Annotated in this window: 53 protein-coding genes and 1 tRNA gene (2 of these 54 only partly in view); 23 read left to right on the forward strand and 31 right to left on the reverse strand. The window is 72.2% G+C overall.

The genetic code is table 11. The annotated features are described in order from the left end of the window. The 3 genes from AB0950_RS25750 to AB0950_RS25760 form a co-directional block, all read left to right on the forward strand. Positions 1–280, forward strand: partial view of a TerD family protein gene (locus tag AB0950_RS25750; RefSeq protein ID WP_360159998.1) — the 3' portion only. The gene continues 296 nt to the left of window position 1, outside the view; only the last 280 of its 576 coding nucleotides appear in the window; its start codon lies off the left edge, out of view; its stop codon occupies positions 278–280. 235 nt (positions 281–515) lie between these two features. Then, on the forward strand, positions 516–1,472 hold the full coding sequence (locus AB0950_RS25755; protein WP_360159999.1) for a bifunctional GNAT family N-acetyltransferase/NUDIX hydrolase: 957 nt from the start codon (positions 516–518) through the stop codon (positions 1,470–1,472). 7 nt (positions 1,473–1,479) lie between these two features. Further along, positions 1,480–1,953: a hypothetical protein gene (locus tag AB0950_RS25760; protein WP_360160000.1), complete on the forward strand. Its 474-nt coding sequence runs from the start codon at positions 1,480–1,482 to the stop codon at positions 1,951–1,953. Between the two features lie 15 nt (positions 1,954–1,968). Here the strand turns inward: AB0950_RS25760 and AB0950_RS25765 are convergent, their stop codons facing one another. Then, entirely contained in the window at positions 1,969–3,354 is a 1,386-nt protein-coding gene (locus AB0950_RS25765) for a M1 family metallopeptidase (protein WP_366779504.1), read from the reverse strand. 90 nt (positions 3,355–3,444) lie between these two features. Here AB0950_RS25765 and AB0950_RS25770 point away from each other — a divergent pair, with 90 nt between their 5' ends. Beyond that, complete coding sequence (locus AB0950_RS25770; RefSeq protein WP_366779505.1) at positions 3,445–3,945, forward strand: hypothetical protein; 501 nt, start codon at positions 3,445–3,447, stop codon at positions 3,943–3,945. A 390-nt stretch (positions 3,946–4,335) separates the two neighbouring features. On the opposite strand, the gene AB0950_RS25775 is transcribed toward AB0950_RS25770, so the two are convergent. Continuing rightward, on the reverse strand, positions 4,336–5,025 hold the full coding sequence (locus AB0950_RS25775; RefSeq protein ID WP_360575310.1) for a pentapeptide repeat-containing protein: 690 nt from the start codon (positions 5,023–5,025) through the stop codon (positions 4,336–4,338). A 221-nt stretch (positions 5,026–5,246) separates the two neighbouring features. Here AB0950_RS25775 and AB0950_RS25780 point away from each other — a divergent pair, with 221 nt between their 5' ends. Both AB0950_RS25780 and AB0950_RS25785 read left to right on the forward strand, forming a co-directional pair. Continuing rightward, positions 5,247–6,218, forward strand: coding sequence for a zinc-binding dehydrogenase (locus AB0950_RS25780; RefSeq protein ID WP_360160102.1), 972 nt, complete (start codon positions 5,247–5,249; stop codon positions 6,216–6,218). Between the two features lie 110 nt (positions 6,219–6,328). Continuing rightward, positions 6,329–7,855: an MFS transporter gene (locus tag AB0950_RS25785; RefSeq protein WP_360160004.1), complete on the forward strand. Its 1,527-nt coding sequence runs from the start codon at positions 6,329–6,331 to the stop codon at positions 7,853–7,855. On the opposite strand, the gene AB0950_RS25790 is transcribed toward AB0950_RS25785, so the two are convergent. The 3 genes from AB0950_RS25790 to AB0950_RS25800 all read right to left on the reverse strand — a co-directional run bounded on the left by AB0950_RS25790 (position 7,844) and on the right by AB0950_RS25800 (position 10,496). After that, a complete protein-coding gene (locus AB0950_RS25790) occupies positions 7,844–8,323 on the reverse strand; it encodes a GNAT family N-acetyltransferase (protein ID WP_366779506.1) in 480 nt (159 codons plus the stop codon). The genes AB0950_RS25785 and AB0950_RS25790 overlap by 12 nt on opposite strands. Positions 8,324–8,425: 102 nt before the next feature. After that, complete coding sequence (locus AB0950_RS25795; protein ID WP_360160006.1) at positions 8,426–9,832, reverse strand: FAD-binding oxidoreductase; 1,407 nt, start codon at positions 9,830–9,832, stop codon at positions 8,426–8,428. 10 nt (positions 9,833–9,842) lie between these two features. Further along, positions 9,843–10,496, reverse strand: coding sequence for a rhomboid-like protein (locus AB0950_RS25800; protein ID WP_366779507.1), 654 nt, complete (start codon positions 10,494–10,496; stop codon positions 9,843–9,845). Between AB0950_RS25800 and AB0950_RS25805 the strand changes: the two genes are divergently transcribed. Beyond that, the gene (locus AB0950_RS25805; protein WP_366779508.1) at positions 10,495–11,415 is read left to right on the forward strand and encodes an aminoglycoside phosphotransferase family protein; all 921 of its coding nucleotides are present in this window, start codon (positions 10,495–10,497) and stop codon (positions 11,413–11,415) included. The two genes, AB0950_RS25800 and AB0950_RS25805, sit on opposite strands and share 2 nt — an antisense overlap. Before the next feature lie 54 nt (positions 11,416–11,469). On the opposite strand, the gene AB0950_RS25810 is transcribed toward AB0950_RS25805, so the two are convergent. Continuing rightward, positions 11,470–12,762, reverse strand: coding sequence for a SpoIIE family protein phosphatase (locus AB0950_RS25810; protein ID WP_360575308.1), 1,293 nt, complete (start codon positions 12,760–12,762; stop codon positions 11,470–11,472). A 122-nt stretch (positions 12,763–12,884) separates the two neighbouring features. Further along, positions 12,885–12,958, reverse strand: a tRNA-Thr gene (locus tag AB0950_RS25815). 207 nt (positions 12,959–13,165) lie between these two features. Here AB0950_RS25815 and ugpC point away from each other — a divergent pair. The 3 genes from ugpC (at position 13,166) to AB0950_RS25830 (ending at position 15,813) form a co-directional block, all read left to right on the forward strand. Continuing rightward, positions 13,166–14,302 (forward strand): sn-glycerol-3-phosphate ABC transporter ATP-binding protein UgpC, encoded by a 1,137-nt coding sequence (gene ugpC / locus AB0950_RS25820; RefSeq protein ID WP_360160010.1) that lies wholly within the window; start codon positions 13,166–13,168, stop codon positions 14,300–14,302. A gap of 226 nt (positions 14,303–14,528) precedes the next feature. Further along, positions 14,529–14,990: a hypothetical protein gene (locus tag AB0950_RS25825; protein ID WP_360575307.1), complete on the forward strand. Its 462-nt coding sequence runs from the start codon at positions 14,529–14,531 to the stop codon at positions 14,988–14,990. A gap of 91 nt (positions 14,991–15,081) precedes the next feature. Beyond that, complete coding sequence (locus AB0950_RS25830) at positions 15,082–15,813, forward strand: nucleotidyltransferase family protein (RefSeq protein WP_330339176.1); 732 nt, start codon at positions 15,082–15,084, stop codon at positions 15,811–15,813. 410 nt (positions 15,814–16,223) lie between these two features. Here AB0950_RS25830 and AB0950_RS25835 read toward each other — a convergent pair whose 3' ends face one another. The 7 genes from AB0950_RS25835 to AB0950_RS25865 form a co-directional block, all read right to left on the reverse strand. Next, positions 16,224–17,891 (reverse strand): DoxX family protein, encoded by a 1,668-nt coding sequence (locus tag AB0950_RS25835; protein ID WP_360575306.1) that lies wholly within the window; start codon positions 17,889–17,891, stop codon positions 16,224–16,226. Between the two features lie 128 nt (positions 17,892–18,019). Then, positions 18,020–18,961, reverse strand: coding sequence for a 23S rRNA (guanosine(2251)-2'-O)-methyltransferase RlmB (gene rlmB / locus AB0950_RS25840; RefSeq protein ID WP_360160013.1), 942 nt, complete (start codon positions 18,959–18,961; stop codon positions 18,020–18,022). Positions 18,962–19,073: 112 nt separating this feature from the next. Further along, entirely contained in the window at positions 19,074–20,474 is a 1,401-nt protein-coding gene (gene cysS, locus AB0950_RS25845; RefSeq protein ID WP_360160014.1) for a cysteine--tRNA ligase, read from the reverse strand. Between the two features lie 58 nt (positions 20,475–20,532). Then, complete coding sequence (locus AB0950_RS25850) at positions 20,533–20,937, reverse strand: PPOX class F420-dependent oxidoreductase (protein WP_360160015.1); 405 nt, start codon at positions 20,935–20,937, stop codon at positions 20,533–20,535. An 87-nt stretch (positions 20,938–21,024) separates the two neighbouring features. Further along, a complete protein-coding gene (gene ispF, locus AB0950_RS25855; protein WP_360160016.1) occupies positions 21,025–21,516 on the reverse strand; it encodes a 2-C-methyl-D-erythritol 2,4-cyclodiphosphate synthase in 492 nt (163 codons plus the stop codon). Then, positions 21,506–22,282, reverse strand: a complete 777-nt coding sequence (gene ispD, locus AB0950_RS25860) for a 2-C-methyl-D-erythritol 4-phosphate cytidylyltransferase (protein WP_366779510.1) — start codon at positions 22,280–22,282, stop codon at positions 21,506–21,508. The genes ispF and ispD overlap by 11 nt, the downstream gene beginning before the upstream one ends. 284 nt (positions 22,283–22,566) lie before the next feature. Beyond that, positions 22,567–23,049: a CarD family transcriptional regulator gene (locus tag AB0950_RS25865; protein ID WP_003953493.1), complete on the reverse strand. Its 483-nt coding sequence runs from the start codon at positions 23,047–23,049 to the stop codon at positions 22,567–22,569. 614 nt (positions 23,050–23,663) lie between these two features. Here AB0950_RS25865 and AB0950_RS25870 point away from each other — a divergent pair. Next, on the forward strand, positions 23,664–24,365 hold the full coding sequence (locus AB0950_RS25870; protein ID WP_366779511.1) for a DUF461 domain-containing protein: 702 nt from the start codon (positions 23,664–23,666) through the stop codon (positions 24,363–24,365). 97 nt (positions 24,366–24,462) lie between these two features. Here the strand turns inward: AB0950_RS25870 and AB0950_RS25875 are convergent, their stop codons facing one another. Together AB0950_RS25875 and AB0950_RS25880 are read right to left on the reverse strand one after the other, a co-directional pair. Continuing rightward, a complete protein-coding gene (locus AB0950_RS25875) occupies positions 24,463–25,143 on the reverse strand; it encodes a response regulator transcription factor (protein ID WP_030612283.1) in 681 nt (226 codons plus the stop codon). Further along, entirely contained in the window at positions 25,140–26,450 is a 1,311-nt protein-coding gene (locus AB0950_RS25880; RefSeq protein WP_360160019.1) for an ATP-binding protein, read from the reverse strand. Before AB0950_RS25880 ends, AB0950_RS25875 begins: the two co-directional genes overlap by 4 nt. A gap of 180 nt (positions 26,451–26,630) precedes the next feature. Here AB0950_RS25880 and phoU point away from each other — a divergent pair, with 180 nt between their 5' ends. Beyond that, on the forward strand, positions 26,631–27,320 hold the full coding sequence (gene phoU / locus AB0950_RS25885) for a phosphate signaling complex protein PhoU (RefSeq protein WP_360160020.1): 690 nt from the start codon (positions 26,631–26,633) through the stop codon (positions 27,318–27,320). A 1,348-nt stretch (positions 27,321–28,668) separates the two neighbouring features. Next, positions 28,669–28,950: a ribosomal protein L7/L12 gene (locus AB0950_RS25890; protein WP_366779512.1), complete on the forward strand. Its 282-nt coding sequence runs from the start codon at positions 28,669–28,671 to the stop codon at positions 28,948–28,950. 99 nt (positions 28,951–29,049) lie between these two features. Here the strand turns inward: AB0950_RS25890 and AB0950_RS25895 are convergent, their stop codons facing one another. Then, the gene (locus AB0950_RS25895) at positions 29,050–29,811 is read right to left on the reverse strand and encodes a phosphoglyceromutase (protein ID WP_360160022.1); all 762 of its coding nucleotides are present in this window, start codon (positions 29,809–29,811) and stop codon (positions 29,050–29,052) included. Between the two features lie 163 nt (positions 29,812–29,974). Here AB0950_RS25895 and AB0950_RS25900 point away from each other — a divergent pair, with 163 nt between their 5' ends. Next, positions 29,975–31,231, forward strand: coding sequence for an MFS transporter (locus tag AB0950_RS25900; RefSeq protein ID WP_366779513.1), 1,257 nt, complete (start codon positions 29,975–29,977; stop codon positions 31,229–31,231). A gap of 101 nt (positions 31,232–31,332) precedes the next feature. On the opposite strand, the gene AB0950_RS25905 is transcribed toward AB0950_RS25900, so the two are convergent. After that, positions 31,333–31,575, reverse strand: coding sequence for a hypothetical protein (locus AB0950_RS25905; RefSeq protein WP_360160024.1), 243 nt, complete (start codon positions 31,573–31,575; stop codon positions 31,333–31,335). Between the two features lie 477 nt (positions 31,576–32,052). Here AB0950_RS25905 and AB0950_RS25910 point away from each other — a divergent pair, with 477 nt between their 5' ends. Then, positions 32,053–32,526, forward strand: a complete 474-nt coding sequence (locus tag AB0950_RS25910) for a carboxymuconolactone decarboxylase family protein (protein WP_360575301.1) — start codon at positions 32,053–32,055, stop codon at positions 32,524–32,526. Between the two features lie 58 nt (positions 32,527–32,584). Here the strand turns inward: AB0950_RS25910 and AB0950_RS25915 are convergent, their stop codons facing one another. Further along, positions 32,585–33,010 carry a DUF2000 domain-containing protein gene (locus AB0950_RS25915; RefSeq protein ID WP_360160026.1) on the reverse strand — a complete coding sequence of 142 codons (426 nt, stop codon included), beginning with the start codon at positions 33,008–33,010 and terminating at the stop codon, positions 32,585–32,587. 49 nt (positions 33,011–33,059) lie between these two features. On the opposite strand from AB0950_RS25915, the gene AB0950_RS25920 reads away from it, so the two are divergent. Continuing rightward, positions 33,060–33,857: an AraC family transcriptional regulator gene (locus AB0950_RS25920; RefSeq protein WP_360160027.1), complete on the forward strand. Its 798-nt coding sequence runs from the start codon at positions 33,060–33,062 to the stop codon at positions 33,855–33,857. Here the strand turns inward: AB0950_RS25920 and AB0950_RS25925 are convergent. From AB0950_RS25925 to mshA, 3 genes are all read right to left on the reverse strand, one after another. Next, positions 33,836–35,497 carry a glycosyl hydrolase family 28-related protein gene (locus tag AB0950_RS25925; protein WP_366779514.1) on the reverse strand — a complete coding sequence of 554 codons (1,662 nt, stop codon included), beginning with the start codon at positions 35,495–35,497 and terminating at the stop codon, positions 33,836–33,838. The two genes, AB0950_RS25920 and AB0950_RS25925, sit on opposite strands and share 22 nt — an antisense overlap. Positions 35,498–35,622: 125 nt before the next feature. Continuing rightward, on the reverse strand, positions 35,623–36,123 hold the full coding sequence (locus tag AB0950_RS25930; RefSeq protein WP_360160029.1) for a YbjN domain-containing protein: 501 nt from the start codon (positions 36,121–36,123) through the stop codon (positions 35,623–35,625). Next, positions 36,116–37,453 (reverse strand): D-inositol-3-phosphate glycosyltransferase, encoded by a 1,338-nt coding sequence (mshA, locus tag AB0950_RS25935; protein WP_360160030.1) that lies wholly within the window; start codon positions 37,451–37,453, stop codon positions 36,116–36,118. The genes AB0950_RS25930 and mshA overlap by 8 nt, the downstream gene beginning before the upstream one ends. A gap of 171 nt (positions 37,454–37,624) precedes the next feature. On the opposite strand from mshA, the gene AB0950_RS25940 reads away from it, so the two are divergent. From AB0950_RS25940 to AB0950_RS25950, 3 genes are all read left to right on the forward strand, one after another. Then, the gene (locus AB0950_RS25940) at positions 37,625–38,437 is read left to right on the forward strand and encodes a class I SAM-dependent methyltransferase (protein ID WP_366779515.1); all 813 of its coding nucleotides are present in this window, start codon (positions 37,625–37,627) and stop codon (positions 38,435–38,437) included. 194 nt (positions 38,438–38,631) lie between these two features. Beyond that, the gene (locus AB0950_RS25945; protein ID WP_366779516.1) at positions 38,632–39,699 is read left to right on the forward strand and encodes an NlpC/P60 family protein; all 1,068 of its coding nucleotides are present in this window, start codon (positions 38,632–38,634) and stop codon (positions 39,697–39,699) included. A 314-nt stretch (positions 39,700–40,013) separates the two neighbouring features. Continuing rightward, positions 40,014–41,315: a fused response regulator/phosphatase gene (locus AB0950_RS25950; protein ID WP_360575298.1), complete on the forward strand. Its 1,302-nt coding sequence runs from the start codon at positions 40,014–40,016 to the stop codon at positions 41,313–41,315. Between the two features lie 98 nt (positions 41,316–41,413). Here AB0950_RS25950 and AB0950_RS25955 read toward each other — a convergent pair whose 3' ends face one another. The 4 genes from AB0950_RS25955 to AB0950_RS25970 form a co-directional block, all read right to left on the reverse strand. Next, positions 41,414–41,758 (reverse strand): DUF2516 family protein, encoded by a 345-nt coding sequence (locus tag AB0950_RS25955; RefSeq protein WP_360160103.1) that lies wholly within the window; start codon positions 41,756–41,758, stop codon positions 41,414–41,416. A 100-nt stretch (positions 41,759–41,858) separates the two neighbouring features. Then, entirely contained in the window at positions 41,859–42,446 is a 588-nt protein-coding gene (locus tag AB0950_RS25960; RefSeq protein ID WP_360160034.1) for a hypothetical protein, read from the reverse strand. A gap of 77 nt (positions 42,447–42,523) precedes the next feature. Then, positions 42,524–42,991, reverse strand: a complete 468-nt coding sequence (locus AB0950_RS25965; protein WP_366779517.1) for a helix-turn-helix transcriptional regulator — start codon at positions 42,989–42,991, stop codon at positions 42,524–42,526. Positions 42,992–43,078: 87 nt separating this feature from the next. Continuing rightward, positions 43,079–44,197 (reverse strand): NAD(P)/FAD-dependent oxidoreductase, encoded by a 1,119-nt coding sequence (locus AB0950_RS25970; RefSeq protein ID WP_366779518.1) that lies wholly within the window; start codon positions 44,195–44,197, stop codon positions 43,079–43,081. Positions 44,198–44,250: 53 nt separating this feature from the next. Between AB0950_RS25970 and AB0950_RS25975 the strand changes: the two genes are divergently transcribed. From AB0950_RS25975 to AB0950_RS25990, 4 genes are all read left to right on the forward strand, one after another. Continuing rightward, positions 44,251–44,943: a TetR/AcrR family transcriptional regulator C-terminal domain-containing protein gene (locus AB0950_RS25975; RefSeq protein ID WP_366779519.1), complete on the forward strand. Its 693-nt coding sequence runs from the start codon at positions 44,251–44,253 to the stop codon at positions 44,941–44,943. Positions 44,944–44,989: 46 nt separating this feature from the next. Further along, on the forward strand, positions 44,990–45,418 hold the full coding sequence (locus AB0950_RS25980) for a DUF6228 family protein (protein WP_360160038.1): 429 nt from the start codon (positions 44,990–44,992) through the stop codon (positions 45,416–45,418). Between the two features lie 44 nt (positions 45,419–45,462). Next, complete coding sequence (locus AB0950_RS25985) at positions 45,463–46,335, forward strand: GNAT family N-acetyltransferase (RefSeq protein WP_366779520.1); 873 nt, start codon at positions 45,463–45,465, stop codon at positions 46,333–46,335. Between the two features lie 107 nt (positions 46,336–46,442). Next, positions 46,443–48,812: an excinuclease ABC subunit UvrA gene (locus AB0950_RS25990; RefSeq protein WP_366779521.1), complete on the forward strand. Its 2,370-nt coding sequence runs from the start codon at positions 46,443–46,445 to the stop codon at positions 48,810–48,812. Positions 48,813–48,839: 27 nt separating this feature from the next. Here the strand turns inward: AB0950_RS25990 and AB0950_RS25995 are convergent, their stop codons facing one another. The 5 genes from AB0950_RS25995 to AB0950_RS26015 all read right to left on the reverse strand — a co-directional run. Continuing rightward, complete coding sequence (locus AB0950_RS25995) at positions 48,840–49,406, reverse strand: DUF6817 domain-containing protein (RefSeq protein WP_360575293.1); 567 nt, start codon at positions 49,404–49,406, stop codon at positions 48,840–48,842. A 113-nt stretch (positions 49,407–49,519) separates the two neighbouring features. Further along, positions 49,520–51,574, reverse strand: coding sequence for an AAA family ATPase (locus tag AB0950_RS26000; protein ID WP_366779522.1), 2,055 nt, complete (start codon positions 51,572–51,574; stop codon positions 49,520–49,522). A gap of 50 nt (positions 51,575–51,624) precedes the next feature. Further along, positions 51,625–52,242: a TetR family transcriptional regulator gene (locus tag AB0950_RS26005; RefSeq protein ID WP_360160043.1), complete on the reverse strand. Its 618-nt coding sequence runs from the start codon at positions 52,240–52,242 to the stop codon at positions 51,625–51,627. A 68-nt stretch (positions 52,243–52,310) separates the two neighbouring features. Beyond that, complete coding sequence (locus AB0950_RS26010; RefSeq protein ID WP_366779523.1) at positions 52,311–54,467, reverse strand: aminoglycoside phosphotransferase family protein; 2,157 nt, start codon at positions 54,465–54,467, stop codon at positions 52,311–52,313. A 351-nt stretch (positions 54,468–54,818) separates the two neighbouring features. Continuing rightward, positions 54,819–55,063, reverse strand: the 3' end of a protein-coding gene (locus AB0950_RS26015; protein WP_360160045.1) for an HAD family hydrolase. The gene runs 556 nt beyond the window's last position; 245 of the gene's 801 nt are visible here — the last part of the coding sequence; the start codon falls outside the window, past its right edge — the gene reads right to left on this strand; it ends in the stop codon at positions 54,819–54,821.

Raw genomic sequence — 55,063 nt, forward strand, 5'->3', positions numbered from 1 at the left:
GGCCGACATCGACAAGGTCGTCTTCCCGGTCTCCATCTACGACGCCGAGAACCGCGGCCAGAACTTCGGCCAGGTCCGCAACGCCTACATCCGCATCGTCAACCAGGCCGGCGGCGCCGAGATCGCCCGCTACGACCTCTCCGAGGACGCCGCCACCGAGACGGCCATGGTCTTCGGCGAGCTGTACCGCAACGGCGCGGAGTGGAAGTTCCGCGCGGTGGGCCAGGGTTACGCCTCGGGCCTGGTCGGCATCGCCCAGGACTTCGGCGTCAACGTCTGACGGACACCGGACACCGGACGCTGCGCCGGGCCTCGGCCGCTTGTCCGGGGCCGGGGTCTGGGAGGAGCGAGGCACTGCGCCGGCCGGAGCCTGTGGTGATGAGCGGCGGCCCTCGGCTGCGGTGGGCCGCGACCGCTGCGGTGGGCCGCGACCGGAGGCCTCCCGGCCGGCAATGCGGTTCCCGGCGGCGGAAAACCGGGAGTGGGCGGTGCCTCGTCGGGGATAGCGTGCCCGCGTGATCCTGGAACCCCTGCCCGCCGACCGGGAGTTGCCGCCCGCGCTGCTGGCCGAGCTGACCGCGCTCTACGCCTCCAACCGTGAGTTCCACCGGCTCAGCGGCGACTTTCCCGACCCGGACGGCATACGCCCCGAGCAGGTCGCGACCGCACTGGCCGGGGACCTGGCCGTGCCGGGCGCCGAGGTGCTGCTCGCCCGCACGGAGGACGGACGCCTCGTCGGCCTCGCCTGCACGCTCGCCCACCACCCCGACCCCGCCGACCCGGATCCGTGGATCGGGCTGCTGATGGTGGACGCGGCCGAGCACGGCAAGGGCCACGGCCGGGCCGTCGCCGGGCTCGTCGAGGACCGCTTCCGCGCGCAGGGCCACCGCAGCGCCGTACGGCTCGCCGTGCTCGAGAACAACCCCAAGGCCCTCGCCTTCTGGACCTCCGTCGGCTACGAGGTCATCGGCCACCGCCCCGACCGCGCCCTCGGCCGCCCCTGCGCCGTGCTGCGCAAGGTGCTGGGCGACCCGCAGCGCACGCCGCGGAAGGCCGCCCGGACCGCCGTGGTGGCCCCGGACGGCGCGGTGCTTCTGCTCCGGTACGACAACGTGGAGGTCGGCGTCCACTGGGCGCTGCCCGGCGGCGGCCTGGAGCCCGGCGAGTCCCCGCGCGAGGCGGCCCTGCGGGAGCTGGCCGAGGAGACCGGCTGGACGGACCTGGAGCCGGGCCCGCTGCTGTGCACCTGGGAACACGACTTCACCCACTCGGGCACGCGCGTCCGCCAGCACGAGCACGTGTACGTCACCCGCGGTCCGCGCCGGGACCCGGCCGGCCCCCGGCTCGCCGCCGCGCACGCCGCCGACGGCATCCTCACCTGGCGCTGGTGGACCCGGCGGGAACTGGCCGAGCAGGCCGAACCGGTGTGGCCGCCGGGCCTCGCCGGGCTGCTGCACGCGTGGGAGGGCTGAGCGGGCGGTGGAGTGGACGACACTGGCCGCCACGGGACTCGGCGCCGTCGTCGGGGTCGGCTCGACGCTGCTCGCCGACCGGGTGCGGTGGCGGCGCGAGACCGGTGAGCGGGACCGGCGCGAGCGGCGGGACCTGTACGTCACCTGCCTGACCAGGTACCGGCTGGCCTACGAGGACATGCACACGGCCGCCCTGGCTCACCGGGACGGCCCCGCCGGCCGCCGGGACGCCGCCGTACGGGACGCCTTCCGCGGCTCGGGCTGCGACGAGGTCCGGGAGACCGTGCTGCTGTGCGCCCCGGAGGAGACGACGGCCGTCATGGAGGACGTGTACACCACCCTGCGCGGGCTGCTGGAGGTGTACGCGGCGGGCGATCCGGCGCCGGACACACCGGAGTTCCAGGAGCACCGGCTCCGGCACGCGCAGGCCGTCTGGACGGCCCGCGCCGCGATGCGCGCCGCCCTGGAGCGGGACGCCTAGAAGACACCGCTCCCGTCACGGACGGGCCGGCTTGCCGTCCCCGTACAGCCAGTCCTTCCAGATCTCGCTGAAGTCCTGGTGCGGGGCCTTCTTCTGCACGTACGCCGTGAAGTCCGCGGTGCTCGCGCTGCCGTGGCGGTGGGCGGCGGCCCAGCCCTGGATGATGGCGTAGAAGGTGTCGTCGCCGACCTTCTCCCGGATCTTCTGCAGGACCATCGCGCCACGCTGGTAGACGGGGCCGTCGGAGATGTGCGCGGCGCTCGACGGCTTCGCGGGCGGGAAGGCCCAGACGGTCCTGTCCTTCCCGTTGTAGTAGTCCATGAAGGTCTGCCGGCAGCTTTCGCCGCCGTGGTCCTCCCACCACAGCCACTCCGCGTAGGTGGCGAAGCCCTCGTTGAGCCACATGTCCTGCCAGGACTTGGGGGTGACCGAGTCGCCGTACCACTGGTGGGCGAGTTCGTGCACGAGGGTGCCGGTGTCCGGGGCGCCGGGGAAGACGGGCCGGTTCTGGGTCTCCAGGGCGTACCCGGAGTCGTCGGGGCGGTCGACGATCGCGCCGGTGGAGGAGAAGGGGTACGGGCCGAAGTTGGTCTCCTCCCACTTGATGACCGCGGGGAGCTGCGCGAGCACCTTCTCGCTCGCCTTGGCCTGGGTGGGGTCGACGGCGGTGAGGATCGGCAGCCCGTGCGGGCCGGTGCCGCGGGTGAGGCCGAAGCGGCCGACGGCGACGGTGGCGAGGTAGGTCGCCATGGGCTGGGCGACGTGCCAGTGGAACGCCGTACGGCCGCCCCGGGTGGACTGGCCCGCCAACTCGCCGTTGGACACGGCCTGCAGGCCTTCGGGGACGGTGACCGTGATGTCGTAGGACGCCTTGTCGAAGGGGTGGTCGTCGCTCGGGAACCAGGCCATGGAGCCGACGGGTTCGCCGAGGCCGAGGGCGCCGTCGGCGGTGGGCAGCCAGCCCTCCTTCGAGCCGTCGGGGTCGGTGAGGGTGTGCGGGATGCCCGAGTAGCGGACGGTGGTGCTGAAGGTCTCCCCCTTGCGGAGGTCGTCGTGCGGGCGGACGGTGAGTTCCTGGCCGGCCCGGTTGAAGCGGGCCTTCCTGCCCTCCACGGTGACCGCGTCGACGTGCAGCCCGGCGAGGTCCAGGTCGAAGGCGGACAGGTCCTGGGTGGCGCGGGCGGTGATGACGGCCGTACCGGTGAGACGGCGGGTGCCGGGGGTGTAGTCGAGGGCGAGGTCGTAGTGCCCGACGTCGTAGCCGCCGTTGCCGGCCTTCGGGAAGTAGGGGTCGCGTACGCCGGATCCGCCGGGGGTGCCGTGCACACCGCCGTCGCACGCGGTGGCGGTGAGGGCGAGGAGCGCCACGACGGCCGGGACAAGGCGCACGGATCTGGACATGTCAGTGATCTTAAGTGCCGCGGTTGCGGTGCTCCTCGGGTCCGGTCCTCGGGTCCGGGGCTGCCGCTCGGGCGTGACACCATCTGTGACGTGCTCGACATCGGCTACGCCCTCTCCAACCGGTTCCCGGACCCCCCGCAGACCGACTACCGCCGCGCGGACGTCCACGCGCTGCGGCACGACCTGTTCTGCGGTGACGTGTATCTCGCGGACACCGAGACGGACCGGGAGCTGTCCACAGCCTGGGGATGGGTGCCGGTGCTGGACTTCGCGTGGGCGCTGTGCGACATCGTGGAGCGTCTGGACCGGGATCCGATGGGCTCCCGCGCCGCCCGGCCGCAGCGGGCGGAGCTGGACTTCACCGAGTCCACCGACCGGATGCTGTTCGAGCGCCGCTTCGGCTGGGTGGACATCGCCGCCGACTGGGCGCCGGCCGAGGAGTCCCCGCTGACCTTCGCCCACGCCGAACTGCGCCGCGAGGCCCGCGACTTCCTGCATGACCTGATCGCCGACCTGACCGACCTCCACGAGGACCTGGCGGAGAACCCGGCCATCTGGACCCTCCAGGCCCGCTTCCCCAGGATGCCCTGAGCCTGGAGGCTCTTTGAACCCCGGATGCCCTGAATCCCGGACGCCCTGAGCCCGGACGCCCTGAAACCCGGATGCCCTGGGCCCGGACGCGCTGAGTTTCGGATGCCCTGAAACCCGGACGCCCTGAGCCTGGAGGCCCTCTGAGCCCCGGATGCCCTGAGCCCGAAGTCCCTGGCCCGGACGCGCTGAACCCGGACGCCCTGAGCCCGGACGCGCTGAGCCCGGAGTCCCTGGCCCGGACGCCCTGAACCCGGACGCCCTGAACCCGGACGCCCTGAGCCCGGACGCCCTGAGCGCCAGGGGCCCGAGCCCCGGCTGCCCCCGGGACCCCGCGGCCCCGGAACCCGGCAGCCCGGGACCCGGCCCCAGGGGCCCGGACAAGCCGCCCCCCTACTCCACCCGAATCCCCATCTCCGCCGCCAACACCGGTGCCAGATCCAGCAGTTGCGCGGTGCTGATCACCGCTCCCGACAGCCGGTCCAGGCCTCGTACGATCTCCAGCGGCGCGGCCCCGCGCAGGTCCACGTCCTTCAGGGTCGCGCTGCCGAAGTCGGCCTCTCTCAGCGCGCAGTCGACGAACTCCACCCGCTCCAGGGTGGCGCCCGCGAAGTCCGGCTCGACCAGCACGCAGGACTCGAAGACGACGTCCTTCAGGCGGGCCTCGCGCAGATTCAGGTAGTCGATCTTGCCGCCGCGGACCACGACCCGCTCCAGGACCGCGCCGTGCAACTGCGCGCCGCCCAGCCGGGCGTCGATCAGCTCGACGTCCCGGAACGTGGACTCGGCGAGATGCGTGCCCACCCCGCGCAGCCCGCTCAGCACCGAGTCCAGCACTCTGGCCCGGCCCAGCGCCGTACCGTCCACCAGGCAGCCCGTCAGCGCGCAGTCCATGAAGCGGGCGCCCACGCCGTCCTGCCCCGTCAGGTCGGCGTCCTGGAACTCCAGCGCGTCATAGTCCCCGTCCGGCGCCAACGCGCCGCCGGACCACGGCCCCAGCGGCGGCAGCCGCAGCTCCGGCCGGCGCGCGCCCTTCACCCCTGCCCGGCCCGCCGCACGGCCGTCCGTCGCTCTCCTCGCCATGCACCCCATGCTGCACCCCGCCACTGACAATCCCCCTGACCTGGGCAGACCCGGGTGATGTCACATTCCGGCCGGGCGAAACGTCGTATGCGTGAAGCGAGGTGACCGACCGAGGGGGGAGCCCGACCCATGCACCGCAGCACCCATCCGCGCTTGACCTCAAGCGCACTTGAGGTCGGAGGGTGGGCGCGATGAGCCGGTCGTCCGCCAGGGGGTTCGCCATGCACGCCGTCCGTCTGTACGCCTTCGGGCCCGCCGAGAACCTGACCTACGAGCAGGTCGAGGACCCGGTCCCCGGCCCGGGCCAGGTGCGCATCGCGGTCGCCGCGGCCGGGGTGCACCTGCTCGACGCCGCACTGCGCGCCGGCCACCGGGGCCCGTTGCCCGAGCCGCCCGCCCTGCCGACCGTGCCCGGCCGGGAGGTCGCCGGAGTGGTGGACGCGCTCGGCGACGGCGCCGACGAGCTGTGGCTCGGCAGGCGGGTCGTCGCCCACCTCGGCTTCGCGCCCGGCGGGTACGCCGAACGCGCCGTCGCCTCCGTCGACCGGGTGCACGAGATCCCGGCGAACCTGGACTTCGCCGCGGCCGTCGCCATGATCGGCACGGGCCGTACGGCACTGGGCATCGTGCGGTGCGCCGAGCCGGGACCGGGCGACGTGGTGGTCGTACCGGCCGCCGCCGGAGGCATCGGCTCCCTGCTCGTGCAGTACGCCAGGAACGCCGGCGCCACCGTGATCGGGCTCGCGGGCGGCCCCGCCAAGACCGCCCGCGTCCGGGCGAACGGCGCCGACCTCGCCGTCGACTACACCGACGGCTCCTGGCCCGCGAAGGTCCGCGCCCACCTCGGAGGCAGGCCGGCCACGCTCGTCTACGACGGCGTCGGCGGCGAGGCGGCCCGGCAGGCCGTCGACCTGCTCGGACCCGGCGGGCGGCACCTGGTCTTCGGCTGGTCCGCCGAAGGGATCGGCGAGGGCCGGGGCTACGCCGTCGAGGGCGTGTCGGAGTCCGTCCTCGGCCCGGAGATGCTCCGCAGGGCCGGCGGCCTGCGCGCGCTCGAACTGCGCGCACTCGCCGAGGCCGCCCACGGCCGGCTGCGTCCGGCCGTCACCCGCTTCCCGCTCGCGGAGGCGGCCGCCGCGCACCGCGCGCTCGAGAACCGCGGCACGATCGGAAAGGTGGTACTGGAACCATGACGAACAAGCCGATAAGCGACAAGTATCTGACAGATAACAGTGGATCGGATCAACGCGACAAACGTGACGACCGGGGTGCACTACGCCCCGATTCGTGGTCTTCTGGCCAGATGAGTACCGGCCGAACGGGTGAGTCCGGCATCCCCGCACACGCCGCCGGACACACCCCCGAGGGAACGGATCCGCACCGCTGGTGGGCCCTGGTCGTCATCGCGCTCGCCCAGCTGATGGTCGTCCTCGACGCGACCATCGTGAACATCGCCCTCCCCTCCGCCCAGCACGCCCTGCACATGTCCGACGGCAACCGGCAGTGGGTGATCACCGCCTACACCCTCGCCTTCGGCGGCCTGCTGCTGCTCGGCGGCCGCATCGCCGACCTCGTCGGACGCAAACGCACCTTCGTCTTCGGGCTCATCGGCTTCGCCGTCGCCTCCGCCATCGGCGGCGCCGCCACCGGCTCCGGCATGCTCTTCGGCGCCCGCGCCCTGCAGGGCGTCTTCGCCGCCGTCCTCGCGCCGTCCGCGCTCTCCCTGCTGACCACGACCTTCACCGACCCGCGCGAACGCGGCAAGGCCTTCGGCATCTACGGCGCCCTCGCCGGCAGCGGATCGGCGATCGGCTTCATCGTCGGCGGACTGCTCACCGAGTACCTGAACTGGCGCTGGTGCCTCTACGTCAACGTGCCCATCGCCGTCCTCGCCGTCGTCGGCGCCTTCGCCCTGCTCCACGACCGCCCCGGCCACCACGAGGCCCGCCTCGACGCCCCCGGCGCCGTGCTCGGCTGCGGCGGCCTGGTGTCCATCGTCTACGGCTTCAGCGAGGCGCAGCCGCGCGGCTGGAGCGATCCCCTGGTGCTCGCCCTCTTCGCCGCCGGCGTCGCCCTGCTCGCCGCGTTCGTGTGGTGGCAGAACCGCACCCCGAGCCCCCTGCTGCCGCTGCACATCCTGAAGGACCGCAACCGCGCCGGCTGCTTCCTGACCATGATGCTCGCGACGATCGGCATGTTCGGCCTGTTCCTGTTCATGACCTACTACCTCCAGGTCATCCTCGGCTACTCCCCGGTCAGGACCGGTCTCGCCTACCTGCCGCTGACCGCCGCGATCATCACCGGCTCCACCCAGATCTCCGCCCGGCTGCTGCACCACGTGGCCCCGCGCACGCTCATGGCGCCCGGCATGGCCCTCGCCGCGGGCGGCATGCTGCTCCTCACCCGCATGACGGTCCACTCCTCCTACACCACCGAGATCCTGCCCGCGCTGATCCTGATGGGCCTCGGCATGGGCCTGACCTTCATGCCGGTGTTCGCCACCGCCACCACGGGCGTCGCCCCGCGCGACTCCGGCGTGACCTCCGCGACCGTCAACACCTCGCAGCAGGTGGGCGGTTCCATCGGTACGGCGCTGCTCAACACCATCGCCACCACCAGCAGCACCGCCTACATCACCGCCCATCTGCACAGCCCCGCCCAGAAGGCCACGGTGATCCCGGCGGGCGTGGTGCACGGCTACACGGTCGCGATCGGCTGGGCGGCCGCCGTGATGCTGCTGGCCGGCCTGGTCGCCGCGTTCATGGTGACGGCCAGGGCGCCGAAGCACGGCACGGCCGCGAAGCCGCCGGTGGCGGAGTCAGTGGGCTGAGCCCAGCGCGGCGAGCGCCCCGTCCGTCAGCCGGTACACCGTCCACTCGTCCTGCGGACGGGCGCCCAGCGCCTCGTAGAAGCCGATCGCGGGCCGGTTCCAGTCCAGCACCGCCCACTCCAGCCGCCCGTACCCGCGCTCCACGCAGATCCGCGCCAGCTCGGTCAGCAGCGCCCGCCCGTGCCCGCCGCCGCGCGCGGCCGGGCGGACGTACAGGTCCTCCAGGTAGATGCCGTGCACGCCCCGCCAGGTCGAGAAGTTCAGGAACCACAGCGCGAACCCGACCGGCTCACCGCTCGCGTCGTCCACCGCCATGTGCGCGAACGCCGCCGGCCGCGCGCCGAACAGCGCCTCGGCGAGCTGCTCCTCGCTCGCCTTCGCCTCCTCCAGGGCCTTCTCGTACTCGGCCAGCTCACGGATCATGGCGTGGATGGCGGGGACGTCGTCGACAGTCGCGGCACGGATCATGCGGGGAGGCTAACCCGGGCCGCCCCGGCCCGTCAGCGCCGTCCGCCACCCGGTCGGCCGCGGCCCGTCAGCGCCGCCCCGCCACCCGGTCGGCGCGGCCCTTCAGTGCCGCCCCGCCACCCGGTCCGCCGCCTTCGCCAGCCGGGACGACTCCGTGCCCGGCCGGAGCCGTTCCCGCTGGTCGGCCGCGCGATAGGTGGCGTACATGCCGTGCACGCCCAGCCAGCGGAAGGGCTCCGGCTCCCACTTGCGGACCTTGTGGTTCACCCAGGGCAGGTCGGTCAGCTCGGTCCGGCCGCCCTGGCCGGAGTCCCGCTGGACCAGGTCGCGCAGGGTGCGGGCGGCCAGGTTGGCGGTGGCGACGCCGGAGCCGACGTAGCCGCCGGCCCAGCCCAGCCCGGTGGAGCGGTCGAGGGTCACCGTGGCGCACCAGTCGCGCGGCACACCCAGCACGCCCGACCAGGCGTGCGCCACCCGGACACCGGCCAGCGAGGGGAAGAAGCGGGTCAGGATCTCGTGCAGGGCCTCGATCGTCGCCGTCTGCGTGCGGCCGTCGTTGTCGGTGCGGGATCCGAAGCGGTACGGCACGCCCCGGCCGCCGAGCGCGATCCGGCCGTCGGCGGTGCGCTGGGCGTACATGTAGGCGTGCGCCATGTCGCCGAGGGTCTCGCGGCCGTCCCAGCCGATGGACGCCCACTGCTCCTCGGTCAGCGGCTCGGTGGCGATCATCGAGGAGTTCATGGGCAGCCAGGTCCGCCTCTGGCCCTTCAGGGAGGCTGTGAAGCCCTCCGTGCAGCGCAGGACGTAGGGGGCGCGGACGGTGCCGTAGGGGGTGACGGCGTGCTGGGGGCGGATCTCCGTCACCGGGGTGGACTCGTGGAGGGTGACGCCGAGGGCCTCCACGGCCGCCGCCAGGCCCTTGACCAGCTTGGCGGGGTGGAGGCGGGCGCCGTGCGGGGTCCAGCTGGAGCCGACTGCGTCCGCGACCCGGATCCGCTCGGCGGTCTCCCGGGCGCCGTACAGCTCCCGGTCCTTCTCGCCGTACGACAGCTCGTGCTCGTGGAAGGCCTTCAGGCGGGCCAACTGGGCCGGAGTGGTGGCCACTTCGAGGACGCCGCCCTTGTGCACGTCGGCGTCGATGCCCTCGGCCTCGGTGACGGCGACGACTTCGGCGACCGTGTCGTTCATCGCCTTCTGCAGCCGTACGGCGGCCTCGCGGCCGTGCAGCCGGGCGTAGCGGTCGCGGCCCGCGATGCCGTTGTAGAGCCAGCCGCCGTTGCGACCGGAGGCGCCGTAGCCGCAGAACTTCTGCTCCAGGACGGTGATGCGCAGGAAGGGGGCGGCCTTCTTCAGGTAGTACGCCGTCCACAGGCCGGTGTAGCCGCCGCCGACGATCACGACGTCGGCGGTCGTGTCCCCGGACAGCGGCTCGCGCACCGCCGGAAGTCCGTCGTCCGCGTACCAGAAGGAGATCCCGCCGTTGACGGCGCCGCTTGCCGAGCTGCTCATGGCCGGGACGTTAACCCCTGAGAGCGTCCAGTGTCTCCTTCGGATTCCATGCTTTTCCGCGGCCTTTCGTCAGCGGACAGCAGGCGAGGCCGATCAGCACGGAGACGAAGTGGCCGAGTTCGGTGAAGGTGCGGCCCTCGGCCAGGGGCAGCGCGAAGACGACCAGGATCACCAGCAGATACACGTAGCGCCAGGGGGTCGCGATCCGGTAGGTGAGGACGCCGACGACACCGGCCAGAGCGTAACTGACGCCGATGTCCAGGGTGTTGACCGCCGAGTGCGGGGCCATGCCGTCCCGGATCGCCTTCAGCAGCGCGCCCTCGCTGATCAGTGTGGCCAGGATGTGCGCGCAGGCGCACACGCCGAGCCAGCGGGCGGTGCCGAGCCAGCGCTCGGCGGGCGCGTGGAACACCGTGTACAGCACGACGTACGGCAGCCAGCGCCCGCTGTCGATCCACATCGCGCTGGAAATGAGCACCCGCACCGGGTTGTGGGACAGCTCGTGGATGTTGGTGGACCGCTGCCGCAGGAAGTGCTGCTCGAACTCCGGTGACATCTGGTGCAGCGCGACGGTCGTCACGAACAGCACCAGCAGCCACACATAGGTGCCCGGGGCACTGCGGATGTACGCCCATACGCCGCCGACGTCCCGGTTGATTCCCATGAGCCGATTCACGCACGCCAGTATCGTCCGGTCCGTGATCGACATTCCCGGCGAGCTGGCCGAAGCCCAGGAGACGTACAACGGCGCGGCGGGGCGGGCGTTCATCGCCGGGCTGCCGGATCTCGCGGCCGCCTTCCTGGACCGCTGGCGGCTGCGGCTCGACGGGCCGTCGATGAACGGCGTGAGCGCGCTGGTCCTGCCGGTCGTCCGCGCCGACGGCACACCCGCCGTCCTCAAACTGCAGCTGCCGGACGAGGAGAGCGAGGGGGAACCGGTCGCGCTGCGGGTGTGGGACGGCGACGGCGCGGTACGGCTCCTCGACCACGATCCGGCGACGGGCACCATGCTGCTGGAGCGCCTCGACGCCTCGCGGATGCTGTCCGCCGTGGCCGACACCCGTGAGGCGGTGGTGGTCATCGCGCGGCTGCTGGCGCATCTGACGTCGTTTCCGGCGCCGCCGGGGATGCGCCGGCTCGGTGACATCGCCGGGGCCATGCTGGAGCGGACGCCGTGGGCGCTGGAGCGCATTCCCGACCCGGTGGCCCGCCGCACGGTCGCCGACTGCGCGGCCGCCGTGCGCGAGGTCGCCGGAGAGCCCGGCCACCGGCTGCTGCACTGGGACCTGCACTTCGAGAACGTGCTGGCCGCCGACCGCGCCGACTGGCTGGCCATCGACCCCAAGCCGCTCGCGGGCGACCCCGGGTTCGAGATGTGGCCGGCCCTGGACAACCGGTTCGAGGCGGCCGAGGTACGGCGCCGGTTCGACGCGATGACCGAGGTCCTCGGCCTGGACCGGGACCGGGCGCTGGCGTGGACGCTGGGCCGGATGCTGCAGAACGCCCTGTGGGACGTGAAGGACGGCCGGCCGATCGAGGAACGCCGGCTCGAACTGGTACGCCGCCTCCGCACCGGATCCTGATCAAGCCCCGGCCTGCGGAGGCTCCCGGACCAGCGGCGTTTTCGCGGGCGGGCGCTACAGGCGGACGACGACCAGAGCGATGTCGTCGTGTCCGCCGCTGCTGACGCCCAGGCGGGACAGCAGCACGTCGGCCAGGTGGTCGGGGCTGAGCCGCGCGTGGTCGGCGAGGGTGGCGGTGAGCCGGTTCAGGCCCGCGTCGATGTCCTCGTCACGGCGTTCGACGAGCCCGTCGGTGTAGAGGACCAGGGTGTCGCCGGGCGCGTAGGCGACGGCGGCCTGGGGGCGCGGGACGTGGAGCGGACGGGCGCCCAGCGGCGGGTCCGTGGCCTGGTCGAGCAGGATGAAGGTGCCGTCGGGGTGGACCAGGACGGGCGGCAGGTGGCCGGCGCTGCTGTAGGTGATGTGCCGGCCGCGCGGGGAGACGACCGCCTTGATGGCGGTGGTGGCCAGGGCCCCTTCGACCGAACGGGCGTACAGGCCCAGCACCTCCATGGCCCTGGCCGGCTCACACAGGGCGCGGACGGCGGCGGACAGGGCGCTGCGCAGCATGCCCATGGCGGCGGCCGCCTCCAGGCCGTGGCCGACCACGTCGCCCACCGCGACGCCGTAGGTGTCGTCGGGCAGGTTCACCACGTCGTACCAGTCGCCGCACACGTTGAGCCCCTTGGCCGCGGGCAGGTAACGCACCGCGATGTTCGGGTGCTGGGCCAGGTCCGGTGACTGCATCATCGCCTCCTGGAGGGTCACGGCGACCTTCCGTTCCCGGGCGTGGGCCAGCCGCAGCTGCTCGTTCATGATCTGCAGCTCGCGGGCGCGCGCGTACAGCTCGGCCTCCATGGCCTCGCGCTCGCTCAGCGCCTGGCCCGGCCGCGTGTGGGCGGCGTTGGACAGCACGAAGTCGGTGACGTCCTCGACCCGGAGGATGATCCAGGCCACCTCGCCGCCGGGCCCGAGCACGGGGGTGTTGACCGGGGACCACCAGCGCTCCTGGAACTCCCCGGGGTGGCCGGGCACGGGGATGTCGTACTTCTGCACCGCCATGGTGTCCGGCTCCTTCGAGCGCAGCACCCGGTGCAGGGAGGCGTTGAGGTTCCGTGCCCCGTCGGCGTGCGGATCGGCCGGATTGTCCGGGAACGCGTCGAAGAGGTAGAGCCCGATCAGGTCCTCGATCATGCACCCGGTCGCGCGGCAGTAGGCCGCGTTCACGTCGAGGATCTCGAGATCGGGGCCCACGACCAGGTACGGGCTGGGAGTGGCGGCGAACAGCGCGCGGTAGTCGATCGGCGGCGTAGTCACAGGCGCTCTCCCGTCCCTCTGGCGGTGCCCCCCTCTCCGGTGTCCCACCATGCGGGAGTGATCACCACACGAGACACGCCGAGACAGCCGCCCACAAGGGCGGCCCCGGACGAGGAGTCCGGGGCCGAGAGAGCGTCCACCTGGGAGAACCCCAGGTCGGACCGGTTTTCCAGAGCCCCCTGTCGGATTCGAACCGACGACCTTCGCTTTACAAGAGCGGTGCTCTGGCCAGCTGAGCTAAGGAGGCGTGCACCGGGGTGCTCGTGCAGTGTACCCAGGTCCGCGGCGGGGGCCGTCGGGAATTTCCCCGAAGTTCACAGGGATCCAGGTACTGACAGATCGCGTGAACGCCAGGTACCGTCCTGAGCCAGTTCACCCGTGTGGACTACACCAACCACCTTCCTACAACGGATCGTCCGGCACGTTCCTGCCGGTAGAAGGGGGCCCATTCACCATGGCCACAGTCACGTTCGACAAGGCGACCCGGATCTACCCGGGTTCCACCAAGCCCGCCGTCGACGCGCTCGACATCGCGATCGAGGACGGCGAGTTCCTCGTCCTGGTCGGCCCGTCGGGTTGCGGAAAGTCCACCTCGCTGCGGATGCTCGCGGGCCTGGAGGACGTCAACGCCGGCGCCATCCGCATCGGTGACCGCGACGTCACGCACCTGCCGCCCAAGGACCGGGACATCGCCATGGTGTTCCAGAACTACGCCCTCTACCCGCACATGTCGGTCGCCGACAACATGGGCTTCGCGCTCAAGATCGCCGGCGTCAACAAGGCGGAGATCCGGCAGAAGGTCGAGGAGGCCGCGAAGATCCTCGACCTCACCGAGTACCTGGACCGCAAGCCGAAGGCGCTCTCCGGCGGTCAGCGCCAGCGTGTCGCCATGGGCCGCGCCATCGTCCGTGAGCCGCAGGTGTTCCTCATGGACGAGCCGCTGTCCAACCTGGACGCCAAGCTCCGCGTCTCCACCCGTACGCAGATCGCCTCGCTGCAGCGCCGCCTCGGCATCACCACCGTCTACGTCACCCACGACCAGGTCGAGGCCATGACGATGGGCGACCGTGTGGCCGTGCTCAAGGACGGCCTCCTGCAGCAGGTCGACTCGCCGCGGAACATGTACGACAGGCCCGCGAACCTGTTCGTCGCCGGCTTCATCGGCTCCCCGGCGATGAACCTGGTCGAGGTCCCGATCACCGACGGCGGCGTGAAGTTCGGCAACAGCGTCGTCCCGGTCAACCGGGAGGCCCTGAAGACCGCCGCCGACAAGGGTGACCGCACGGTGACCGTGGGCGTCCGCCCCGAGCACTTCGACGTCGTCGAGCACAACGGCGGTGCGGCCGCGTCCCTCACGAAGGACAGCGCGGACGCGCCGGCCGGTCTCGCCGTGTCCGTGAACGTGGTCGAGGAGCTGGGCGCCGACGGCTACGTCTACGGCACCGCCGAGGTCGGCGGCGAGGTCAAGGACCTGGTCGTCCGTGTGAACGGCCGCCAGGTCCCGGAGAAGGGCTCCACGCTGCACGTCGTGCCGCGGCCGGGCGAGACCCACGTGTTCTCCACCTCCACCGGTGAGCGGCTGTCCGACTGACCGCGTTCACGCGACTGAGCTGCCGTTTCGCGGCGAGGTTGACGAAAAGGGGCCCCGCGGAGTGCCGCGGGGCCCCTTTCGCGTCGTCCGCGCGCTGGAAATACCCCGGCACAGCGATCAATTCGGGCGGGCGCGTCAACCCCTTACCCAGAAATCAGCGCCTCCTCATCCCCCGAAAGGGTGACTAAATGTCGCCAAATCATTACCCCGCGCTACCCTCACACGCGTGAAGCACTCCACCACCCCTCAGACGCGACGCGGCCACCGGGGCGGCCCTGCCCGCCGGATCGGCCGCACTCTCGCCCTCGTCCTGCCCGTCGTCCTGGTGCTCTCCGGGACCCTCGCGGTCACCCGGGTCAACTGGACGGGCAGCCCCTCCAGCTCGGTGCTGGCCGCCTCCGAGGTCTCCTCGGCGGAGGTCGCCACCAAGACGGTCTCCCAGGCCCCGCAGGACGTGCTCCGCGACCGCCTGATGAGCGAGCTGCAGGACCAGAACCCGGGCGTCGTCCTGACCCACCTCCAGCAGGCGGTCAACGGACACCCCTCGCTGGCCCGGCACTGCTCCGCCATCGCCCGCGCCCTGGGCCAGGCCGCGGTGCGCATCTACGGCGCCTCCCGCGCCCAGTCCTACGCCCGCCCGGTGTGCGACACGGCGTTCGCCTCCGGTGTACTCGCGGCACACACCTGACGGCCGCCGACGGCGCTCCTTCGGGTAACGGCGCCCCAAGGAGCGCGCCGTTGCGGGCCGGGCCCGGCGGGGCGCCGCGTACAGTGCGGTCATGACCCATCCCAACGCCGCGTCGCGCCCCACCCAGGCCGTGATCCTGGCCGGGGGCCAGGGCTCCCGGCTGCGTCCCTACACCGACGACCGGCCCAAGCCGATGGTCGAGATCCCCGGCACGGGCACCCCGATCATCGGCCACCAGCTGGCCTGGCTCGCCGAGGAAGGCGTGACGGACGTGGTGGTCTCCTGCGGCCACCTCGCCGAGGTCCTGCAGAAGTGGCTGGACTCCGCCGACCTGCCCGTCTCCGTCACCACCGTCGTGGAGACCGAGCCCCTCGGCCGCGGCGGCGGCCTCAAGTACGCCGCCGCGCATCTCCCCCGCCCCGACCGGCCGTGGTACGCCACCAACGGCGACATCTGGACCCGCTTCTCCCTGCGGGACATGGCCGACTTCCACACCGAGCGGGATGCCACGGCGACCCTGGCGCTCGCCCGGCCGCGCATCCCCTGGGGCGCGGTGAAGACCGACGGGTTCGGGCACATCACCGACTTCATCGAGGCTCCGCCGTCCACGTTCGAGATCAACGCGGGCGTGTACGTCTTCGCGCCGGAGTTCGCCTCGCTGCTGCCGGAGCGGGGGGACCACGAACGGACCACGTTCCCCGGACTGGCCCGGGAACGGAGGCTGTTCGGCTTCCCGATTCCGCAGGGCGCGTACTGGCGCGCCATCGACACGGCGAAGGACCTGACGGAGGCGGCCAAGGAGCTTGCCGCGCTGGGGCGGTAGCGGGGCGCGGGTGCCTGGTCGCCGGGCGAGGGTGCGTGCTCGCCGGGCGAGGGGTGCCTGGTCACGGGGCACGGGTGCGAGGTTGCCGACCGCGGTGCCTGGTCGCCGACCGCGGGTGCGAGGTCACCGGGCGCGGGTGCGAGGTTGCCGACCGCGGGGCTTGGTGCCGACCGCCGGTGCCTGGTCGCCGACCGCGGGGCCTGGTGCCGACCGCGGGTGCCTCGTCGCGGGGCACGGGTGCGAGGTCGCCAACCGCCGGTGCGAGGTCGCCGGGCGCGGGTGCGTCGTCGCCGGGCGCGGGTGCGCGTTCGTTGCTCGGGCTGTTGAGCGTGCCCCTAGGTTTCCCGCACATTCGGAAGGGCCCCGTACCTCCTCGGGTACGGGGCCCTTCCGCGTCCGGAACCGGTGGGTTACCCGAGCAGACCGCCCACCAGGCCCGGCTGGCCCGAGGACGAGGAGCCGCCGGAGCTGCTCGTGCCGCCCGAGGACGAGCCCCCGCTGGACGTGCCGCCGGTGCTGGTCGGGCCGGCCGTCGTGCTGGGGGCGCCGCCCGTCGGGGAGGACTGGCGCGGCGGGATCTGGCCCGTGGTGCCCTGGGTCTGGGTGGGCGTCGTGGTCGTACCGCCGGCGGTGTGCGTGGCGCCCGGGGTCGTCGCCGCGCCGGACGGGCTGGCGCCGGCCGTGGGCGAGGTGGAGGCCGCCGGGCTCTTGCTGTGCCGCTTGCCGGGGTCCTGCGGGAGCGGGGAGCCCGGCAGGTTGTTGCGGGGGGCCTCGCCGGGTCCGGGGACGACGACGCGGCTGGAGTCGCGTACGGCGCCACCGAGCAGCGAGCCGACGAGCAGGGTGACGCCGACGGTGATGGCCGTGAGGAGCGCGCCGCGGCGCAGGACGTAGCGGCGCAGGTGCCAGATGTCGGCGCGGGGGCCGAGGCGGCGCCAGGCACCGGCGGCGAGGCGGCCGTCCACGGAGTAGACGGGGGCGCCCGCGATGATCAGCGGCGACCAGGCGGCCAGGTAGATGATGTCGGGGGCGTCGTAGGCGGGGACCGTCTTCCAGCTGACGGTGACGATCAGCGCCGCGGACAGGAGCGCGCCGACGACCGCGGCCACGCGCTGCCAGCAGCCGAGGATGGTCAGCACGCCGACCACCACCTGGAGGAAGGCGATGACGAGGCCGGAGCCGACCGGGTGGTGCAGGGCGAACTGGCGCAGCGGCTCGGCGACGTCCCAGGGGTGCAGGGTGTTGAGCCACTTGACCATGGAGCCGCGCTTGCCGCCGTCGAAGTAGACGGGGTCGCACAGCTTGCCCATGCCGGCGTAGATGGAGATGAAGCCGAGGAAGATGCGGAGCGGGAGGAGGACGACGCCGAGGTTCATCCGGCGGCCGGGGTAGTAGGCGTGCCGGGCCGGGTCGTCCGCGTGGCGGCGGGCGGGGCGCGGGGCGTCGGGGTCGGCGGCGTCCGGGTACGGGTCGTAGTCCTCGTATCCGTCGTATCCGTCGTCCGCGTAGGGGGGTTCGTCGTAGGCGCCGCCGACCGGGCGCATGGAAGGCAGCAGGCGGGTGTCGTCGGGGGCGGTGCGCTGGTGGCCGACGACCGGGGTCTCGACGGTCTGGTCCAGCTCGTCGTAGGTGCGGTCGTAGGTGTCGGCGTAGCCGGTCTCCACACGCGGGATGACCTGGGTGGCGCCGGCCTCGGGCTCCTCGGTGTGGCGGACGCTGCTGCCCCGCACGGCCTGGAGGAGCCGGTGGGCGCCGGTGTCGTCGGGGGCGGACCTGCCGCTCCACACGACGGGGCGGCGGCGGCCGGCGGCGACGGCGCCCGCCCGGCCCGCCGTGCCCACGACGGGCATCCGGGCGGAGTCCTGGACGGCGCTCGGATACCGGGCGATCCGCGGGGATCGGGTGCGCGTGGCCGACGCGCCCAGCTGCACGCGGAAGCTGGCGTGATTGACGATCACCTGCGCCGGATCGCTCGGCACCTTCACCATGCTCAGCGCGGGAGCGTCGTCGGGTCCGGACTGGAATCCCGACGAGCGTTCCCCCGTGGGTGTGCGGGGTGTTCTGGTGTCCACACTCATCTAACCGAGTGACGTGGAGTTAGGACACTGTTCTGACCGGGCGGATGTGTCCGGACCCCGTCAAAGTCGGCCCTAGCGCCACATGGACGCCGAAATTACCCCGCACGGGTGAGGTATCGGACGGGTGTTCAGCTCCGGCGGCGTGCCGCTTCGTAGAGCACGACGCCCGCCGCGACACCGGCGTTGAGGGACTCCGCGCCGCCCGGCATCGGGATGCGCACCCGGACGTCGCAGGTCTCGCCGACCAGGCGGGACAGGCCCTTGCCCTCGCTGCCGACCACGATGACGACCGGACCGTCGAGGGCTTCCAGATCGCCGAGTTCGACCTCGCCGTCGGCGGCGAGCCCGACGACCGTGAGGCCGGCCTTCTTGTACGACTCCAGGGCGCGCGTGAGGTTGGTGGCGCGGGCCACCGGAGTGCGGGCGGCGGTGCCCGCGGAGGTCTTCCAGGCGCCGGCGGTCATCCCGGCCGAGCGGCGCTCGGGCACGACCACGCCGTGGCCGCCGAAGGCGGAGACGGAGCGGACGACCGCGCCCAGGTTGCGCGGGTCGGTGACGCCGTCGAGAGCGACGATCAGCGGGTCCTCGCCCTCGTCGGCCGCCGCGTCGAGCAGGTCCTCGGTGTGCGCGTACTCGTACGGCGGGACCTGCAGGACCAGGCCCTGGTGGTTGAGGCCGTTGGTCATGCGGTCCAGCTCGGGGCGCGGGGCCTCCATCAGGTTGATGTTGCCGCGCTCGGCCGCGAGCTGGAGGGCCTCGCGGACCCGCTCGTCGTTGTCGATGAACTGCTGGACGTAGAGCGTGGAGGCGGGGACGCCCTCACGCAGCGCCTCGACCACCGGGTTGCGGCCGACGACCAGCTCGGAGGCGGACCTGCCGCCGCCCCGGCGCTGCTGCGTGCGGCCCTGGGCGCGGCGGGACTTGGCCGCGGCGGCGCGCTGCTTGACGTGGCCCTTGCGCATCTCGGCGGGCGGGGTCGGGCCCTTGCCCTCGAGGCCCCGGCGCCGCTTGCCGCCGCTGCCGACCTGCGCGCCCTTCTTGCCGGACATGCGGCGGTTGTTCGCGGCCATGACCTACCTGTTCTCTACGGAAATCGCTACGGAAACGCGTGTGCGTGCGTCTGTTACGTCTATGCAGTGTGCCGCCCGGGGGGCCGGGCGGCACAATCGATCAAGGCCCGGGCTACCGGGCCCCGAGGGTCCAGCGGGGTCCTTGCGGGCTGTCCTCGATGACCAGGCCCGACTGGTTGAGCTGGTCGCGGATGGCGTCGGCGGTGGCCCAGTCCTTGCGGGCGCGGGCGGACTCGCGCTGGTCCAGGACGAGCCGGACCAGGCTGTCGACCACCCCGTGCAGGTCCTCGCCCTGCTCGGAGTCGCCCGCCCAGTGCCCGTCGAGCGGGTCGAGGCCGAGGACGCCGAGCATGGCCCGCACCTCTGCCAGGCGGGCCACGGCGGCCTCCTTGTCGTCGGCGGCCAGCGCGCTGTTGCCCTGCCGGACGGTGGTGTGCACGACCGCGAGGGCCTGCGGCACGCCCAGGTCGTCGTCCATCGCCTCGGCGAACGCGGGCGGCACCTCGGCGGCCGGGTCGACGCTCTTGCCGGCCAGCTCGGTGACCCGCTGCACGAAGCCCTCGATCCGCGCGAACGCCGCCTCCGCCTCGCGCAGCGACTCCTCGCTGTACTCGATCATCGACCGGTAGTGCGGGGTGCCCAGGTAGTAGCGCAGCACGATGGGGCGCCACTGCTTGACCATCTCCGACACGAGCACGCTGTTGCCGAGCGACTTGGACATCTTGTCGCCGGCCATGGTGACCCAGGCGTTGTGCACCCAGTACCGGGCGAAGTCGTCGCCGTAGGCCTTGGCCTGGGCGATCTCGTTCTCGTGATGCGGGAAGATCAGGTCCAGGCCGCCGCCGTGGATGTCGAACGCGGAGCCCAGGTACTTGTGCGCCATCGCCGAGCACTCCAGGTGCCAGCCGGGGCGGCCCTCGCCCCACGGCGTGGGCCAGGTGGGCTCACCGGGCTTGGCCGCCTTCCACAGGGCGAAGTCCCGCGGGTCCCGCTTGCCCGTCTCGCCCTCGCCGGCGGGCTGGAGCAGGTTGTCCAGCTCCTGCCGGGACAGCTGGAGGTACCGCGGGAAGGACCGCACGTCGAAGTACACGTTGCCGTCGGCCGCGTAGGCGTGCCCGCGCTCGATCAGGCGCTGCATCATCTCGACCATCTCGGTGATGTGGCCGGTGGCCCGCGGCTCGTAGGTGGGCGGCAGGCAGCCCAGAGCGGTGTAGCCCTCGTTGAAGGCGCGCTCGTTGGCGTACCCGATCGACCACCACGGGCGGCCCTGCTCGTGGGCCTTCGCGATGATCTTGTCGTCGATGTCGGTGACGTTCCTGATGAACGTCACCTCATAGCCGCGGTACTCGAACCACCGGCGCATGATGTCGAAGTTCAGCCCCGACCGGATGTGCCCGATGTGCGGTGCCGCCTGCACGGTGGCGCCACAGAGGTAGATCGAGACACAGCCCGGCTTGAGCGGGGTGAAGTCACGGATCTGCCGGGCACTGGTGTCGTACAGGCGAATAGTCACCACTCCAGGGTAGTGGGCGCGACAGGGTGCCTCACGCCCCTTCCCCGCAATGTCGGGCTCAGAGCCGTCCGACGACCTTCCGCGGCTTGATGCGGACGACCACCCGCTGGGCGTCCTTGGCGGCCTCGGGGTTGAACTCCGCGTACTTCTTGCCGGTGTACTTCACGCTCAGTTCGTCGATGAGCTGCGGGCCGCCGTCGGTCGTCATCTCGGCGGTGCCGCGGATCTCGGCGTACTCGTACGGCTGCTCGGGGTTGAGGACGGCGACGGTGACGCGGGGGTCGCGGTCCAGGTTGAGGTACTTGCGGCGGTCGACCGTGGTGGAGAACAGGAGGTCGTCGCCGTCGCGCTTCACCCAGACCGGGGACAGCTGGGGGCTGCCGTCGGGCTGGAGGGTGCCGACGACGATGAACACCTTGCCGTCGAGCACGGACTTGAGCTGGTCGGACAGTACGGCGGACATGGGCACCCTCCGGAGTCCAGGGATCACTGGTGGTCGTGAGGGTACCCTCGCACGCCCCCGGCTCACCCGCACCACGGCGGCCGTCCCTCAGCCCGTGCGGACCACCAGCGCCGTCGCGATCGCCATCAGCCCCTCCTCGCGGCCCGGGAAGCCGAGGCCGTCCGTCGTGGCGCCGGAGACGGAGACGGGCGCGCCGGCGGCCTCGGAGAGGATCTTCTGGGCCTCCTCCCGGCGCTTGCCGATCTTCGGGCGGGGGCCGACCACCTGTACGGCGATGTTGCCGACGGTGAAGCCGGCCTCGCGGACGATCCGGGCGGCCTCGGTCAGCAGGGTCACCCCGGAGGCGCCGGACCACTCGGGGCGGCCGGTGCCGAAGTGCTGCCCCAGGTCACCGAGCCCGGCGGCGGAGAAGAGGGCGTTGCAGGCGGCGTGGGCGACGACGTCCGCGTCGGAGTGTCCGGCCAGCCCGGGTCCCTCGCCCTCCCACTTCAGGCCCGCGCACCACAGCTCGCGGCCCTCCTCGAAGGCGTGGATGTCGGTGCCGACGCCCACCTGCGGCAACAGCGGCTCAGAAGCCATCGTTCAGCCTCCTGCGGGCCAGGACCGCCTCGGCGAGGACCAGGTCGAGGGGCCGGGTGACCTTGAAGGCCTCCTCGTGCCCGGGTACGGCCACGACGGTCAGCCCCAGCTGTTCGACCATGCTCGCGTCGTCCGTGACGTTGTCGGTGACCGTCTCGTGGGCGCGCACCAGGGTGGCCCGGTCGAAGCCCTGCGGTGTCTGGACGGCGCGCAGGCGGGCGCGCTCCGGGGTGGCGACGACCGGTTCGGGGGCGCCGGCCTCGGTGGCGGGCTCCACCTCCTTGACGGTGTCGGCGAGGGGCAGCGCGGGGACGACCGCGGGGGCGCCGTCGCGCACGGCCTCGATGACCGCGTCGACCGTGTCGACCGGGACCAGCGGGCGGGCCGCGTCATGGACGAGGACGATGCCGTACTCGGGGGGCAGGGCGTCCAGGCCGAGCTTGACCGATTCCTGGCGGCTGTCCCCGCCGGGCACGACCAGGAAGTCGGTCCTGCCCAGGCCGCCGCTCGGGCCGCTGCCGGGCAGGGCGTGCGCGTCGAGCAGGGACTTGACCTCGGCGGCGCCGTCCGGCGGGGCCACGACGATCACCAGGGAGACGTGCCGGGACGCGGCGAGCGCGCGGGCGGCGTGGATGAGCATGGGCGTGCCGTTCAGCGCGCGCAGCGCCTTGGGGGCGCCCGGACCGAGGCGCACGCCCCGGCCGGCGGCGGGAATCACGGCGGCGACGGGGGTCTGCGCGGGCGAAGGGCGCGATTCGTCAGACATCGGTTCCTGTCAGGTTTGTGTGCTCGACCTACGTGGGTATGGCCTTCAGGAGTGCCGGGCGCGACGCCTTGACCGGACCCTTTCCGTGACCCTGGTCGAGCCATCCGCCCGGGCCCGGCACATCAAGTATCGGGGGGCCGGTCCACTGGTTTCACGAGGAACACCCGCGTGCGGGTACGGACATGCCGCAGCGCCCGGCGACAGTTAAGTGTCAGCGGGCACCGCGGCATCTCACTGTGTTCGTACTGAGCTTGACGGAGGCGAAGGGTCGCCGCCGTGACGCGTCAGGAGGCGAGCACCTCGTCGAGCAGGGCCTCGGCCTTGTCCTCGTTCGTGTTCTCCGCGAGAGCGAGCTCGCTCACCAGGATCTGGCGGGCCTTGGCAAGCATGCGCTTCTCACCGGCGGAGAGCCCTCGCTCACGCTCGCGGCGCCACAGGTCACGCACGACCTCCGCGACCTTGATGACATCGCCGGAGGCGAGCTTCTCCAGGTTTGCCTTGTAGCGACGGGACCAGTTCGTGGGCTCCTCGGCGTACGGCGCGCGCAGCACCTCGAAGACCCGGTCCAGCCCGTCCTGACCGACCACATCACGCACGCCCACGAACTCAGCATTGTCCGCTGGCACACGTACCGTCAGGTCACCCTGGGCGACCTTCAGCACCAAGTAGGTCTTGTCCACGCCTTTGATCTGGCGAGTTTCGATGGCCTCGATCAGCGCGGCCCCGTGATGGGGATAGACCACGGTGTCGCCAACCTTGAACGTCATGTGACAGGTACCCCTTCCGTGGCTATCCAGGGTAACACGGATACGCCGTCTTCTGAATGGCGTTTTCGCAGGTCAGGGCATATCTCGGGGCTTGACAACTGCGACAGGAACGTGCTGCGAGGGGCCCGGCGAACCGGGAATTCGCAGGTCGGAGGGGCTCTGCGGGCAAGGTGAAACGCGTACGTTACACACTCCGGGAGCCGTCTCCAAGTGGATGAACGTCCCGTTTTGTCCGCTTCCAAGCGTACGACTTCCGCTACTCCGTTCGGTGACGGGAGGCGGATCCGGGCCGTTTCCGGAATTGATCAACGGCTGCCCGGAGGGCGGAGCGTGATCAATATCGGCGGCGATCAGCGGGGGATCACGCATTCCTTCACGGAAATTTTGCGCGCGGTTATGTGAATGCCGGACGGACGCTCGGCAAAGTGACTGCAGGGTCACTTGTGACTGCGGTGACGCAGGGTTCGCGCTACCCCAGCCGGTGGGATGCGGGGCGGTTGGGGAGGGTCGGGTGCGGCGGGCCGGGAACGGCTCGGTAACCTAAGGCCGCTGACAGATCCTTAGGGTGGCTTTATAAGGGGAGCCGCCCGCGCGTTCAAGGAGTTGCCGCCGCCGTGAGCAGCAGCCTTCGACGCGGCGCCCTCGCCGCTTCCGCCATCGTCTTCTCGATCGCCTCGCTCGCCGCCTGTGGCGCCGGCAACAACTCGCAGACCCTGGAAGTCAAGCCGGACAACGCCGCGACCACGGTCGGCAACATCAAGGTCCAGAACGCCCTGGTCATCACCCAGCCCGACCTGAAGTCCACGGGTCCGGCGGTGATCTCCGCGACCCTCTTCAACCAGGGCAGCACGGACGAGACCCTGCAGTCCGTCTCCATCGCGGGCAGCAGCGACAGCATCAAGCTGACCCCGGCCAAGGGCGGCAGCCTGACCGTCCCGGCGCACGGCTCGCTGATCCTCGGCGGCAAGGGGAACGCCTCCGCCGAGCTGCCGGGCGGACGCCAGTCGGTCCAGGACGGCAACGCCCAGAAGATCACCTTCACGTTCAGCAAGACCGGCGCCGTGAGCCTGCGCGCCTTCGTGGTGCCGGCCACCAGCTACTTCGACAAGTGGGGCCCGAGCCAGATCCCGTCCGCCCCGGCGACGGCCTCCCCGGCCCCGGGCGCCACCGCCTCCGGCAGCACCAAGCCGGCCAAGCACGGCAAGGGCAAGGCCACCCCGTCGGCGACCGCGTCCGACACCGCGGGCGGCACCGCGACGGCGGGCGTCGGCGCGACCCCGAGCGACTCCGCGTCCCAGTCGGCCGCCGGCCAGTGAGCGACCGTACGGCCGGCTGAGCACGCCGTACACACGAAGGGCGGCACCCCACCAGGGGGTGCCGCCCTTCGTCGTACAGCTGTCGCGCGGTTATGGCCTACGGCTCGAACTTGTAGCCCAGGCCGCGCACCGTGACCAGGTACCGCGGCGCGCCCGGGTCGGGCTCGATCTTGGCGCGGAGGCGCTTGACGTGGACGTCGAGGGTCTTGGTGTCGCCCACGTAGTCGGCGCCCCAGACCCGGTCGATGAGCTGCATGCGGGTCAGCACGCGGCCGGCGTTGCGCAGGAGCATCTCCAGCAGGTCGAACTCCTTGAGCGGGAGGTCGACCTTGGAACCGGCGACCGTGACCACGTGGCGGTCGACGTCCATGCGGACCGGGCCGGCCTCCAGCGCGGCCGGGGCGACCTCCTCCGGCTCGCCGCGGCGGCGCAGCACGGCGCGGATGCGGGCGACCAGCTCACGGGAGGAGAAGGGCTTGGTGACGTAGTCGTCGGCCCCTATCTCCAGGCCGACGACCTTGTCGATCTCGCTGTCCTTGGCCGTCACCATGATCACGGGGACGTTGGAGCGGCCGCGCAGCTGGCGGCACACCTCCGTGCCGGGCAGGCCCGGCAGCATCAGGTCGAGGAGGACGAGGTCGGCGCCGTTGCGCTCGAACTCGTCGAGTCCGTCGGGGCCCGTGGCCGCCACGGCGACCTCGAAGCCCTCCTTGCGGAGCATGTACGACAGGGCGTCGGAGAAGGACTCCTCGTCCTCGACGACGAGCACTCGGGTCACGGAAGGACCTCCGGGGCGGGAAGCGGTTCGTACGGGGATGGGTCGGGGGCGCCGCCGGCCTCGTCATCGTCGTCGAGGTCGGGGTGCTGTTGTGCGCGGTCGCGGGCCGCACCCGCCTCCGGCAGCCTGAGGGTGAAGGTGGAGCCCTGGCCTTCGGCGCTCCAGACCGTGACCTCCCCGCCGTGCGAGGCGACCACGTGCTTGACGATGGCGAGCCCCAGCCCGGTGCCCCCGGTCTGCCGGGAGCGGGCGGGGTCGACGCGGTAGAAGCGCTCGAAGATGCGCTCCTTGTCCTTGTCGGAGATGCCGATGCCCTGGTCCGTCACGGCGAGCTCGATCATGTCGCCGCCGGGTGCGCCGACCCGGCGGGCGGCTATGCCGACGCGGGTGCGGGCCGGGGAGTAGTTCACGGCGTTCTCGACCAGGTTGCCGAGGGCGGCGGCGAGCTGGCCGCGGTTGCCCCAGACGTGCAGGTCGGCCGCACCGCCCGCCCGTCGCCCAGCACCACCCTGATCGGGCCCGTCGGGCGCGGACACGTTCGTGGCGATGGTGATCTGCTTGGTGCCGGCCTGGTGCCGGCAGCGGTCGATGGCCTCGGCGACCAGCTCGTCCACGCGGACGGGCTCGGCGTCCTCCAGCGGGTCGTCGTTCTGCACCCGGGAGAGGTCGATCAGCTCCTGGACCAGGTTGGTCAGGCGGGTCGCCTCGATCTGCATGCGGCCCGCGAAGCGCTGTACGGCCTCGGGGTCGTCGGAGGCGTCCATGACGGCCTCGGAGAGGAGGGAGAGCGCGCCGACGGGCGTCTTCAGCTCATGGCTGACGTTCGCCACGAAGTCGCGTCGTACGGCCTCGATCCTCCTGGCCTCGGTCAGGTCCTCGACCAGCAGCAGGACCAGGCGGGAGCCGAGCGGGGCCACGCGCGCGGAGACGGCGAGCGCCTCTCCGCGTCCGGTGCCGCGCCGGGGCAGGTCCAGCTCGACCTGCCGTATCTCGCCGTCGCGTCTGGTGTCCCTGGTCATCTGGAGCATGGGCTCCACGGCGAGCTTGCCGCCGCGGACCAGCCCGAGGGCGTAGGCGGCGGAGCTGGCCTTGACGACGGCGTCGGCCTCGTCGAGGACGACGGCCGAGGAACGGAGCACGGACAGCACGGTGTCCACGCCCGGCGGGAGTACGGGGTCAGTGTGCAAGGAAGTCCTGGTCGGTCGCTTCTGGTCGCGTTCGCTCCAACGGAACGCCAGCATGGCGATGACACCGGTGAGCACCCCGGCGATCGCTGCCGCTGCGGCGACCGCCGCGTTCACGTCCATGCCTCAAGGTTAAGCAGGGCCTATGACATCCCCCCAGCCTCCGAGGTGGGACCTCGGACACTCGTCGCCCAGAGTTCACCTTGGGGCCAGTAATGGTTCATTTGGGGTGGCGGAAACGGACGCGTGCGCGGCAGAACGTGGGAGCGTGGGGACCAAGCACACCTATGAGAGGGAACCCTGATGCGGGACGCGTACCACGAGGAACTGGACTCGATCGGCGACGGTCTGGTGGAGATGGCCCGGCTGGTCGGGTCGGCGATCGGGCGCGCCACGACCGCCATCCTGGACGCCGACCTGAAGCTGGCCGAGAGCGTGATCGAGGCGGACCAGAAGGTCGACGAGCTCCAGCACGACCTGGAGGCGCGGGCCATAGCCCTGCTCGCCCGGCAGCAGCCGGTGGCGACCGACCTGCGGATCGTCGTCACCTCGCTGCGCATGTCCGCCGACCTGGAGCGGTCCGGCGACCTCGCCCAGCACGTGGCGAAGCTGGCCCGGCTGCGCTTCCCCGCGCGTGCGGTGCCGAACGACCTGCACGCCACGATCCTGGAGATGGGCCAGCTCGCCCAGCGCCTGATGGCCAAGGCCGCCGAGGTGATCATCACCAAGGACGTCGACCTCGCGTTGCAGCTGGAGCAGGACGACGACGAGATGGACCTGCTGCACCGCACGCTGTTCCAGCACCTGATCGACGAGCGCTGGAAGCACGGCATCGAGACGGCGGTGGACGTCACCCTCCTCGGCCGCTACTACGAGCGGTACGCCGACCACGCCGTCGCCGTCGCCAAGCGGGTCGTCTACCTGGTCACGGGCGAACACGCGGACGAGCTCCAGGCGGACATCCAGCCGGTGACGGGGGTCGAGGGAGCGTAAGCCTGCGGCGCCTGGGCCCGGGGCGCCTCCGCGGCGCGGGTGCCTCCGTGGCGCGGGGCGCGGGGTGCCTCCGTGGCGTGGGGGGGTGGGCCGCGGGCTCCGTGGCGTGGGGGTGGGCCGCGGGCTCCGTGGGGCGGGGCGGGGGCCGTCCCCGGCGTGTGGGCTGCGGGGTGCGTGGGCACTCCGTGACGCGGTGCGTGGGTCGGGGGCGGGCCGTGGGCCGCGGGGCGCGTGGCATCTCCGTGGCGTGGGGCGTGGGCCGCGGGCTCCCTGGGGCGGGACGGGGGCCGCGTGCTCTGTGGGGCGGGGCGGGGGCCGTCCCCGGCGTGTGGGCTGCGGGGCGCCTGGGTGTTCCGTGGCGCGGGGCGCGGTGCGTGGGGCGTGGGTGCCACCGTGGCGCGGGGGGCCGGGGACTCCGTGGGCCGGGCGTGGGCCGTCTCCGACGTGGGGGCTGCGGGACGTGTGGGCTCCGTGAAGGGTGCCTGCGTCGGGCGCGAGGCGTGGGCCGCGGGGCCATTGGGCATCTCCGTGGCGCGGGGGGTGGGCCGCGGAGTGGGTGGGCGCTCCGTGTCGCGGTGCGTGGGCCGGGGGCGCGTGGGCGCCCGTGGCGCGGTGCGTCGGCCGCGGGGGCGCGTGGACGCCTCCGTGCGCCGTTGATGCGCCCAGGGAAACGGGCATGCAATGGGCGAGGGCATCCCTGCCCCAGTGTTTAGGAGGGACCCATGGCCGAATCCCCCAGCACCACGCCCGACCCCACGCGGGAACGCGAGACCGATCAGCCCGCCGAGACCAGGAGCCTCCCGCTGATAGCCGCGTGCGGCTGCGGCTCGGGCTGCGGGTGCGGGTGCCAGTCGGGTGGCCCCTGCCAGTGCGGCTGAGACTCTGAGCCGAACCCGCCGACTGCCGCCGCAGGGCCGGTGTGATTCCGATTCACACCGGCTCTTGGCGTGTACGGCACCCGCTGCGGCGCGTAGCAGTGACCGGGCTACCCGTTCGGCGTCGGCATGCGCGGAACCCGAAGAGAAGTGAAGTGAAGTAGAGAGTAGAGACCCGTGGGCTTCGGCTTCGGTGAAAGGCGCCGGCGCCCGGTACGCGGGTCCGCTCCCGTTCATTCCGCCCAATCGGGCATACGGTGCATACAGCGCTCACGGAGCCGACGCACCTCGCGCCGTGGTCCAACTGCCATGATGACCCCGTGTCACCGAGAATGATGCCTGGTCAGAAGCGTTTGCTGCTCGCCTTCACCCAGTCGGTCAACGCTCCTGCCGAGACTCGGTTGTCGGGTCGCGATGCGCCAAGTCTTCCACACGGGAGGGGCCGTGGCCGCCGCGTTTCGGGAGGGGACAGGATGACAGACGAGTACGTCACATTGGTCTGCGACGACGTGCCCAACGACGTGTTGCTCCTCCACCCCGGTACCTGCCCGCTCGACACAGCCCAGGTCGTACGCCGACTGACCGGGCTGAGCCTCTGGCGTAGCAAGGCGCTCGTGGATCGATCCCCTGTCGTGATCCTCAACCGTATTCCGGCGGAGACCGCCGAGATCGCGGTCGCGGCCCTGCGCGATGCGGGAGGACAGGCAGAGCTGAGGCAGCAGCCGGAATCGCACTCCCCCAGTCCTGTCGCCTGACGGCTCGGTCGAGCAGCTCACGACCCAGAGACGGTCCAGAGGCAGCGAAAAGCCCCCGTCCGGCGGAGAACCGCAGGCAGGGGGCTTGTTCGTGGGCGGTTACTTCTTCTTGCCCTGGTTCTTGACCGCCTCGATGGCCGCTGCGGCCGCCTCGGGGTCGAGGTACTTGCCGCCGGGGGTGGTCGGCTTGAAGTCGGCGTCGAGTTCGTAGTAGAGCGGGATGCCGGTCGGGATGTTCAGGCCCGCGATGTCGGCGTCGGAGATGCCGTCCAGGTGCTTGACCAGGGCGCGCAGCGAGTTGCCGTGGGCGGCGATCAGGACCGTGCGGCCGGTCAGGAGGTCGGGGATGACGGCGTCGAACCAGTACGGCAGCATCCGGTTGACGACGTCCTTGAGGCACTCCGTCCTCGGGCGCAGCTCCGGCGGGAGCGTGGCGTAGCGCGGGTCGTCGAACTGGGAGAACTCCGAGTCCTCGGCGAGCGGCGGCGGCGGGGTGTCGTAGGAGCGGCGCCAGAGCATGAACTGCTCCTCGCCGAACTCGGCCAGCGTGGCCGCCTTGTCCTTGCCCTGGAGGGCGCCGTAGTGGCGCTCGTTCAGCCGCCAGCTGCGGTGGACCGGGATCCAGTGGCGGTCCGCGGCCTCGAGGGCCAGCTGGGCCGTGCGGATCGCGCGCTTCTGCAGGGACGTGTGGACCACGTCCGGGAGAAGGTCGGCGTCCTTCAGGAGCTCGCCACCGCGGACCGCCTCCTTCTCGCCCTTCTCGTTCAGGTTGACGTCCACCCAGCCGGTGAACAGGTTCTTCGCGTTCCACTCGCTCTCGCCATGGCGGAGGAGGATCAGCTTGTACGGTGCGTCGGCCATGGGTCAGAGCGTAATCCACGCGTTCGGGGCATCGCCCCGGCCGACCGGTGGGTGGACCGTCGACGGCGTCTGTTAATCGAGTGGCCTGCGACCGGCCTCGTATGTAAGTTGTGCATGCCGCTTGAGCCGCTTACCGCCCGACCTGCTTATGGGGGATCTTGTCATGTCCGCCGTCGTCAGTCTCAGACGTGCCGCCCGGGAGACCGTCTCCGGGCTCCCCCGCGAGTTCTGGTGGCTGTGGACCAGCACCCTGATCAACCGGCTCGGCGCCTTCGTGGCCACCTTCATGGCCCTCTACCTCACCCTCGACCGCGGCTATTCGGCGTCCTACGCCGGTCTCGTCGCCTCGCTGCACGGGCTCGGGGGCGTCGTCTCCTCCCTCGCCGGCGGGGTGATGGCCGACCGGCTGGGACGGCGGCCCACGCTGCTTCTCGCCCAGTCGGCCACCGCCGCGTCCGTCGCGCTCCTCGGGTTCATGACCGGCCCCGTCTCCATCGCCGCCGTCGCCTTCCTCGTCGGCATGGCCTCCAACGCCTCCCGGCCCGCCGTACAGGCGATGATGGCCGACATCGTCCGGCCCGAGGACCGCGTCCGCGCCTTCTCCCTCAACTACTGGGCCATCAACCTCGGCTTCGCCGTCTCCTCCATGGCCGCGGGGTTCATCGCCGAGTTCAGCTATCGCGCCGGGTTCCTGATCGAGGCCGGGATGACCGCCGTCTGCGCGGTCGTCGTCTTCCTCAGGCTGCCCGAGTCCCGGCCCACGGCCACGGCCCGGCAGGCGGAGGCCGGCACCGGGCTCGGCACCGTGCTGCGCGACGGGCGGTACATGGCCGTCGTCGGGCTGTCGTTCCTGGTCGCGCTGGTCTTCCAGCAGGGGTCCGTGGGGCTGCCGGTGGCCATGGGCCGGGCCGGGTTCTCGCCCGCCGACTACGGCCTCGCCATCGCCGTCAACGGCATCCTGATCGTCGCCCTGCAGATCCCGGTCACCCGGTTCATCGAGCACCGCGACCCGCGCACCCTGCTGGTCGTCTCGTCGCTGCTCGCCGGGTACGGCTTCGGGCTCACCGCGTTCGCCGGCTCGGTCGGCGTCTTCATGGTCACCGTGTGCGTGTGGACCCTCGCCGAGATCGTCAACGCCCCGACCCAGACCGGCCTCGTCGTCCGGCTCTCCCCGGTCCACGGGCGCGGCCGCTACCAGGGCGTGTACACGCTGTCCTGGTCCGTCGCCGCGCTGGTCGCTCCGCTGATGTCCGGCGCGGTCATCGACCACTGGGGCGCGGAGTGGCTGTGGGGCCTGTGCGCGGTGATCGGGACCATCGCCGGGCTGGGGTACGGGCTGCTCATGCGGGGCCTGCCGAAGGAGGCTACGGCCGTGGCGACCCCGCGGACTGGTTCCGAGGCCGAGGTCAGCGCGGCGTGAGGGGCGGGGGGCCTGCGGCGCCGAGGATCCCCTGACGGCCCCAGCCCACACACACAACCGCCCCCCACCGGAATCCCGGCAGGGGGCCAGCGGTGTCGGGATCAGAACGCGAGGTTGATGCCGATCTGGTGGGGCTGGCTGAGGGCGCCCACGACCTCGCCCTGGACGGCGCCGAGCTGCGACAGGGCGTCGGCGGTGCTCAGGGTCGTGGAGTCGGCGGTGATGCTGGCCTGGGGGGCCAGACCACCGGAGACGCTGTCGAGCTCGGCGTCGGCGATCTCGGCGGTCTGGATCTGGTGAGCGGCGTTCATGAGGAAACTGCCCTTCGCATGGATGGTCCACATGGTCCAAGGGGATGCGGCCCGCTGGGGACTGACGTTGGGGCCGCGACCGTGGGCACGCGCCGTCCTTTCCGGACACCTGGCGCGATCCCGGCGGTGCGAGCGATCAAACCACGGAGCGTGCCGGGCATCCACCCAACCACCGCTCCCACCGGCCCAGTTGAAGGGCCCGGACCACGCATCCGTGCACGCGCGGTCACGCGTTGGGGCCAGATCCTTCACATCCCGCGCCGCACAGGCGGCCCACAGCTCTTGCCACCGCCGCACCGACCGGGACAACTCCCCACCAACCGAACCCGCCCGACCCGGGGTTGCGTACGCACTGTGCAGATTCCGTTCACAGGGCAATCCGCGGGGGCAGCCGCCGTCGGCAGCGCAGTGGCCCAGGTCACATCCGCCGCCGTCACATCTCTCCCGAGCGATCCGTCAAGGAGGTATAGCCATCGGAAAGTACAAGGGAAAGTACAAAAGGAGCCCACCATGGACGCTCGGCTGAACCTCTTCGGCAACCCGGTCGCCGGCAAGTTCCTCAAGTACCTCAACTCGGCGGGCAAGGCCGTCTCGGACTCCTCCCTGCCGGCCGCCACGCAGGAGCTGGTGAAGATCCGGGCCAGCCAGATCAACGGCTGCGGGTTCTGCACCGACATGCACACCAAGGACGCGGCCGCCGCCGGGGAGACGGCCCAGCGGCTGCACCTGGTGGCCGCCTGGCGGGAGGCCAAGGTGTTCAGCGACGCCGAGCGGGCCGCGCTGGAGCTGGCGGAGCAGGGCACCCGGATCGCCGACGCGGCCGGCGGAGTCCCGGACGAGGTGTGGGCGAACGCCGCCAAGCACTACGACGAGGACCAGCTCGCCGCGCTCGTCGCGCTGATCGCCCTGATCAACACCTACAACCGCCTCAACGTCATCGTCCAGCAGCCCGCCGGCGACTACCAGCCCGGCATGTTCGACTGACCTGGCACTCACCCAAGGAGGGCCCACACAAAGGAGGCCCACACAAAAGAGGCCGGCCTCACGGGTGCATGCGCGCGCCCTTCAGCGCCTTGTCCACCCCGCCCCGCGGGCCGTACACCGCGAGACCCACCAGGTCCAGCTCCGCGGTCGGTACGGCCCGCACGGCCGCGCGGTTGGCGCCGTCGTGGCCCGTGGCGAACAGGTCGGCCGTGAACACCGCCCGGGGCAGGGCGCGGCGCAGCACCCGGTCGTGGGCCGCCTTCAGGGTCTCCTTGGAGCCCTCCATGACCAGCACCGGCTGGCGGAACATGGGCAGGTAGCCGACGCCGTCCGCGTCCTCGTACGGCTCGCCGATCACCTCGGGGACCTGGGTGCCGAGGCCGCTGACCAGGAACGCGGTGACGTTGAGCCGCTGCCAGGGTTCCAGGTCCTCGCGCAGCAGCACGGCGATCTTCGTGTCGAAACGGATGGGTTCAGCGCTCATGGAATGAGACTGCCGGGCGTCGTACGGCCTGGTCTTGTACGTTCTTTGCGTGGCCGCCCGGCAGGAAGTCAGCGCGTGGCGCCCCCGTGTTCCGGGCGTCACCGAGGTCTTCCACGCCCGCTTCACCGAGTACGCCTACCCGATGCACGTCCACGACGCCTGGACGCTGCTGATCGTGGACGACGGGGCCGTGCGGTACGACCTGGACCGGCACGAGCACGGCACTCCGCACGACACCGTCACGCTGCTGCCGCCGCATGTGCCGCACAACGGCTCCCCGGCCACTCCGGACGGCTTCCGCAAGCGGGTGGTGTATCTGGACGGCAGCCGGCTCGGCGACGAGCTGATCGGGCCCGCCGTCGACACGCCGGATCTGCGGGACCCGGTGCTGCGGCGGCGCGTGGGACAGCTGCACGCGGCCCTGGTCCGGTCCGGCGACGAGTTGGAGGCGGAGAGCCGGCTGACCCTCGTCGGGGAGCGGCTGCGCGAGCATCTGCGGCGCCGCACGGACCCGCCCCGGCACCGCCCGGACCCGGTTCTCGGCCGGCGGCTGCGGGAGCTGCTGGACGCCCGGGTCGTCGAGGGCGTGTCGCTCCAGGAGGCGGCGCGCGTGCTGCACGCCCACCCCGCCCACCTGGTGCGGGCGTTCAGCGGCGCCTACGGCATCGCCCCGCACCAGTACCTGATGTCCCGCAGGGTCGGGCGCGCCCGGCGCCTGCTGCTGGACGGGCTGGCGCCGGGCGAGGTGGCCTCGGCCGCCGGGTTCTACGACCAGGCCCATCTCACCCGGCACTTCAAGAAGCTGGTCGGGGTGACGCCGGGCCGCTACCGCGTCAGTTCCCGCTGAGCCTCGTACAGGTTGCGCGGGCGTACGGCGTCCGTGGTGCCGTACAGCTCCAGCCGGGAGCGCAGGTCGCCGGTGAAGTCGGGGACGTCGGTCTGGTCGAACTCGGTCACCGTGTTGAGGCCGACGGTCGCCGAATAAGGCGCCAGGCCGTCGATCTTCATCAGGCCGGCGCGGCCGTTGGTGACCCTGATGTTCCAGTGGGTGAAGCGGGCGCCGAAGAGGGGGCCCGCGCTGGCGTCTCCGCCGTGCCGGCCGTCGTTGTTCACGGTGACGTCGGTGCGGACGTTCGCGAAGGGCAGGCCGCGGTGGCTGTCGAAGGTGCCCATCTCCATCCGGCCGCGCGACCAGACGTTGTGGGAGGACAGTCCCTCGACGTTGATGCCGTGCAGCTGGGTGCCGGGCGGGGCCGGGACGGTGCGCTGCTCGATCGTGAAGTCCTCGATCAGGTTGTCGTGGGAGCCCTCGCGGCAGAAGTACGGGTGGTGCGAGCCCCGGCCGGCCACCCGGGTGCGGCGCAGGGTGCAGGCGGAGGCGGCGACCAGACCGAAGCCGTTGTCCACGTCGGTCACCGTGACGTCGTCGAGCCAGCAGTCGTAGGCGCACTGCAGGACGACCCCGTTGTAGCCCTTGTCGAGCAGGTGCGGGGACTGCGGGGTGAGCACCGCCCGCAGGGTCAGGCCCTCGACGCCCGATCCGGTCAGTTCGGGGACGTGCGTGGTGAGTTGGGGGTTCCACTCGGGGCGGACGTCGAGCGGGAGAGGGCGTTCGAGGGTGATCCTGCGGCCCCGGACGCCGGTGATGCGCACCGGCCATTCGTAGGGGACGTACGACAGCAGCTTCGTCTTGTCGTCCCAGACGTACGACGCCGGGCCCGGGCCGCCGCCCGCCATGTGCTGCAGGAGGGTGTGGGCCGGGTCGTCGGCGAGCCGGAGGAGGACGAGCCGGCCGGGGTGCAGCCCCTCGGGATCGGCGACGGTGACCGTCCACGATCCCCGGGTGGCCGGTTCCACCGCCGTCAGCGCCGTCCACTCGTCCCGCTTGTTGCCGGTCCAGCCCTCGAAGGGCCAGGCCCGGGACCGGATCGCAGCCACCAGCGAGTCCCAGCGGGCCCTGGGCGCCAGCCAGATCAGGCCGCCCGCCCAGGACCAGGACGACTTGTCACCGCCGTAGCGGGAGCCGTAGACGCCGATCAGCTCGGTGAGGTTCCTGGTCGCGTACAGGGTGGTACGGCCGCTGCCGGCGCCGCGCAGCACGACGCCCGAGTCGCCGATGCGGATCAGGTCGTCGATGCGGAAGGTGCCGGGCGGGAGGGTGACCGTGCCCCCGCCGGCCCTTCCGGCGGCGGCGAGGGCACGGTTGATCGCGGGCGCCGAGTCGGTGGTGCCGTCGGGGACGGCGCCGTACTCGGTGGCGTCGGCGAAGTGGCGGGGGCGGGGCAGGCGGGGTGCTCCGCCGCGGCAGCCGGCACGGCCGACGTAGGGAATCTGCGGATGGGTGAAGGGCGAGCGGCTGAACTCACGCCAGATCGCCGGGACTTCGGGCCCGTCGGCGGCCGCCGCCCGGGCCGTGGTGGTCGCGCCGAGCGCCACGGCCGTGGCGGCGGTCAGCAGGGTCCGTCTCGTGAGGTGTGTGCCGCTCATGTCCACCCGCCCCTTCGTATTCATGAATATGAACGACGTTCAGGAATGCGTTGGCCGTGAGCATGCCACTCTGCAGAGGTGGTGGGAAGGGGTCGTGCGGTACGTCAGTCGGGTCGTGCGGTACGTCAGTCCGTCGGGCGCTCGATCAGGTGCTTGAACGCGTCCAGGTTGCGCGTGGACTCGCCCCGGGACACCCGCCAGGCGTACTCCTTGCGGATGGAGGAGGCGAAGCCCAGCTCCAGGAGCGTGTTGAAGGCGCCGTCGGCCGCTTCGAGGACCTGGCCGAGGAGGCGGTCGATCGCGTCGGGGGTGACGGAGGCGAGCGGCAGGCGCGCGGTGACGTAGACGTCGCCGAGGCGGTCGACGGCGTAACCGACGCCGTAGAGCTTGAGGTTGCGCTCCAGGAGCCAGCGGTGGACGCCCGCCTCGTTCTCGTCGGGGTGCCGGATGACGAACGCGTTCAGCGACAGGGAGTGGCGGCCGACGAGGAAGGAGACCGTCGTGGACAGCTTGCGGGTGCCCGGCAGCTTGACCACGTAGTTTCCGGGCTCGGGGCTCTCCCACTCGAGCTCGGCGTCCTTCAGGACGCCTTCCAGGACCTGTCCGGCCTTCTCGACATCACCCATGGTGGGAGCGTACGCGACGGCGGTGCGCCTGGGTCGCGGCCGTGTAGACGTCCGCGGTCTCGGCGGCGGCCCGGTCCCAGCCGAAGCACTGCGCGTGCCGGGCGGCGGCGCGGCCCATCCGTGCGGTCAGGTCCGGCGCGTCGGCGAAACGGCGCAGCACGCGCGCGTAGTCGGCGGGATCGTGGCCGTGGACCAGGAATCCGGTGTCGCCGTCGCGCACCGCCACCGGCAGGCCGCCGACCGAGGCCGCGAGCACCGGCGTGCCGGCCGCCTGCGCCTCTATCGCCACCAGCCCGAAGGACTCGCTGTAGGACGGCATGACCAGCACGGAAGCGGCCCGGAACCAGTCCGCCAGCTGCTCCTGGCCGACCGGCGGCCGGAACCGTACGACGTCCGCGATGCCGAGCCGGGCGGCGAGCTTCTGCAGCCCCTCGGGCTTGGCGAGCCCGCTGCCGCTCGGGCCGCCGACGACCGGGACGAGGATGCGCGAGCGCAGTTCCGGGCGCTCGTCCAGCAGCACCGCCACCGCGCGCAGCAGGATGTCCGGGGCCTTCAGGGGCTGTATGCGGCCCGCGAAGAGCGGGATCAGCGCGTCCTGGGGCAGGCCGAGGCGGGCGCGGGCGGCGGCGCGGCCGTCGGCGGGGCGGAAGCGGTCGAGGTTGACGCCCGGGTGGACGACGGCGACCTTCGCGGGGTCGGCGGCGTAGTACCGCACCAGCTCGCCGGCCTCCTCGTCCGTGTTGGCGATGAGCCGGTCGGCGGCGGCCACGATCTGGGTCTCGCCGATGACGCGGGCGGCGGGCTCGGGGGTGTCGCCGTCGGCCAGGTTGGCGTTCTTGACCTTGGCCATGGTGTGCATGGCGTGCACCAGCGGCACGCCCCAGCGCTGGGCGGCGAGCCAGCCGACGTGGCCGGACAGCCAGTAGTGGGAGTGGACGAGGTCGTAGTGGCCGGGGCGGTGACCGGCCCACGCCTGCATCACGCCGTGGGTGAAGGCGCACAGCTGGGCCGGCAGGTCCTCCTTGGCCAGGCCCTCATAGGGGCCGGCGTCGACGTGCCGGACCAGGACCCCGGGGGCCAGGTCGACGGCGGGGGGCAGTCCCCCGGCCGTGGCGCGGGTGAAGATCTCCACCTCGATGCCGTGCGCGGCCAGGCGCTGGGCCAGCTCCACGATGTAGACGTTCATGCCGCCGGCGTCACCGGTGCCGGGCTGGTGGAGCGGGGAGGTGTGCACGGAGAGCATGGCGACCCTGCGGGGCCTGCGGTGCAGTCGTAGCCGTGACGCGGCCGACGGGGAGCGTCGCCCGAGCCTGCTGACGTACTGGCTCACGTGGCGGTCCTCTCCTTGCTGCGGGCATGCCGGACGGAGGACCGACCTCGCCCTCCGAACAGTTCCAACAGTGCCGGGGGCCCGGGCCATTTCCCGATCACGGCGCTTTACCCAATCATTACCGTCGGTCGAGCAACCGTTCGATGCGCCGGGCCGCCTACCCTCGTACGTATGACAGCCCGCGCCACCCGCCGCCCCGTGGGAACCATCACGCGCGGGACGACCAACCCCAACCGGCTCCGCCGCATGGACCGCTGGATCGCGGCGACCCACGGCGCCGAACTGCGCCGCGCCGCGGCCCCCCTGGCCGTCGACCTCGGCTACGGCGCCGCCCCCTGGACCGCCGTGGAACTGCTCGGCCGGCTGCGGACAGCCGCGCCCCGCACGCGCGTGACCGGCATCGAGATCGAACCGGCGCGCGTCGCGACGGCGAAGGCGTACGAACGGGAGGGGCTGACCTTCCGGCACGGCGGCTTCGAGGTGCCCGTGCCGGGGCGGCCGGTGCTCATCCGGGCCGCCAACGTGCTGCGCCAGTACGACGAGGCGGAGGTCGCCGCCGTGTGGGCGCGGCTGTGCGCGCGGCTCGCCCCGGCCGGCGACGGCTCGCGCGGCGGGCTGCTGGTGGAGGGCACGTGCGACGAGATCGGGCGGCGGCACGTGTGGGTGGCGCTCGGCCCGGAGGGGCCGCGGACCGTCACGTTCGCCACCCGGCTCGGCTCGCTTCAGCGGCCCTCGGACCTCGCCGAGCGGCTGCCGAAGGCGCTGATCCACCGCAATGTCCCCGGCGAGCCGGTGCACGCCTTCCTGTGCGACTTCGACCGCGCCTGGGCCGCCGCCGCGCCCTTCGCCTCCTACGGCGCCCGCCAGCGCTGGCTGCGCGCGGTACGGGACCTGACGGCCGACTGGCCGGTGACGGACTCCCCCGCCCGCTGGCGGCAGGGCGAAGTGACCGTGGCGTGGGAGGCGTTGGCGCCCCGGAGCTGAATCACCCGTTCGGGGAAGGCGGGACGGAACGAACCTCGTGCGCCGTTCGTCACATCGGCGGGGAGATCGTCGGACCGTGGCGGCCACCAGGGGGAAGAGCACTTCTGACCTCTGTCGTTTTGCGGCGCAACGTGACACCATCCCCCCGGAGTCGTGAAGTTACTGACGGTAAATCAGCTTTGGGGGCATGTGCGATGGGCTGGGGCAAGCGCAGCATCCTCTCGGCCGCCGTGACGGTGGTCTGCGCCGTGACCGTGCTGGGAGCGCCCGGCACGGCCTTCGCCGACCCGGCGCCCCGCCCGAGCACCTCACCGACTCCCCCGCCGGGCAAGGACCTCGAGAAGGTCCGCGAGAAGCTCGACCGGCTCTACCACGACGCGGCCGTCGCCACCGACGCCTACAACGCGGCCGAGGAGAAGGCCAAGCAGCAGTCCGCCCGGATCGACGCGCTGGCCGGGAAGATCGAGGAGGGGCAGCGGCGGCTCGCCGGGCTCAAGGACCGGGCGGGCGCGGCCGCCCGCGAGCAGTACCGCACCGGGGGCATCCCGCCCGCCGCCCGGTTCCTGCTCAGCGACGACCCCGGGCAGGTCCTGGACGGCGCAGGACTGGTCCTGCAGGGCCAGCGGGCGACGAAAACGCTGATGGGCGAACTGACCAGCACCCAGAAGCAGTTGCGGTCGTACGCCGCCGACGCCGCCGACCGGTGGAAGAAGCTGGACGCCGAGCGCCGGGCCAAGGCCGCCGCGAAGAAGCGGATCGAGCGGCAGATCTCCGCCGCCGAGAAGCTCCAGTCCCAACTGGAGGAGAAGGACCGGGAGCGGCTCGCCGAGCTGGAGAAGCAGGCCGCGCTGAAGGCGCAGACGCGCTGGCTGGACACCGGCATCCTCAAGCGGATCCACGGCAAGGCGTCCACGCGGGGCGAGAAGGCCGTCGCGTTCGCCGCCGCCCAGCTCGGCAAGCCGTACGTCTGGGGCGCCGAGGGCCCGAAGTCCTTCGACTGCTCGGGGCTGACCTCCCAGGCCTGGGCGGCGGCCGGCCACCCCATCCCGCGCACCTCGCAGGAGCAGTGGAAGCAGCTCAAGCACATCGGCATCGAGGACATGCGCCCCGGCGACCTCATCATCTACTTCCACGACGCCAGCCATGTCGCCCTCTACATCGGCGACGGCACGATCATCCAGGCCCCGCGCCCGGGACGGGACGTGACGATCGCGGGCGCCGGCACGATGCCGATCCTGGGCGTCGTACGGCCGGACGCGTAGGCCTCGCGGCCGGGCGCAGGGCGGTACGGCCCCGCCCGCGCCCCTTGGGGAATCGGACGTGACGTACGCCATGTGACCCACTCCACCGTCAACCCCCGCCCAAACCCCGGCCGGACGTGAGCTTCGTCATTCCCGCACCTTCGGCGGCCTGTCCAACTGCGGTACAGAACGCGGCATATGACAACGGCCTGCGCGCGAGCGACGCGGCTCACACCATTCCATCGGGGCGCGACCACCCGCTATGGTCCCCGTCGGCGGCATCGAGACCCTCGGCGCCGCCCGTGCCCTCGGGGGGAGGGAAGGAACCCAAGACGATGCCCGTACCCGTACCGCGGCAGAGAGCGATCCCGGCCGTGGAGAGTGGTCAGGCTGAGGCCGCCTCCGCAGTCGGCGGCCCCCTCAAGGAAGAGGCCCACCGCGACGCCGCGCCCACGAGTGGCAGCGGCGCCACTCTCACCCTGCTGCTGATCGAGGACGATCCGGCCGGCTCGCCGATCGTCCCCGACCTGCTGGACTCGGCCGGCAAGCCGATCCGCGTGCGCACCGCCCGCAACCTCACCGAGGCCGAGCGGCTGCTGACCGACGACGTCCACTGCATCCTGCTCGACCTGGCGCTCCCGGCGCCGGGCCGCAGTGACAGCGACGACGAGCTGGCCGTGCTCAAGCACGTGCTCCGGCTCGCGCCCCGGCACGCCGTGCTCGCCCTGACCGCCTCCGGCGACACCGAGCGCGGCACGGAGGCCGTGCGCGTCGGCGCGCAGGACTACCTCTTCCGGGACGAGCTGGACGGCCGGCTGCTCAGCCGCGCCATCCGGTACGCGGTGGAGCGGAAGCGTTCCGACACGGCCGAGCGGCGGCTGGCCGAGGGCCGGCTGCGCGCACAGGAGAACCGCCGGCTGGAACGCGGCCTGCTGCCCACCCCCCTGCTGGAGGGCTCCTCGCTGCGCTTCGCCGCCCGCTACCGCCCCGGCCGCTCCCGGGCGCTGCTCGGCGGCGACTTCTACGACGCCGTGCGCACCCCCGACGGCACCGTGCACGCCATGATCGGCGACGTCTGCGGCCACGGCCCGGACGAGGCCGCGCTCGGCGTGGAGCTGCGCATCGCCTGGCGGGCGCTGACCCTGGCCGGCCTGTGCGGCGACGAACTGCTCGGCACGCTGCAGCAGGTGCTGGAGCACGAGCGGGCCGACGAGGAGATCTTCGCGACCCTGTGCACGGTGGACATCGCGCCCGACGGCCGCCGCGCGGGCCTGTGCCTGGCCGGACACCCGGCCCCGCTGCTCGCCCGCCCGGGCCGGCAGGCCCGTCTGCTGCCGTACGACAACAACGGCCCCGCCCTCGGGCTGCTGCCCGGCGCCCGCTGGCCGCGGATGCAGGTGGAGCTGGGTTCCGAGTGGAGCCTGATGCTCTACACCGACGGCCTGATCGAGGGCCGGGTCGGCGAGGGCGGGGAGCGGCTGGGCCAGGACGGCATGGTCGCGATGATCCGCCGGCAGCTGGCCGAGGGACTGCGGGGCGAGGAGCTGCTGCGGGCCGCGGTGAGCGAGGTGCGCGAGCTCAATGGGGGCGAGCTGACGGACGACGTGGCTGTGGTGCTGCTGGACCGGGCGCCGTAGGACGTCGGGGGCTCGCCGTAGGGATTCGTCGCCGCCGCCGGGAGCGAGTCCGCTGTGGTCGTTCGCCCAGCTTTCCGCGCCCCTTGGGCGGGATGCCCTCAGCGGCCGCCGTTGTACGGCCCGTAGGGACCGTCGCTGCTGCTGCCGCGCCCCCGCCGCCGGAACCCTCTGCCACCTGACACCTGCTGGAGCGCCGGGCGGACGTCCACGAAGAAGACGATCGTGGCGACCAGGCCCGCGAGCTGCAGGAACAGCATCGGGACGAAGAGGTTCACGGCGACCGCGATGCCCAGGATGATCAGCCAGAAGCCCTTGTTCTGCTTGTCCGCGGCGCGGTATGCGTCGTCGCGGAAGATGGCCGCCATCACGAACGCCACGATGGCGAGCGCCAGCATGGCGGTGAAGATCAGCCACATCACTCCGCCGACTGCCGTCATCAGCACAATGCCCACCACCCGAGTCGAGTCCGTACAGCCACCGTACCCGTACAACGGGCCGGACACCCCGAAGGTGCCCGGCCCGGTGTGACCTCGTCGCTGCCGGTCACTTGTCCGACGGCGTGGTCTTCTTCGGGGTGGTCGTCTTGCGCGCGGCGGGGGCCTTCTTCGCCGCCGGCTTCTTGTCGGCGGAGTCGGCCTCGGCCGGCTTGGGCTCCTCGTTGGCCTGGGCGGGCTCGGCCTTGCCCTCGACGGCGACCGCGATGTCCTCGATCTCCTCGGCGGCCTCGCCGCGCCAGTGCTTCACGGCCTGCTCGCCCTGCTCGGCGACCTTCTCGTAGGCCTCACGCGCCTTGACGGCGTACTCGGCCGCGACGCCGACGCCGCGCAGCGCGAAGTCCTGGGCCTGCTCGCCGAGCTTCTTCAGGTCGACGTCGAGGGTGCCGAGGAACTCGTTGACCCTGCTCTGCAGGGTCTCCTGCGCCTCCTTGGCCCGGGCGGCGGCCTTCTCCTGCACGGCCTTGGGGTCGGTGTTGCGCACGGCATCGATGCGGGCCGGCGCCTCGGCGCGCAGCTGCTCGACCAGGGCGGGCACCTTCTTGGCCTGCTTCAGGGCGAGGTCGGCGGTGCCGGCGGCGAAGTAGAGCGGAGTCGGGTCGCTGAGGGTCTTGCGCAGGTCGTCGGTGATGGCCATGGTGATCAGGTCCTCCCGGATTCGCGTTCGGCTGAGGTGGTGTGGTCCGCGGTGGTACGGCCGGCGCCCTGGTCCGGTTATCCGGCCGTACGCCGCGGGTCCGCGTCGGCACCGTGTCCGTCGGCCGCGCCGGAGTCCAGGTCCCTGTCCTGGGCCGGGTCCCCGGCCTCCTCGGCCGCGGCGGGCTCGCCGACCCCGAATCCGTTCTCTTTCCGGAAGGACTCGTAGATCTGGAGCAGCACCTGCTTCTGCCGCTCGTTCAGCGAGGGATCGGCGAGGATGACGGCGCGCGTCTCCACCTCGTCCCGGTCCCGCTCGGCGTCGAGGATCCCGGCGCGGACGTACAGCGTCTCGGCGGAGATGCGCAGGGCCTTGGCGACCTGCTGGAGCACCTCCGCGCTCGGCTTGCGCAGCCCGCGCTCGATCTGGCTCAGGTAGGGATTGGACACCCCGGCGGCGTCGGCGAGCTGCCGCAGCGACAGTTGGGCGTTTCGCCGCTGCTCGCGCAGATACTCGCCGAGATTGCCGACGTTCAGTGATGCCATGCCTCCACCTTGCCCCACCGTCGCTAACAATTGCAAGCACCCGCTTGCAAAAGTCTGTCGCGGGTCGTGTGCTCTCGCGCTCGGCGGTCAGGACGGCTGGACTCGGTCGAAGAGGGCGAGGGCCTCGGCGGGGTCCGGGCTCACGAGGCGTTCCAGACCGGCCGTCGTGATCTTCGCCCACCTCCCGGCGCGTACCCACATCTGTTCCTCGAAGGCGCGAACGGCCTGGTCCAGGTCTTCGGAGCCGGCGGCGATGGACTCGGCGAGTTCGGCGCCTTCCAGCATCGCGAGGTTGGCGCCAGCCCCCAAGGGGGGCATCAGATGGGCGGCGTCGCCCAGGAGCGTCACGCCGAAGACGTGGGTCCAGGTGTGGGAGACGGGCAGGACGTAGAGGGGACGGCGGACGAACGCGGTGCCGTGGCGGAGGAGGTCGAGGACAGGAACGGCCCAGCCGTCGAACAGCGCCAGCAGGCTCGATCGCACGGCCTCGACGTCGGCCAGGTCCAGGTTCGCGTGCCAGTCCAGCGGCGCGCGGAACTGGGCGTGCACCTTGACGTGGCCGCCGCTGTTGCGCTGGGCGACGACAGCTCGGTTCACGCCGTACACGGCCACGGAACCGTCGCCGATCAACCGGGCGAGCTCGGGGTGACGGGTGTCGACGTCGTCGAGGGAGGTCTCGAGGGAGGTGACGCCGGTGTAGTGCGGCGTCACCGACGAGACTGCCGGGCGGACCCGGGACCAGGCGCCGTCCGCGCCGACCACGAGGTCGAACGTCTCCTGTCGCCCGTCCGCGAACTGGACCAGTACGCCGTCCCGGGTCCCCGGCACCACCTGCGTCACGCTGCGGCCCCACTGGACGTCGAGAGGGCCGAGCAGCAGGTCACGGAGTTGCCCGCGGTCGATCTCGGGATTGGCCCGGTCGTCCGGACGGGGTCGCCAGTCGCGCAGGACGGTCCCGGCCGTGTCCAGGATGCGCATGGCCTGCCCCTCGGGGCGGGACAGCGCCTGGAACTCCGCCAGCAGCCCCGCCTTGTCCAGCGCGAGCTGGCCCAGCCCTTCGTGCAGGTCCAGCGTGCCGCCCGGGGGGCGGGCGTCGGGGGCGGGATCGCGTTCCAGGACGGCGACGGGACAGCCGTGGCGGTGCAGGACACGGGCGAAGGTGAGGCCGCCGGGACCGCTCCCGACCACGGCGATACGATGTCTCATGTCAATACACTGTATTGGCACCTGACGATGTATCGCAATAGTACGGTGTGACCATGACTGTTTGGGACCGGCCGGAGCCGCCGGCTCGCCCCGTGCCGCTCGACCGGGAGCGGATCGTCGCCGCCGCCGTCGCGCTGGCCGACGAGGGCGGGCTGGAGGCGGTGTCGTTGCGCAAGGTCGCCGCCCGGCTGAACGCCGGCCCGATGCGGCTGTACGGATACATCTCCACCAAGCAGGAGCTGTTCGACCTCATGATGGACGAGGTCCAGGCCGAGATCCTCCCCGAAGAGCAGCCCGGCGACTGGCGGGAGGGGCTGCGCGTCCTCGCCCACCGCACCAGGCGGGCCGCTCTGCGTCACGAATGGCTGGCCGACCTGCTCGGCGGCCGCCCGGCCCTGGGCCCGAACGGCCTCGCCGTGACCGAGGCCACGCTGGCCGCCCTCGACGGCCTCGCCGACATCGACACCGTCATGCGCGCCGTGGAGACGGTGAGCGCCTACTTCACCGGCGCGATCAGGCGCGAGATCGCGAACCTGCGGGCCGAGCGCGCCACGGGCCTGTCCAAGCGCGACTGGCAGCGCGCCTCCGGCCCGCATGTGACGAGAATGCTGGCCACGGGCCGCTTCCCGGCGCTGGCCAAGGCCGTGTACGACGGCACGGACGTGGATGCCGAGACATCCTTCGCGACCGGCCTGGACTGGGTCCTCGACGCCGTGGCCGCCAAACTCACCCGGCCGCCGACGTGAGCCCCAGCTCTTGCCGAAGGCCCCTCGCCTCACCAGTGGACACGCCATGGACGCCAGACCTGATGTGATCATCGGCTGCCGGGACACCCCGTCGGTCGGTGTGCGGCTCTGTGACCGGGGCGGCGTCGACGCCGACTCCGTGCACTATGCCGTCGAACTGTGGGCTCCGGGTCTGACTGCTCGCGTCGACGAGGTGGTGGCCTGGAGCCCGGGCCGGGGTCTCGCTGCGTTCCTGGACGAACTGGCCGCCGGCTACCGGGGATGGGACGGCGAACGGGACTGGCAGACCGACGACGGGGACCTGGCTCTGTCGGCCGTCTTCCGGGCCGGTGGCCATGTCGGACTGACCTGGAGCCTGCGCCCCTGGCAGAAAGCAGCCGGCGGGTGGAGCGCGTCGGTGACCACCCGGGTGGAGGCCGGAGAGCAGATGGCGCTCCTGGCATCCGAGGTCCGGCGCTTTCTCAGCGGAAGGTAGTCGGGAGGGGTTCACCTTCCCGGAGACGGGGCAATTCCTCACCCATGCGCCCGGACGACTGGCACCTCACCGAAGACGTCGACGACTTCCTCGCCCGCGCCGGGGACTTCCTGCGCTCACGGCCCGGTGCGCACGTCATGGCGCTGACCTGGGCAGAGAGGGTGCGCAAGCGGGGGACGGAGGCTTTCGGCGCCTCAGATCCCGTCTTCGGTGTGCTGGAGCGGGCGGGCGAGGTGCACGCCGCCTTCTACCGGCTCCCGCCCCGAGGCCTGGGCCTGACCCCGCTCACGCCCGGGCAGGCCGACACCCTGGCCGCCCGGCTGGCCGGCCTCGGGCACCGGCTGCCCTCCGTCGGCGCGGACCACGACAGCGCCACCGCGTTCGCCGAGGCCTGGCGGCGGCACACCGGCGCGACGGCGAGCCCGCGCGGCCCGCGGCTGCGGCTGTACCGGCTCGGCACGCTCACCCCGCCGGAGCCGATGCCCGCCGGGCGGGCCCGGGTCCTGGGCGAGCAGGACCTCGACGAAGCCATGTTCTGGTGCGGCGAGTTCGCCAAGGCCGTCGGGGAGGACGTGTCCATCGACGCCGGCACATGGGCCGGCACCCGCTTCGCCGACAAGCGCTACACGCTCTGGGAGACCCCGGACGGCGCCCCCGTCTCCGTCGCGGGCATGAACCCGCTGATCGGCGGCCAGATCCAGGTCGACGTCGTCTACACCCCGGCCCACCTGCGCGGCCGCGGCTACGCGGCGGCCGTGACGGCGGAGGTCAGCCGGGCCGCGCTGGCCGCGGGCGCGCGGGACGTCGTCCTGTTCGCCGACCTGTCCAACCCCGCCAGCAACGCCCTCTACCAGCGCCTCGGCTATCGCACGCTCGCCGACTGGGCGGCGTACGACTTCGGCGGCCCGCAGGGCTGACCGGTCAGGCACGATCACATCGCGGGACGCGCGCGTGGGACACCGCCCGCGAAAAACGTCAGAATCGGAGAAGCGCCGTCCGGGCCGCCCCGGTTACCGTGACCGCCATGGACGACGCCATCGCACCGCACGCCGCCGACCGCCACGACCTGATCCGGGTGCACGGCGCCCGGGAGAACAACCTCAAGGACGTCAGCGTCGAGATCCCCAAGCGCCGGCTGACCGTGTTCACCGGTGTGTCCGGCTCGGGCAAGAGCTCCCTGGTGTTCGACACCATCGCCGCGGAGTCGCAGCGACTGATCAACGAGACGTACAGCGCGTTCGTGCAGGGGTTCATGCCGACGCTGAACCGGCCCGAGGTCGACGTGCTCGACGGGCTGACGACCGCGATCATCGTGGACCAGCAGCGGATGGGCGCCGATCCCCGCTCCACCGTCGGCACCGCCACCGACGCCAACGCGATGCTGCGCATCCTGTTCAGCCGGCTCGGCAAGCCGCACATCGGCTCGCCCAAGGCGTTCTCCTTCAACGTGGCCTCGATCAGCGGCGCCGGCGCGGTCACCGTGGAGCGCGGCGGGCAGCAGGTGAAGGAGCGGCGCAGCTTCAGCATCACCGGCGGCATGTGCCCGCGCTGCGAGGGCCGGGGCGCGGTCACCGACCTCGACCTCACCCAGCTCTACGACGACTCCCTCTCCCTCAACGAGGGAGCCCTGATGATCCCCGGCTACAAGACGGGCGGCTGGAACTACCGGCTCTACACCGAGTCCGGCCTGTACGACCCGGACAAGCCGATCCGGAAGTTCACCAAGCGGGAACTGCAGGACTTCCTCCACAAGGAACCGACCCGGATGAAGATCGCGGGCATCAACATGACCTACGAGGGTCTGATCCCGCGGATCCAGAAGTCGATGCTCGCCAAGGACAAGGAGGGCATGCAGCCGCACATCCGGGCGTTCGTGGACCGTGCGGTCACCTTCACCGTCTGCCCCGACTGCGAGGGCACCCGGCTCACCGCGGCGGCCCGGTCCTCGAAGATCGACGGCGTGAGCATCGCCGACGCGTGCGCGATGCAGATCAGCGACCTCGCCGAGTGGGTGCGGTCGCTGTCGGAGCCTACGGTGGCACCGCTGCTGGCGTCCCTGCGGCACACTCTCGACTCGTTCGTGGAGATCGGCCTCGGCTATCTCTCCCTGGACCGCCCGGCGGGCACGCTCTCGGGCGGCGAGGCGCAGCGCGTGAAGATGATCCGCCATCTCGGCTCGTCCCTCACCGACGTCACGTACGTCTTCGACGAGCCGACGATCGGCCTGCACCCGCACGACATCCAGCGGATGAACGAACTGCTGCTGCGGCTGCGCGACAAGGGCAACACCGTGCTGGTCGTGGAGCACAAGCCGGAGGCGATCGCGATCGCCGACCATGTCGTCGACCTCGGTCCGGGCGCCGGTACGGCGGGCGGCACCGTCTGCTTCGAGGGCACCGTCGAGGGCCTGCGGGCGAGCGGCACCCTGACCGGCCGGCACCTCGACGACCGGGCGTCGGTGAAGGACACGGTACGCAAGCCGGCGGGGGCGCTGGAGATCAGGGGCGCGAGCACGCACAACCTGCGGAACGTCGACGTCGACATCCCGCTGGGCGTGCTCTGCGTGGTCACCGGTGTCGCCGGCTCCGGCAAGAGCTCGCTGGTGCACGGCTCGATGCCGGCGGACGCGGACGTCGTGTCGATCGACCAGACCCCGATCCGCGGCTCGCGGCGCAGCAACCCGGCGACGTACACCGGCCTGCTGGAGCCGGTCCGCAAGGCGTTCGCCAAGGCCAACGGGGTCAAGCCGGCGCTGTTCAGCGCGAACTCCGAGGGAGCCTGCCCGAACTGCAACGGCGCCGGGGTCGTCTACACCGACCTGGCGATGATGGCCGGGGTCGCGACGACCTGCGAGGAGTGCGAGGGCAAGCGGTTCCAGGCCTCGGTGCTGGAGTACACCCTCGGCGGGAGGGACATCGCCGAGGTGCTGGGGATGTCGGTGACCGAGGCGGAGGAGTTCTTCGCCGCGGGCGAGGCACGGGTCCCGGCGGCCCACAAGATCCTCGAGCGCATGTCCGACGTCGGGCTCGGCTACCTCACCCTGGGCCAGCCGCTCACCACGCTCTCCGGCGGCGAGCGGCAGCGGCTGAAGCTGGCCACGCACATGGCCGACAAGAGCGGCGTCTACGTCCTCGACGAGCCGACCACCGGCCTCCACCTGGCCGACGTCGAACAACTCCTCGCCCTCCTCGACCGCCTGGTCGACTCCGGCAAGTCGGTCATCGTGGTCGAACACCACCAGGCCGTCATGGCCCACGCCGACTGGATCATCGACCTCGGCCCCGGCGCCGGTCACGACGGCGGCCGCATCGTCTTCGAGGGCACCCCGGCAGACCTGATCGCGGCCCGGTCGAGCCTGACGGGACAGCACTTGGCTGCGTACGTGGGGGCGTGAGGGGGGCGCCGCCGAGCGACCGCCGGCCTACCCGCCCAGCACCGTCTCGCACGCCGACCAGGCCGGCGGGCTCAACAGGGGCCGTACGCGGGTGAAGAGGGCGAGCAGGTCCGGGCCCCAGCGGGTGCGGAAGGCGGGGTCGAGGCGGGCGAGGTCGAGTTCGTTCGCGGCGGTCAGCTCGGCGAAGTCCCGGCGCGCGCCCGCCCCGGGGACATGGGAACGGCCGGTGAACCGGTCCCGGAAGACCCCGTCGGCCTCGGCGAGCGTCGGATAACCGGCCGCGCGGTCGCAGGAGCCGTACAGGTACACGAGGGACTCGGCCTCGGCGCCGATGACGGCCCCCAGCTCGGCCCGGCGGTGCGGCGGCAGCAGGGCGCCGGGAAAGCCGTCGGTGCCGTAGCAGGCGTGGCACAGTCCCGCGAGCCGGAGGGCCGGCCGCGCGCCCCACTCGGCGAGCTGCCGCTCGACGCGCTGGAGATGGGCGAGGAGGGTGCCGCCCGGATGCGCGACTTCGGCGGCTCCCAGGCCGCGCAGAAACGCCACCGCGGGGGCGAGGGAGTCCGGCACGGTCTTCTCCGTCCGTCCGCTGGACATCGCCCGTCGATCATCCGGCGGCGGATACGCGCAGGTCAATCCCAGGTTTACCGCCACACCCCCAAGCTGCCGCTTGGTTCACTCCAGCCGCCGCCGGCACGCACGCTCCCCCGTCAGAACGGCAGCGGTCGGGCGTGGATCACGTCCAGGCGGGAGACCGCGCGGGTGAGGACCACGTACAGGCGGTGGGCGCCACGGGGCTCCGCCTCCGCCACCGCGGCCGGTTCCACGGCGACGACGTGGTCGTACTCCAGGCCTTTCACGAGGCTCGCGGCGACCACGGTCACGCGGGCGCCGAGCGTGTCGGGGCCGGCCGGGTCGAGGCCGGCCGCCGTGAGCGCGTGCCGTACGCCGTCCACGTCCGCGTCGGCCGCCACGACGCCCACCGAGCCCTCGTGGGCCAGCGCCTCGCGCACCGCGGTCACGGTCGTGCCCGGCACGTCGTCGGTCGGCCGGATCCGCACCTCGCCGTCCCCGCGCAGGGAGGTGGCCGGAGGGACGGAGACGTCCAAGTGGGGCAGGAGCCGGTTGGCCAGGGCCACCACCGCCGCCGGCACCCGGAAACCGGTCGTCAGCGGGACCACCGCCGCGTCCGGCCGGCCCAGGTGGCGCAGTTGCACGGACCAGTCGCGCGCGGCCCACACGGTGGTGCCCTGGGCGAGGTCGCCGAGCACGGTCAGCGATCCGAACGCGGCACGGCGGGCGATGGCCCGGCACTCCATGGGCGAGAGGTCCTGCGCCTCGTCGACGACGATGTGGCCGTAGCCCTCCGGGTGCTCGATCAGGCCGGAGAGTTCGTCCAGGAGGACCAGGTCGGCGGCCGACCAGCGGGCCGACTTGTACGAGCGCGGCGGGCGGGGCCAGAGCAGGGCCGCCTGCTCGTCCGGGTCCAGCAGGCCGTCCGCCGAGCGCGCCAACTCGCCTGCGTCGGTGAGGAGTCGGGTCAGCACCTCCTCGGGGCGGACCTTCGGCCAGACCCGGTCGAGGTGCTCGGTGAGCGGCCGGGCCCGTTCGACGCGGCGCACCCAGGCGGCGGGCAGCACCCCGGCACGGCGTTCGGCACGCTCGCGCAGCCGCCGTACCACCCGGGTGCGCACCCGCTCGCGGCCGACGGCGTACGGCGGTTCCTCGGCCCGCACCTCGGCCACGATCCGCGCGAGTTCGGCGGCGGACACCCGCCACCGGTAGGAGCCGTCCGGTACGGCGAGGTCGGTGACGCCGTCGGTGGTCACGCGCGCGTACAGCGCCCGGCGCAGCACCTCGGCCATCCGGGCGTCGTGTTTGACCGCCGCGGCGGCCGGAGCGTCACTCCCGGTGACCGGGTGGCGGGCGATCTCCTCCAGCAGGGTCGACTGACGATAGCCCCCGTCAGTCGCTCCGCGACGGGCGGTCTCGCCGAGCGCGGGCAGCACCTCGGCGATGTAGCGCAGGAAGGTGCGGTTGGGGCCGAGGATGAGCAGGCCGGAGCGCTGCAGCCGTCTGGGGTGGGTGTAGAGCAGATAGGCCGCGCGGTGCAGGCCGACCGCGGTCTTGCCGGTGCCGGGGGCGCCCTGGACGCAGACCGAGTCGGTGAGGGCGGCGCGGACCAGGTCGTCCTGCTCGGGCTGGATGGTGGCGACGATGTCCCGCATGGGTCCGACGCGCGGCCGCTCGATCTCGCGGGCCACGATGTCGCTGGTCCGTGACTCGCCCCGGCCCAGGTGCTCGTCCTCCAGGCCGGTGAGGTCGGTGGAGTCGCCGGTGCTGCCGGGCGCCCAGCCGAACCGGCGCCGTACCTCGACGCCGCGCGGGTCGCGGGCGTCAGCCTGGTAGAAGGCGCGGGAGACGGGGGCCCGCCAGTCGATGACGAGGGGCGGGGCGGCCGGGTCCTCGGTGATCCGGAGCCGGCCCACGTGGTAGTGCTGCCCGCCGTGCTCGGAGTCGGTTCGGGAGAAGTCGAGACGGCCGAAGAACAGCGGGCCGGGCGGGAGTTCGCGCAGCGCCTTGGCCTGGCTGCGCAGCCGGTGGCCGAGCACCTCGGCGTCGGCCCCGGAGGCGGAGACGTCCTCGCCGATGACGACCTGTTCGTCGGCGCCCTCGACCATCGCGGCGAGGGCGGCACGGCAGGCGGCGTGGTGGGCGCGCTCGGCGTGCAGGGTCTCGGTGAGGGCGGGGTCGAGTGACGTCATGGCGCCAGAGTACGCCTCGAACGTTACCGAGTTAAATTTTTAACCGCGTCTCATTCGTCACGCCTCAGCTCCGGCAGCCCCTGACCCAGCCGCCGGAACGCCCGCTCGGCGGCCCGTACGGCATCGGGCTCCACGTCCTCGATCCGCTCCCCCGCCGCGATCCGGCGCCAGTTGTCCTGGGCGAGGATCCGCTGCACAGCGATGATCTGCCCGGCGGCCAGGCGCGCGTCCAGGCTGCCGCCGAGCGCCTCGGCGAGCGCCGCCTCCGACCGCTCCAGGTGGGCGTACGCCCGCGCCACCAGGGCCGGGGTGCCGTAGAGCAGGGTGTGGAAGGCGAGCACCTGGGGGTGGTCGTTCAGCCCGGTCACCGGGTCGCGCCGCTCCAGCCCGGCGAGGAAGTGCCGGCGCAGCGCGCCGACCGGGTCGGCCGCCCCGGCCACCACTCGGGCGGCCTCCGCCTCGTGGTCGGCGATCCGGTGCAGGACCAGGTCCTCCTTGGCCGGGAAGTACCGGAAGAGCGTCGGCTTGGAGATCCCGGCCGCCGCCGCGACCTCGGCCACGGACACCGCGTCGAACCCCCGCTCCAGGAAGAGCCGTACGGCGGTGTCCGACACGTCCTGGTACATCCGCCGCTTCTTGCGCTCCCGCAGCCCGATCTCCTCACCCATACCGCCGAGCCTACGCACCGCCACGGGCGCCGGGACCCGGGCGGGGACACCTCCTCAGGCCGACGGCCCTAGGCCAGGGCGCGGGCGAGATACGGGTTCGCCGTCGGGCGGAGGGGCAGGCCCAGGGAGCCCTTGGCAGCGGCCAGGGTCATGGCGTAGGAGTCGACGGCGCGGCGGACGTTGGGGGCGTCCAGGCCGGCGCCGGTGACCAGGCGGTCGAGGTCGACGTAGGCCGAGCGGACGATCTCGATCCACCGGTAGACCCGCCAGTCCTGCTGCCAGTCGCGGGTGTACTCGGGGGGCATCAGGGCCTCCCAGCGGCGGAACATCCGGTCCCGGATCTCCGGCCGGGTCGGCGTCAGATGCATGTGCCGGACCAGGTCGTACAGGGGGTCGCCGACGGTCGCCAGCTCCCAGTCGATGAGGGTGAGCGCCAGGGCGTCGTCGCGGCGTACCAGGTTCCAGGGATTCAGGTCGCCGTGCAGCAGGGTCGGCTTGCGCGCGCTCACGCCGTGCCGGGCCAGCATCTGCCGCAGCCGGTCCGCCTCGGGCAGGCCGAGGAGGCGGGCCAGCTGCTGGGACTCCTTGGGCAGGTCCCGGACCAGCGCGACGAGCTGGTCCGCCAGCCAGCCGTAGAAACCGAAGTCGCGCTCCGCGGCCGCGGGGTCGAGCTTGGTGTAGTCCACGTCCCTCAGCGCGCACAGTTGGTCGACCAGCCGGTCCGCCTCGTGCGGAAGGAGGCCGTGCACCGGGTGCTCGGGCGGCCGGTTCGTGTCGAGCGGGCCCTCGTAGGTGTGGACGGCGAAGCTGTCCTTGCGGAATTTCCCGGGGTAGCTCTCGCCCAGGGCGAGAATTCGCGGCGCCGCCACGGGAACCCTCGAATCCTCGATGGCCCGCAGCACCGCGTGCTCGCTGAGAAAGCTGCGTTCGCGCCGGCAGACGTTCGCCACTTTCCGCCGCACCACCACGGGGAACTCGATTCCGGGAACCCGGACCACGGAATTCAGGTGCGCCGTTCCCTTGAACACCCGTCCGGCCGGTGCGGCGCCCTCCGCGTGCAGTGCCGCGTGGACCGCCGAGTAGGGAAAGTCCCGGCGCTCGGGCACCCGCTTGTCCGGGTTCCAGGACGGCGCGACGAAGGCGGAGAAGAGACCGTCGCGCGCCTTCCCCCGCGAGATGCGCCAGCGGAACAGGACCCGCTCGATCTCCGCCTCACGGGGCAGACCGCGCAGGTTCAGCGGCTCCTGGGCCGCCTCCAGCGCACGGCGCACCTCCCCCGTGGCATGGTCAAGCCCCTTCTGGTCGAACGCCTCGTCCAGGGAGATCGCGGCGCGCATGACGTCGGGGTACACCGACTGCGCCTGCTCGAAGGCGAGGTAGTGGCGCAGGTCCTTGGTCAGCCCGTTGACCGCTCCCGGGCGGACCCGCTGCATGGCCTCGGCCCAGGCGTCGATCACCTCGGACCACTGGTGTCTCGGGTACCGCATGCGCACCAGGTGGGTCGCCAGGTCGTGCAGGGGGTCGCCGTACGTCGCCAGCTCCCAGTCGACGCAGATCAGGGGAGGGTCCCCGGCGTACGTCATGATCAGGTTGTCGCGGTGCAGGTCGGTGTGGAGCAGGCTGTACGGCCGGCGCGCCATCGGCGGCACCCGCTCGGCCAGTCGGACAAGCGCGTCCTCCGGGATGCCCAGCGCCGCGAACAGGCCGCCGAACGCACGCCAGTTGGGCCGGCGGATCTGCTGGTCGGCGAGGTGCGCCAGCGTCTGCAGGAAGCCCTGGCTGTCCTGGTCGTTGCTGGGCCAGCCGGCCGGCAGCGGCGGCAGCGCGCCCCGGCGCACCTGGGCCATCTGGGCGAGCAGTCCGGCGAGCGCCCTGATCAGCAGCGTGTCGACGGGCTTGCCGTCGGCGCAGACGCCGGAGAGCGGTACGCCCTCCACATAGCTGTGGATCGCGGACCCGTCGCCCTCGGCCAGGCACTCCGGCACATGCGGCAGGGCGCTCTTGACGGCCCGCAGGATCTGCGCCTCGTTGTCCCAGGTCCTGATCACCACCGGCAGCGCCTGCGCCCGCCGGATCCGCACGCTCACCGGGGTGCCGGGGTCCCGTCCGAGGAGGTGCGCCAGGGGGACGGTGAGCGCGGTCCGGTAGTTCTCGTTGTGGTGGCCGCTGCTCCTCTCGCCCTGCCGGGTGGCGAGATCGACGAACCTTTCGTACAGCGCCTGCACTGTGCCGGGTCCGGCGCGTTCCCCACGAAAGAGGTGGGGAACGTCAGGTGCGCCCACTGGCCGCTCCGAATTGCTCGCGCTGGTGGAAAGTATGGCAAACGATAAACGCGGGGGTCTTTCCGCACGACCGGAACCGTGGTCGAGTAGCCACAACGGGTGTGTCTGGCGCTCGTTACGCATCAGGCCGCCTCGGGTCGGCACGATTGCCGTCCCGTACGTACGAACGGGAGCAGTTGCTCATGCGGTGCGCGCATGCTACAGCACCGCAGTCGGGATGTACGGGCCGTGCAGCACCTCGGAGCCGTTGATGCCTGCACGTCGAACCCGAGCACATGCGGTGGCGTCGCGCGGTCACCGGCGCCACAGCACCCGGAGCAACGGCTCCAGCGAACGGACCACGTGCGCGGCTCCGGCCTCCCGCAACAGCTTCGCCTTCTCCGCGTTACGCGCGTAGCCGAGAAAGCGCACGCCGGCGCCGCGCGCGGCGACGAGGTCGGACGGCGAGTCGCCGATCATCAGGGCCGCCGAGGGGGCGGAGCCCATCGCGACGAGCGCGCGGTTGAGGCAGTGCGGGTCGGGCTTGAGCAGCTGCAGGT

It is taken from the genome of Streptomyces sp. NPDC007189 (assembly GCF_040703635.1).
Taxonomy (GTDB): Bacteria; Actinomycetota; Actinomycetes; order Streptomycetales; family Streptomycetaceae; genus Streptomyces.

Coding starts and splice junctions, on each gene's coding strand:
- phoU (WP_360160020.1), top strand. CDS start 26,631: ATGCGGGACGCGTACCACGAGGAACTGGACTCGATCGGCGACGGTCTG.
- AB0950_RS25905 (WP_360160024.1), bottom strand. CDS start 31,575: ATGTGGACCATCCATGCGAAGGGCAGTTTCCTCATGAACGCCGCTCAC.
- AB0950_RS25940 (WP_366779515.1), top strand. CDS start 37,625: ATGACAGCCCGCGCCACCCGCCGCCCCGTGGGAACCATCACGCGCGGG.
- AB0950_RS25900 (WP_366779513.1), top strand. CDS start 29,975: ATGTCCGCCGTCGTCAGTCTCAGACGTGCCGCCCGGGAGACCGTCTCC.
- AB0950_RS25880 (WP_360160019.1), bottom strand. CDS start 26,450: ATGGACGTGAACGCGGCGGTCGCCGCAGCGGCAGCGATCGCCGGGGTG.
- ugpC (WP_360160010.1), top strand. CDS start 13,166: ATGGCCACAGTCACGTTCGACAAGGCGACCCGGATCTACCCGGGTTCC.
- AB0950_RS25765 (WP_366779504.1), bottom strand. CDS start 3,354: ATGTCCAGATCCGTGCGCCTTGTCCCGGCCGTCGTGGCGCTCCTCGCC.
- AB0950_RS25790 (WP_366779506.1), bottom strand. CDS start 8,323: ATGATCCGTGCCGCGACTGTCGACGACGTCCCCGCCATCCACGCCATG.
- AB0950_RS25800 (WP_366779507.1), bottom strand. CDS start 10,496: ATGGGAATCAACCGGGACGTCGGCGGCGTATGGGCGTACATCCGCAGT.
- AB0950_RS25785 (WP_360160004.1), top strand. CDS start 6,329: ATGAGTACCGGCCGAACGGGTGAGTCCGGCATCCCCGCACACGCCGCC.
- AB0950_RS25895 (WP_360160022.1), bottom strand. CDS start 29,811: ATGGCCGACGCACCGTACAAGCTGATCCTCCTCCGCCATGGCGAGAGC.
- AB0950_RS26005 (WP_360160043.1), bottom strand. CDS start 52,242: ATGGGTGAGGAGATCGGGCTGCGGGAGCGCAAGAAGCGGCGGATGTAC.
- AB0950_RS25910 (WP_360575301.1), top strand. CDS start 32,053: ATGGACGCTCGGCTGAACCTCTTCGGCAACCCGGTCGCCGGCAAGTTC.
- AB0950_RS25835 (WP_360575306.1), bottom strand. CDS start 17,891: ATGAGTGTGGACACCAGAACACCCCGCACACCCACGGGGGAACGCTCG.
- AB0950_RS25980 (WP_360160038.1), top strand. CDS start 44,990: ATGGACGCCAGACCTGATGTGATCATCGGCTGCCGGGACACCCCGTCG.
- AB0950_RS25775 (WP_360575310.1), bottom strand. CDS start 5,025: ATGGCGAGGAGAGCGACGGACGGCCGTGCGGCGGGCCGGGCAGGGGTG.
- AB0950_RS25805 (WP_366779508.1), top strand. CDS start 10,495: ATGAGCCGATTCACGCACGCCAGTATCGTCCGGTCCGTGATCGACATT.
- AB0950_RS25795 (WP_360160006.1), bottom strand. CDS start 9,832: ATGAGCAGCTCGGCAAGCGGCGCCGTCAACGGCGGGATCTCCTTCTGG.
- rlmB (WP_360160013.1), bottom strand. CDS start 18,961: ATGGCCGCGAACAACCGCCGCATGTCCGGCAAGAAGGGCGCGCAGGTC.
- AB0950_RS25850 (WP_360160015.1), bottom strand. CDS start 20,937: ATGTCCGCCGTACTGTCCGACCAGCTCAAGTCCGTGCTCGACGGCAAG.
- AB0950_RS25995 (WP_360575293.1), bottom strand. CDS start 49,406: ATGTCCAGCGGACGGACGGAGAAGACCGTGCCGGACTCCCTCGCCCCC.
- AB0950_RS25965 (WP_366779517.1), bottom strand. CDS start 42,991: ATGGCATCACTGAACGTCGGCAATCTCGGCGAGTATCTGCGCGAGCAG.
- AB0950_RS25990 (WP_366779521.1), top strand. CDS start 46,443: ATGGACGACGCCATCGCACCGCACGCCGCCGACCGCCACGACCTGATC.
- AB0950_RS25970 (WP_366779518.1), bottom strand. CDS start 44,197: ATGAGACATCGTATCGCCGTGGTCGGGAGCGGTCCCGGCGGCCTCACC.
- AB0950_RS26000 (WP_366779522.1), bottom strand. CDS start 51,574: ATGACGTCACTCGACCCCGCCCTCACCGAGACCCTGCACGCCGAGCGC.
- AB0950_RS25950 (WP_360575298.1), top strand. CDS start 40,014: ATGCCCGTACCCGTACCGCGGCAGAGAGCGATCCCGGCCGTGGAGAGT.
- AB0950_RS25945 (WP_366779516.1), top strand. CDS start 38,632: ATGGGCTGGGGCAAGCGCAGCATCCTCTCGGCCGCCGTGACGGTGGTC.
- AB0950_RS25915 (WP_360160026.1), bottom strand. CDS start 33,010: ATGAGCGCTGAACCCATCCGTTTCGACACGAAGATCGCCGTGCTGCTG.
- AB0950_RS25810 (WP_360575308.1), bottom strand. CDS start 12,762: ATGGTGGGACACCGGAGAGGGGGGCACCGCCAGAGGGACGGGAGAGCG.
- AB0950_RS25830 (WP_330339176.1), top strand. CDS start 15,082: ATGACCCATCCCAACGCCGCGTCGCGCCCCACCCAGGCCGTGATCCTG.
- ispD (WP_366779510.1), bottom strand. CDS start 22,282: ATGTCTGACGAATCGCGCCCTTCGCCCGCGCAGACCCCCGTCGCCGCC.
- AB0950_RS25925 (WP_366779514.1), bottom strand. CDS start 35,497: ATGAGCGGCACACACCTCACGAGACGGACCCTGCTGACCGCCGCCACG.
- AB0950_RS25865 (WP_003953493.1), bottom strand. CDS start 23,049: ATGACGTTCAAGGTTGGCGACACCGTGGTCTATCCCCATCACGGGGCC.
- AB0950_RS25930 (WP_360160029.1), bottom strand. CDS start 36,123: ATGGGTGATGTCGAGAAGGCCGGACAGGTCCTGGAAGGCGTCCTGAAG.
- AB0950_RS25985 (WP_366779520.1), top strand. CDS start 45,463: ATGCGCCCGGACGACTGGCACCTCACCGAAGACGTCGACGACTTCCTC.
- ispF (WP_360160016.1), bottom strand. CDS start 21,516: ATGGCTTCTGAGCCGCTGTTGCCGCAGGTGGGCGTCGGCACCGACATC.
- AB0950_RS25890 (WP_366779512.1), top strand. CDS start 28,669: ATGACAGACGAGTACGTCACATTGGTCTGCGACGACGTGCCCAACGAC.
- AB0950_RS25960 (WP_360160034.1), bottom strand. CDS start 42,446: ATGGCCATCACCGACGACCTGCGCAAGACCCTCAGCGACCCGACTCCG.
- AB0950_RS25780 (WP_360160102.1), top strand. CDS start 5,247: ATGCACGCCGTCCGTCTGTACGCCTTCGGGCCCGCCGAGAACCTGACC.
- AB0950_RS25975 (WP_366779519.1), top strand. CDS start 44,251: ATGACTGTTTGGGACCGGCCGGAGCCGCCGGCTCGCCCCGTGCCGCTC.